Here is a 57,342-nt window from a genome sequence, read left to right as displayed (position 1 = left end):
GATTGGCCAATTCAATCAAAATCATGTCCCCACAACTGTGGCCGAGGCTGTCGTTAATGACCTTAAAGCGATCAATATCAATAAACAAAATTGCAAATTTATAGTCGGGACGACGACGACCATGACGAGCCGCCTGTTCAATGCGATCAAAGAGGAGCGTGCGATTGGCTAGCCCCGTCAGCGAGTCATGGAGGGCATCATGGAGCAACTGCGCCTCGGCAAGGCGATGTTCTGTCAAATCGGTCAGGGAACCCGCAACCCGCGTAGCATTCCCATAGGCATCCCGCAGCACCAGCCCCCGTGCCAACGCCCAACGATAGGAACCATTGCGATGTTGAATGCGAAATTCCTGATGGAAATGAGGGGTTTGGCCACGCACATGGAGCATTAAATTCAATTTGACCCGCTCGACATCTTGGGGGTGTATCCGCTTGAGCCAATCGTCAATGTGGTTGCCAACTTCGTGATCCTGATAGCCAAGAATCGTTTTCCAGCGGGAGGAATAAAACGTCTCATTGGTCGTCAGGTTCCAGTCCCAGATGCCATCATTGATGCCACGGGTGAGCAGCGCATAGCGATCGCTGGTTTCCAGCAACGCTGCTTGGGTCAACTTCATATCGGTAATGTTGTAGCCGCAGATCAGACCCGCCCCATTGGGAAAGCGCACAAATGCCCAGATCATCTCTAGGACTTGACCATCAGCGCCATGAACCGGTATTTCCTGCCAACCATTGGGGGGATGAATCATCCAATAGCGAATCTGCCGCTGGGTCTCGGGATCGGGAAAACACTGGCTCAAAAAATCCCGCGAGAGCAAGTCCCCCGTATCCCAGCCCAACTGGGTCGTCACCTCTTGGTTAATGGAATGAATTTGCCCCTCATTGTCATAGAAAATAATCAACAGGGGTAAACGGGCACAAACACTCCGCAGCAGCTCATAGGGATCCGCGCTTGCTGGAAAATCAAAACCATAGCCCGCTTGACCACCCATGATTGGCCGACCGAATTGAGGAAACAAAAACGAGGCATCGTGCTCCATGATGCTATCCTAGCTTGAGTGTTCAGCAAATAACAGAGTGATTTGACCTAGACCAATAAAAGTGCTAGACACATTGGTGCCTCTCCTCAAATTCCTATTATGAAGCGACAAAGATATTGAGATCTCTTCAAATTCTTGTGCCTAGGCAGTTACCGATTCTTTGCCCACGCCTGATGAGGCATATTTTAATCCCAAAATCCAGAAAATCTGCTGGGTAATGGCCTCATATTGCTCAATAGAGAGTAGGTCTTTTTTTTGGTGCAAAAGAATAAGTCTGCCCAACTGTTCGGTGACTGTAGCCAATTCCTCTACGTCTGGATAAAGACTCTCTAATACAGCCCCCAGATCTGCTTCTGCATTGGCCACCAGTCCTGCCCCCTCATAGATGACAGGCTTAAGAAATGGCTCATACTGCCGCAACAACCGCCGCAAGTAATAAATCATTGAAATCGACAACGAGGGAACCATAAGCGACTTCCTTACATCCAAATAGAGGAGGACAAAATCGAGTATTACTCATTGGGCAATTAGGCATTAAATCCTGAAAACTGGGTCACAGTTGTTATCCAGATTACAATCCGACCAAGTCATTGCAACTTTTTTTACGTCCTAAGATTGCGCTTAGGAGAGTGATTTTCTGGATTAACCTTGATAGCATACCAATGCTCATAGTCTAGGCAACCTCACTAATTTCTGTCAATTGAGTCTTGGTATTCGTGAATACTGATTTGCCGTGTTTTTACAAGATTTAAGTTTTAATTAATTCTTGTTTAGATAGTTTGATTGATATTCATTAATTATTTTTTTGATCCCAAAGTTATTCACTAAATGATCAATTTTGAGATATTGAGTCTCATATTGAAATTGATGATGATTCATTAGTTTTCCCCCAAACAAAGATTGATTTTCAACAATCTATCCGTAGAGTAATGTCCCACTGCTAGAGCGTTTTCGCTTTAGAGATTGTCTATAAATCATCCTAAAACTTGGATCACTACTTCTTCAAAGGTTCGTAATCCTTTTTTGCTTTTTAATAACTGAAGGGTTGAATAGTTAAGACTTATTTAAGCTTCTTAGGATTTCTTGATACTTCTCGTCCTGACAAAATCACTCCGCTACAGGGAGACTTTCAGGCAGCAAATCCTCGCCAGCAAAGGGTACTGAGCCATTTATCTGATTTTGATTTACAATTTATAGCGAAAAGCAAAAATTTATTTTTAGCTATTTATGCTGTATCTACGGCAATTGATGTTGATTTTTTAGGGAGTCCTAGTGTACAAAAAAGCCCACAATCACTAGCGGAATAAAGAGACTCAGGGCAACAATGAGCAGTAAATTTTCTGGCTCAACGTTAATGATCGTGGGTTGATTGCGTTTCTTTTGGGGATTTGGATCGGTCATGGCAGGATACCCGATGGATACCCCTAGCCTAACAAACGCTGTCGCAGCCCTTGCGAATGTTAATAGCTCGAAAGAATCGGCTATGATACTCTCAGGTGCCTAAATCAGCGGGGATCCCTATGCAGTGTCCCTATTGCCACCATACGGATAGTCGGGTTCTAGAGTCTCGATCGGCAGAGGGGGGGCAAAGTATTCGGCGGCGTCGGGAGTGCCTTGAGTGTAGCCGTCGCTTCACCACCTATGAGCGGATTGAGTACGTTCCGATTACAGTGATCAAGCGCAATGGCGATCGCGAGTCCTTTGATCGCTCCAAATTGCTGCGGGGGATCATGACTGCCTGTGGCAAAACCAACATTCCCCAACAAAAGATTGAAGCCCTCGTAGATGATATTGAGGCGGATTTGCAGTTGCGATCGCGCCGCGAAGTCACCAGCGCTGAATTGGGGGAAGCGGCACTCCAACGACTGCGCCATCTTAGCGAAGTGGCCTATGTCCGTTTTGCCTCGGTCTATCGTCAGTTCCAAGGGATTAGTGACTTTGTTGCGGAATTAGCTCATCTTCAAGAGACCCCTGCCTCGCCAGAGTTGGTGACGATCTCCCAGTCCTAGAGGGATTTCATCGGTAGATCGGCATTCATCGTGTCAATGAGCCGTTGCTCCTCGTCATTGATCTGGTCAATGTAGTGGTCAAAAATTTGCGCTAAACGCGGTTCATAGAAGCGGTGCAGGCTGTAGTTGGGAGTGGCTGGAAAGCCCCGTCGTTTTTTATGGCGTCCGCCGGCGCCGGGATCAAAGCGCTGAATCCCGTGGGCGATCGCCCACTCAATGGGTTCGTAGTAGCAGGCACTAAAGTGCAGGCAGTCAATTTCGCGGGCACTGCCCCAATAGCGACCGTAGAGATGTGATCCCTTGGTAATGCAAAAGGACATGGCAATGGGACGCTGCGCGCCACTACTGGGGTAGGCGGCAAAGAGCACCACTCGATGGCGATAGCGATCGCTCAGGGCTTCAAAAAACTGCCGTGTCAGATACTTGCTGCCCCACCAACCAAATTTGTCGCAGGTATCGGCATAGAAATCGTACATCTGTCGCAACAGGCTGCGGCTGACCTCATCCCCCTGATGAACCCGAAAGGTGAGATCCGCTTGAGCCACGGCCTTGCGTTCCCGCTTGATATTGCGGCGTTGATTGGCATTGAAGTCGGCGAGATAGTCATCGAAGGTCTGATAGTTGCGATTTTGCCAGATGTAACTGTGGTGGAGCCACGCCCGATAACCATAGGCTTCGGCAGCGGGTTGCCATTGGGGATCAACGTAGAGAAAGTGGCAACTGGAAAAACGGTGACGTTGACAGAGGCGATCAATTTCGTGGAGCATCACCTTGGTCATCAGGGCCACATCCACCCCCTCGGCCATGAGAAAGCGATAGCCCACCGCCGGCGTAAAGGGCGCCATCCCCAGCAGCTTCGGATAATAGCGAATACCTAACCGCGCGGCCAAATCTGCCCATTGGTGATCAAAGACAAATTCCCCTTGACTATGGCCTTTGACATAGAGGGGAGCGGCAGCGACCAGTTCCCGCTGACCTTGGCGATCGCGCCAAACCAGCAAATGATGGGGCAGCCAACCGGTTTGCGGTGTTGCACTGCCAGAGGCTTCAATTTGGTGCAGCCATTCCCATTCAAAAAAAGGCGTCTCTAGGGGCAGAGCAAGGGCATCCCACTGATCTTGGGGAACGCTGGCGATCGCATTCACCCACTGAATCGTTAGCTCTGGTGCCAGTGCCGCTGCAAACTCTGCCATGCTCTTCAGGGAAACTGCGTCTCTGTTGTACTATAGCAAGTGCTTTAGATAAAGACACTGCCATCGGGCATCAATGCCTGCTCCAAGCAAGCCTCCAGCAACAGAGCACTACTAAGATCAGCACGCATTAGGTTGGCTTGACGTAAATTGGCGCCCTTGAGATTTGTGCGGGCGAGGTAGGCATCAATCAGGCGAGCCTCCTGCAAATCAGCCCCCGTTAAATCTGTACGCCGCAGATCCGCTTTATTCAAAACTGCTTCCCGCAAGTTCACCCCTTGAGCTTGGGCATCATCGAGCCGCGCCTCGGAGAGAATCGCCTGACTTAAATCCGCTTGGTTGAGAATTGCTCCCCGTAGATCCGCTTGAGCCAGCCGCGACTGCCGCAAATTGCTCCCCACCAGATTTGCCTCGTAGAGAATGGCACGGGTGAGAATCGCCCCCTGAAGATTGGTATTTTCTAAATTCGCTTGGGCAAGGTTGGCGGCATTGAAGTTGGCTTCCTTGAGATTGGCGCCCTTGAGGTTCACCCGCGATAGATCTGCCCCTGCCAAATTCGTTCCTTGGAGATCCACTTGGCGCAGATCTGCACCCACCAGACTTGCCCCCTCTTGATAGTTCTCTTTGCGAAAGTTGGCACTGCGCAGACAGGAACCAGCCAAAACCGTATGACTTAAATTCACCTGCCGCAAGTCACTACTGAGGAAGTTACAGTCGCGAAAAACGGCCAATGTGAGATCTGCTCCCTGTAAATTGGCGCGATCGAACACGCAACCATGACATTGGGCATCGCGAAAATGACTGTCATTAAAAATCGCTTGGGTAAAGTTGCATCCCTCCAAGCGCGCGCCCGTCAAGAGGGCATAGCTAAAGTCCGCACGGCCAAAGTGACAAAACTGGAAATTCACCCCCTGTAAACTGGCACCGCGCAAATCAATGCCAATCAAATCGGCTCCCACGAGACTCACGCCCGCCAAATTCACACTTTGAAAATTGGTTTCGCCCTTGGCATAGCGAGCGAGCAACTCTTCAGCGTCCATGTCTATCTAAAGTAGGGAGCAACGCGCTAGGAATGCCTATCTTTAACATTGCCAGCCACCGTGCTGCAGGCCGTAGTGTTGCAGAATCTCCTCACATCGTGCTTGGGCATCTCGGTCAAGCGTCGGGGGCACAGCCACAGCAATGCCTTCAATTTGACTCAATTCATAGTCAAAGTGGGAACAGGTTTGGGGCAACAGCCGCACAGAAACCCCATCGAGTAACTGCAAGTGGGCAGCCAGCTCCCGATAGACGGCCAGTGGCATCCGAGGGTTGTAGTACACACGTTCACTCATGGGGCTGGGTCGGCGGGGTGGGCAGTGCACAACAATTGACATCATTCAAGCAAACTTTACCCCACGCTAAAGCCCAGCGCACCAGTGCCACCCGATTTTCTGATTTTGTTTTCATCAGAATATTACTGATGTGGTTATCTACCGTGCGTTTGCTGATGTCTAGTTTGGCGGCAATGTCTTGGTTGGTTAGCCCCGCCGCCACAAGCTCCAACACCTGTAGCTCACGCTCCGACAGCAGTGAATACTCCAACCGATCGTCTTGCGGTATAGACATCCCTAAATCCGTATAATTACTTAGACCCTTATATTAATTGTAGTTGACGATTTCTCTCCTTGCTGCTCTTTTAGCCCAAAACCACACGATTCCCTTACACACGCCCGGCCATCAACGGGGTCGAGGCATGGAGCCGCTGTTGCGTGCCCTTTGGGGAACGGCCTTAGCCCAAGATTTGAGTGAGTTGCCCGGCCTTGATAATTTGGCGCAGCCGACAGGGGTACTGGCAGAGGCACAGGCAGCGGTAGCGGCGACGGCGGGGAGCGATCGCGCTTGGTTTCTGGTGAATGGTGCCACCAGTGGTCTTTTAGCGGCACTTCTCGCCACCGCAGGTCCGGGCGATCGCGTTCTCGTGGGGCGCAATGTCCACCGCTCAGTGATTGCGGGACTGGTGTTAACGGGGGCGAAGCCTGTCTATTTGGGAGTGGCGGTTGATCCCCAGTGGGGGCTGCCGTTGCCCGTTACCCGTGATGTGGTTGCCGCCGGCTTAGCCACCTATCCCGATGCCAAGGCAGTGGTGCTTGTCAGTCCCACCTATGAAGGCCTCTGCTCACCCTTGGTTGAGATTGGCCAATGCGTCCATGACCACGGTTTGCCCCTCATTGTCGATGAAGCCCACGGCAGTCATTTTGCCTATCATCCCGCTTTTCCCGTTACTGCTTTGGCCGCAGGTGCGGATGTGGTGGTGCAGTCGTGGCACAAAACCCTTGGAACGTTAACCCAAACGGCCGTGCTGCATCTGAAGGGGGAGCGGGTGTCCCCTGAGCGTTTGAGTCAAGCCCTGAACCTCGTGCAAACCACCAGTCCCAGCTATTGGTTTCTGGCCGCCCTTGAGCGAGCGGGGGTGCAAATGGCTGAGCAGGGAGAGCAAATCTACGCCCGACTTCTCCACTGGATCAACACTTCTGAATGGCCTTTACCGCGCTGGCAGCCCACAGGTATCCCTCAGGATCCACTGCGATTGACCCTAGGGACTTGGCCGATCGGTCTGACGGGGTTTGCCCTAGATGAGTTGTTGCAACCGCAGATCATGGCTGAATTTCCCAGCGGGCGATCGCTCACCTTTTGCCTTGGCCTTGGTACCAGCCAAACAATGCTCGAACGCTTGGCCGATCGCCTAAAAACTGTTTACGCCGAATACTGCCACCATGCCCCTCTGCCACCACTGACTATGCCACCAATTCCTAACCTCCAAGAACCCACCCTCTCACCACGGGACGCCTACTTTTGCCCACAGGCATCAGTTCCCCTCAAGGCGGCCTTAAATGAGATTAGCGCTGAAACTATCTCCCCCTACCCACCGGGGATTCCCACGGTCATTGCTGGCGAACGGATCACTGCATCAGTGATTGAAACCTTGCAAACCCTCCAAGAACTGGGAGCAGAGATCGTGGGGGCTGCCGATCCTACGCTACAAACCCTAAGAATCTGCAAGATTTAATCTTCCCAGTCCTCCTCTTCAATGAGATGGCTCACCAAATGCTGTTCCAAGAGGGGTTGCAGGTGTTGAAAGTCTTGGGGAGAGAGGAGTTCAGGTTCTTGACCGGGGACAAGGCGAGCCACATAAAGCGTGGGACTCAGGGGCGTATAAACGCTGTATTCCCGTGTACCGCAAAAGAAGCTACTGCCAAGGGGTTGATACTCCTCAATGTCATCATCGGCTTCCACCTCAACCGAGAGAATCTCATCTTCATCCAGATCTGGCAGTTCACCCGCTACGGTGAGGGTGAGTGCAGTGCGCTTGAGAGTGAGGTTTTGTTCTTCAAGGATGGCACGGGCTGTATCAAAGACCGCATCAATTTCCTGCTCCTCTAGGGGCACTAAGGTTTCTTCCTCGTCGTTTTCGGCCACGACCGCAAAAATTTCGACAGGATAGTCCACTGGCCGCAGCAGTGCATAGGTTTCCCCTTGCACATTCAGACGAAACTCGATGTAGCAGTCGAGGAAGCGACCGTCATCATCGTAAAGGCGGAGCTGCTCCATCTCCTCCTCGAAGTCTTCCTCCTCCCAAGGCTGCTCATTACTGTTTTGCTGGTTTTGATAGTTTGAACCCATGCTGCTTCGGTAAAAAGATTCCCTATGGCATTGGAGCATACCATGCAGCGGGTCGCCGTGGGGCATTCCCTGTGGCAGCCTTGGCTAATTTTTCTCCAAAAACTTAAAATTAAGGGGAATCTAAGCCGGCAAATAGGGCGGCAACCACCTGGGCTGCCTTCTGATCGAGCTTGTGCCAGTCCACCTCCCCAGCCGAATCAAAGAGGCTGAGGTCAGCTTGCACCTCCCCCACCTGAAAGTCATGGATGCCACTGTAGTCGAGTTCTGGGGTGTACTGCTGAAAACAAATTTGGTAGCACAGCTCCCACAGGTTCACCCGCTCTTGGCGATCGCCCTGACGTAAATGCAGCCAGTAGAGAATTTGGGGTTCGGCGTCACCGCAGGGAATCTCAACGGTTTCATAGCTGCCCTGCCAAGGGGACGTTTCTAGCGATCGCCGCAGATGATCAAGCAGGCGAATCAGTGCCGGTTGAATCAGTTGTGCCGCTGCATACCAAGGGTGTTCAGTGTTGGCGGTCATGGCATTAGGCGAGTGGTTTCTTGACATTGTAGGCTTCGTGGGAGAGCACACTGCGGGGTTCAATGCGATCGCCAGTGTCATAGCACACAAGACGATAGTCATAACTCAGGGGAATACTAATCACTCGGCGATCGTGATTCAGGCGCTTGCCCTTGAACTGGCGATAGTCGGCTCCTGCAAGGAGTTCTGCAATCACTTGGCGGGCTTTGAGGACAATCCACTTCGGCAATCCCTGTAGATCCACCACATCGCTGGCAAAGGTGGCCTCCCATTCCTGCCGTGCCAAGCGTGCTTGTTCCTGTGCCAGTCGTGCCTGTTCCCGTTCTGCTGCCTCTAAAACTTTTGCTTGAGCCAACTGAGCGCAGTAGTGGCAAACCTGACCATAGCCTTGATGGCCGCAGGGAAATTGTTTCCGACGACGTGGCATAGGGCGTTCTCAAAAAAAGCAAAACAGGGCAGAGAGTTATACCCCCCACCCTGAGCATCTATTGATATTTTCCGTCTAAAGGCGTACCACCGGCAACTTAGCCGAGCAGGGCATTGGCCTTGGCCACCACATTGTCCACCGTGAAGCCAAATTTCTCCATGAGGACGTTCCCCGGAGCCGACGCGCCAAAGCGCTCGATCGACACCGTTGCATCGGCATAGCGACACCAACCAAAACTAGAAGCCGCCTCCACCGCAAGCCGTTTTACCCCCGCCGGCAGCACACTGGCTTTGTACTCAGGGGACTGCTCCTCAAAGAGTTCCCAAGAGGGCATGGACACGACCCGCACCTTCTTGCCATTGGCGCTGAGAGCTTCGGCAGCCTTGACACAGAGGGAAACTTCTGAACCGGTTCCAATCAAAATTAAGTCGGGGGTACCTTCGCAATCCACCAGGGTATAGGCACCTTTGGCGACATTGGCCGCAGAGCTACCGGCCAAGTTGGGCACATTTTGCCGCGTCAGAGCCAGTAGGGTGGGCTGTTTGCGCCGTTGGACGGCCACTTGGTAGGCACCCGAGGTTTCATTGCCATCGGCAGGACGGATCACCAGTAGGTTGGGAATGGCACGCAATGAGGCCAAGGTTTCCACGGGTTGGTGAGTGGGGCCATCTTCGCCAAGGGCAATGGAGTCGTGGGTCATCACATAGATCACCCCCGCTTGGGAGAGTGCTGAGAGGCGCAGGGCAGGCCGCAGGTAATCGGCAAAGACCAAGAAGGTGGCACAGTAGGGAATTAAGCCGGAATTGTGGAGCGCAATACCGTTGCAGATGGCAGCCATGCCGTGTTCGCGCACGCCAAAACGAATGTTGCGATTTTGGTACTGGCCTTTTTGGAAGTCACCGGAGCACTTGAGTTCGGTGAGGTTGGAGTGGGTCAAGTCCGCAGAACCGCCAATGAGTTCCGGCAGATTGGGGGCGATCGCGTTCAGGCAAATTTCTGAGTGTTTGCGGGTGGCCACAGCCTTATCTTCAGGAGTGTAGCTCGGCAGATTGGCATCCCAGTTGGCGGGCAACTCACCCCGCAGCAGCCGTTCAAATTCAGCAGCCTCCTCAGGATATTTCTGGCGATAGGTGGCGAGGGTTTGGTTCCACTCCGCTTCATAGCTCGCACCGCGCTCCACGGCTTTGCGGAAGTGGTTGAGAACATCCTCGGGGACAACAAAAGGCTCATAGTTCCAGCCAAGGTTTTCGCGGGTGAGCTTGACTTCCTCAGGCCCCAGAGCAGCACCGTGCACCCCAGCGGTGTTGGCTTTGTTGGGGGAACCGTAGCCAATCGTGGTGGTGACTTTAATCAGTGAAGGTTTATCGGTTACAGCTTTGGCGGCTTCAATGGCTTTGGCAATGCCCGCAAGATCCGTATTGCCATCGGCAACGTGCTGCACGTGCCAACCGTAGGCCTCAAAACGCTTGCAGACATCCTCTGTAAAGGCAATGTCGGTGGAGCCGTCAATGGAGATGTGGTTATCGTCGTAGAGGGCAATGAGTTTACCCAAGCCCCAGTGACCCGCAAGGGAGCAGGCTTCGCCGGAGATGCCCTCCATGTTGCAGCCATCACCAAGGATAACGTAGGTGTAGTGATCCACCAGTTTGACATCGGGCTTGTTGAAGCGAGCCGCTAAATGGGCTTCTGCCACTGCTAAGCCAACGGCGTTACAAATCCCTTGACCAAGAGGGCCTGTGGTCACCTCCACACCGGGGGTTTCAAAGTTTTCTGGGTGACCGGGTGTGCGCGATCCCCATTGGCGAAACTGTTTAATGTCCTCGATGGTGACGCTGTCGTAGCCCGTGAGGTAGAGCAGGGCATACTGCAACATACAGCCATGACCCGCCGAGAGGACAAAGCGATCGCGATTGAACCACTGCGGATTTTTGGGGTTAAACCGCATGAACTGGTTCCACAGCACATAGGCCATGGGTGCTGCCCCCATTGGCAGACCGGGGTGCCCGGAGTTGGCCTTTTGCACCGCATCGATCGCTAGGAAACGAATCGCATTAATACAGAGTTCATCAAGGGACTGAGTAACCGCAGGCATTGCTTTCTCTCTCTAATTGGGTTTGCAGCAGACAGTTAACGATCGGGAGTAAATTTGCGGAAGGCCAACGTCACGTTGTGCCCACCAAAGCCAAAGGAGTTCGACAGAGCCACCGTCACCGGACAAGCCCGGCTCTGATGGGGAACATAGTCCAGATCGCAGGCAGGATCCGGTTGCTCCAAGTTAATTGTAGGGGGGATGCGATCGTGGGCAACCGCCATCACCGTCGCGATCGCCTCAATACCCCCTGACCCCCCCAGCAGGTGCCCCGTCATAGATTTTGTCGAACTCACAGGAACGCGACGGGCATTTTCCTCGCCAAGGGCACGTTTAATGGCAGCGGTTTCCGTACTGTCGTTGGCGGGGGTACTTGTACCGTGGGCATTGATATAGCTCACCTGATCCGGGGCAATCTCCCCATCCTTGAGGCAGGCTTCAATGGCACGGGCAGCCCCTTCTCCCCCCGGTGAGGGAGCGGTCATGTGGTAGGCATCACAGGTCAAGCCGTAGCCCACCATTTCTGCATAGATACGTGCCCCCCGAGCAAGGGCAAATTCCAATTCTTCAAGGATCAAGATGCCGGCCCCTTCCCCAAGGACAAAGCCATCGCGGTTGAGGTCAAAGGGACGGCTGGCATGGTGGGGGTCATCATTGCGGGTGGACAGGGCGCGGGCTGCCGCAAAACCCGCCACCGATAGGGGGGTAATCGCCGCTTCAGTGCCGCCACAGATCATCGCCTTGGCATAACCGTGCTGCACCATGCGGAAGGCATCGCCAATGGCATTGGAACCCGCTGCACAGGCGGTCACAGAACAGGAATTGGGGCCTTTGGCACCGGTGTGAATGGCGGTGAGTCCGGCGGCCATATTGGCAATCATCATCGGGATCATAAAGGGACTACAGCGATCGGGCCCCTTGGTGAGATAGACCTCCTGCTGATCCTCCATCACCTTTAGGCCGCCCACACCCGTACCAATAATGATGCCGATGTCAGTGGCATTGCCCTCGTCAATCGTCAATTGGGCATCCGCAAGGGCTTGCTTGCTGGCAGCCACGGCAAATTGAGCAAAGCGATCCATGCGTTTGGCATCTTTGCGATCCATGTAGAGGGTGGGATCAAAGCCACGCACCTCACCCGCAATGCGGCAGTCATGACGACTGGCATCAAAAGCCGTGATGTAATCAATGCCGTTGCGACCGGCCATTAACCCTTCCCAATACTCCGCAAGGGTGTTGCCGAGGGGGGTAATTGCGCCCATCCCCGTGACAACGACCCGTTTTTGGTGCGCCTTTGCCATGGATCTATGCAGCTACCTTATTGTTGATAAAGTCAAGGACATCTTGGACGGTTTTCAGTTTTTCTGCCTCTTCATCGGGAATATCCACACCAAACGCTTCCTCAAGGGCCATGATCAACTCCACGGAGTCAAGGGAGTCAGCATTGAGATCCTCGGCAAAACTTGCTTCGGGCACAACTTTTTCTGCATCAACACTGAGTTGATCGGCAACAATGGCTTTTACTTTTTCGAGAATTTCAGATTGATTCATAGATGCCTTAACTGGATGGACAACGATTGAGAACAGTAATTGATGCGGGCGATCGCCATTCCTCAAATCTAGGATGTTTCGTGCCCAGAATCAACGCGCCATAATTATAGGACAGATTGGGGATCCCCTAAGATACTCCTGCAACTGTGATAAGCTACAGTTTGGATACTTGACACCAACAACGCTACATCCACTGTTGCCCTCCCTTCACCGAGTTGCCGATGCATTTTACGATTGCCAGTCTGCTTGCCAACTTTAGCGAAGATAAATTTGTTGCCCCCAAAGTTCTCGAAAAAAAACTCGGCTGTGACGATCCTGAGAGCCAGCGAGAACTGGAAATTGCCCTTGATGCCCTAGAACGCATTGGCCTGCTCATCAAAGAACGGGGCAAGTATCGCCGCGCCAGTGATGATGGGTTGATTGAAGGGCGGCTGCGCTGCTCCAGCAAGGGCTTTTGCTTTGCCATTCAAGATACCGAGGGTGCTGAAGATATTTTTGTGCGCGAGCATCAACTCAGTACCGCTTGGAATGGCGATCGCGTGCTGGTGCGGGTCACCCGTGAAGGCCGCCGCAAGAAATCTCCAGAGGGGGAAGTGAAACTGATCCTGGAGCGGGGAAATCCCTCGGTGATTGCCCGCGTGAAACAGACCGAAGATGGGTTTCGCGCCACGCCCCTCGACGATCGCCTGCTCTTTGAAATTGCCCTTGAACCCAATGACCTCGTGCCCGATCTATCCACGGTGGTGGATCAACTGGTGCATGTGAACATTCGCCGCTATCCCTTGGGGGGGTACCTGCCGACGGGGGAAATTGGCCAGATCCTAGGGAGTGATGCCCAATCGGCGCCTGCTTTGGACTTGATTTGCTGCAAACACAACCTTGTCCGCCAATTTAGCCCAGCCCTGCGGACAGCAGCCGCCACCTTGAATGCCCAGTTGGAAACCTTGGACTTGAGCGATCGCCAAGACCTGCGGGAATTGGTCACCATTACCTTAGTGGCTCCCGGCCAAGAACCCCAAGTGGCCTTTTCTCTCGATGCCCTTGAGCAAAATCTCTGGCAGTTGGGGATTCACATTAGCGATGTGGGGGGATTGCTCCCCCGCGATGAACTGCTGGATCGCACTGCTCGCCGTCAGGGCATGACCCTCGCCACCCCTGAATTGAGTTTGCCCCTATTGCCGCAGGAACTGGAGAGGCTGCGCTTGCTACCGGGGGGTGATCGCGCTGCCATTTCGCTGCTGATGGTGATCAACAATGCCGGTGAAGTTCAGGCCTACAGGATTTACCGCAGTTGTATCCGTGTGGATGCCTGTGTCACTAGCGAGCAGGTGGCGGCCACCCTTGCCCTCGGGGATAGTTCCGGTGATTGGTTGCGTGCCCTAATTCACCTTGCCAATGCCGTCAGTCAGCAGCGACAGGCACGGGGGAGCATTGAAGTCACCCCAGCGGATGCCCTCAGCCTTGCCTATGCCGATGAGGGTCTCGCCCCCGCCATTCCCCTACCGAGGGTCACCCCTTGGACAAGCTTAGTGATCCTTGCTAATGAACTCCTTGCCCGTCATTTGGCGAAGTTGGGGGTACCGGCCCTCTACCGCACGCAGCCTGTGCCCGAACTCTATGCGGTGCAGGATTTTCTCAAGCTCTGCCAAAATCTCAACTTGCCCTTGAGCCTAGACAATCCCGCCCAGGTCACACCCCGCGACTGTCAGCGCTTTATGGCGCAATTGGCCACCTCGGATCTGGCAGCCGTGTTGCAGGAACTGTTGCTCGATAAACTCAAACCCGCCAGCGATGCCGCCGTGGCGCTGCCCCACTTTAGTTTGGCCACTGGCGGGGGCTATGGCCATTTCTGCTCACCCCTGCAACGCTACACTGACATTGTCAATCAGCGCATTTTGCACATTCTTCTGACGGAAGGGCGCGATCGCCGAGGGCCACGGGCAAAAGAGCGCGTCAATCTTGGCGAGTCCAGTTGCTTGGAGCAGGTGAATTGGACCGTCTTCACCACTGATACCCAGCGGGAAGTGGAGACCCTCGTTAATGAATTAGCCCCCCACCTCCAAGAACGGGAGCGGCAAACCTACACGGCTTGGAAGGATTTGGTGGGGTTGCAACGGGTGCGCCAAGTCCAAGCCTGCATCGGCGAAGTGCGTCCCGGTATCATTACCGGCGTGCAGTCCTATGGCTTCTTTGTGGAACTGATTGACTTTAATGTTGAGGGCTTAGTCCACGTCAGCTCCCTTAAGGATGACTGGTATGAATACCGTGCCCATGCCCAAACCTTGACGGGTCGGCGTAACCGCTTGCGCTACCGCTTGGGCGATCGCGTTGAAGTCCTGATTAAAAATGTCGATTCCTACCGCCAGCAGGTGGATTTGGCCGTCATTAGTGGTGGCTCCCAAGCGACGGAAGAAGATCTCAACGGCAGCAGTGACGGCGGCGAAGCCCTCACCCCTTCTGAGGATGACGCCCCTGAAGATCTCTAAACCAGCAGTTGACGTTTTGCAGGGAGTGGGCAGCGGTTGAAAGTCGTTTATTTTGGCACACCGGAGTTTGCCCTTGCGCCGCTACAACGGCTGCTGGAAACAGAGACCTATCAAGTGTTGGGGGTGGTCACCCAGCCCGATCGCCGACGGGGACGGGGCAACCAATTATCGCCTTCGCCGGTCAAGGCCTTAGCGCTTCGCCACGGGTTACCGGTTTGGCAGCCGGAACGTCTGCGTCGGGATCCAGAACTGCCTGAGGTCTTGCGATCGCTAGGCGCCGATGTCTTTGTGGTGGTGGCCTACGGTCAAATCCTGCCCCAGTCGATTCTTGAGATTCCCCGTTACGGCTGCATCAATATCCACGGCTCGCTGCTGCCCAAGTATCGCGGTGCCGCTCCGATTCAGTGGGCCCTCTACCACGACGAAGGGGAAACCGGCGTGACGACGATGCTGATGGATGCGGGTATGGACACAGGTCCAATGCTCCTGAAGCGAAAAGTAACGATTCATTTAGGGGATAACGCTGCTACCCTCAGTGCCAAGCTCAGTGACATGGGTGCTGACCTTCTACTAGAAACCTTGCAGCAACTGCCACAGCTTCAACCCCAACCCCAAAACGACGCTGAGGCTACCTATGCACCGCTGATTCAAAAAAGTGACTATGCCATTGATTGGGGGCGATCGGCCCTAGCCCTTCACAATCAAGTGCGCGCCTTTTACCCCTATGCCTCTACCCAGTGGCAAGACACCCCCTTGAAACTGCTGCAAACTTGGCCATTGGTGCCCGAAGTGGCCGCCGAATTACCGGAACCCTTACACTCTTTTGCCTGCGAGGAGCCTGAGGCATCTCCCGCGCCGGGTACAGTGGTGGAGCTAATTAAGGGGTGGGGCCCTGTGGTACAGACGGGCAAGGGTCGCCTGCTGCTGAGTCAAGTGCACTTGAGTGGTCGCAAAGCCCAATCGGGATGGGATTTTGTCAATGGGGTACGGCTGGCGATCGCCACTCAATTCGGGATTGTGCCCTCAGCTCTGTAACTGAGTTTTAAGCACGCGAGGCTTAATGTAACTAAATGTTACGATTTTGCTGTTTTGACAGCATTTCACCTTGACACCCCTCGGATCGGCTCACTACACTGGCACACATACCTAGGTACGTCTCTAACCCCTATGGAAGATAAGCAAAAGGTTACGTTGTATCTGTCCCCCGATGTGCACCGCCAGCTCAAGATTGCCGCTGTGGTCGAGCAGGAAACGATGTCCACCCTTGCTGAACGTGCCATTGAGTTTCTACTGGCTCACCCGGAAGTACTGGCGGAATATGCCGAACAAAAACATGGCAATGTGCATCGGGTTTACCACTGCCCAGAGTGTGCTAGTGCCCTTGTCCTGCGGGGGGATGAGCTAACGGCCTTGGTCAATCAGCCCACGGTGATTGATGACGACAGCCTCAGTGTTCCTTCGCTCTCCGTCGAGTTGGTGTCTGCCCGCTAGGCCAGTGGCGGGGGTGTTGGGTCAGCCTTGAAAGAAGGAGGTGATTGCTGTGCAAGAAGAATTGAGTATCCTAATCCAAGCGCAATATCCCTTGATCTACCTCCTGACCTCTGAAGAAGAGCGGGCTGAGCAGGCGATCGCCACCATTGCCCAAAGTCAAGTCGGGCCTCAAGGGCGGTCTCCCCGCAAGCTCTACATCTGGACAGTGACCCACGGCATGGTCGAGTATGGCCATCCCCGCAACAATAGTCACCACAACACTGTCTCACCGGAAGCCGCCATTCAATGGGTTGTTCACCAACGGGAACCGGGCATCTACGTCTTCAAGGATTTGCACCCCTTCATTGATTCGCCCCCTGTGACTCGTTCTTTACGGGACGCGATCGCCAGCTTCAAGAGCAGCCACAAAACCATTATTCTCATGTCCCCGGAAGCGGCGCAGCGGATTCCCGTCGAACTGGAAAAGGAAATCGTTGTTGTTGACTACCCCCTACCTAGTATCAACGAACTAGATGAGGTGCTCGGGGAGCAACTGGATCCCCGCAATCGCCGCCTCACCCCCGAAGCACGGGAAAAACTCGTCAAAGCCACCCTTGGCCTGACGCGGGATGAAGCCGAAAAAGTCTTTCGCAAAGCCAAAGTGACCGCTGGGCGCCTTACGGAAGCCGAGGTGGACATCATCCTCTCTGAGAAAAAGCAACTCATCCGCCGCAATGGCATCCTCGAGTATATGGAAGTGGATGAAACCATTGATTCGGTCGGCGGTTTAGAGGAGCTGAAAGTCTGGTTACGCCAACGCGCCAACGCCTTCAGTGAAAAAGCGCGGGAATACGGCTTACCGCAACCGAAGGGGATGTTAATTTTGGGTGTGCCCGGCTGTGGGAAGTCCCTGATTGCCAAAACCACCTCTCGCCTTTGGGGCTTGCCGTTGCTGCGCCTTGATATGGGTCGGGTCTATGACGGTTCAATGGTGGGGCGATCGGAAGCCAATTTGCGCAATGCCCTGAAAACCGCTGAATCCATTTCCCCTGCCATTCTCTTTATTGATGAAATGGACAAGGCCTTTGCTGGTGGGGCAGGCTCCTCGGACTCCGATGGCGGCACCTCGAGTCGGATTTTTGGCTCCTTCCTGACTTGGATGCAGGAGAAAAAGTCTCCCGTCTTTGTCTTGGCGACGGCCAACCGCGTCGAACGGCTTCCCGGTGAATTTTTGCGCAAAGGTCGCTTTGATGAGATTTTCTTTGTGGATCTGCCCAATGCCGAGGAGCGCAAGGAAATCTTTCGCATTCACCTCACCAAGCGCCGTCGCGAGATTGATCGCTTTGACCTAGAGCAACTGGCCAATATCTGTGATGGCTTTTCAGGTGCCGAGATTGAGCAGGCCATCATTGCTGCCATGTACGAAGCCTTTGCTCAAGGGCGCGAGTTTACCCAGTTAGACATTATTGCCGCTAGCCGTGCCACTCAACCCCTTTCCAAGACGATGCAAGAGCAGGTCACGGCACTGCGTGATTGGGCACGCCAACGGGCGCGTCCGGCGGCTGCTTCAGTGGCTGAATACCAGCGACTGGAGTTCTGACAAGCTTCCTTCTGTCTGCCCTGCGCAGATGGGAGAAAGACCCGACCACAGGGGTTTGGTTCGCCATAAATTGTGGTTCATTCAGTCCAATGTTTCTGTCTCAATCTGGAGGAAATCCACATGTCTCACTTCAGCACCCTGCGTACGAAAATTACCGATGCTGAAATCTTGAAAGCGTCCCTGCGGGATCTGGGCATTACGGTGAAAACCAATGCCGATGTGCGTGGCTACAATGGCCAACGTGTTCGCTCTGACATCGTCGCTGTCCTCGATGGCGAGTATGATCTGGGCTGGTCTCGCAATGCTGATGGCACCTTTGATCTGATTGCTGACCTCTGGGGTGTGGCCAAAAAACACAACCAAACCGAGCTGATCAACTCGATCAACCAAAAATATGCCATCAACAAAACCTTGGCTGAGGTGAAGCGTCCTGGCCTTCAGAACGCCAACGTCAAGCTTGTGGTGCATAGCTAATCCTGTTGCCAATTGCTTTGTACTGTCTAGCGCGCGTTCCCAAGTAATCCGCTGGCTGACTCCCTAGGGGTCGGCCTCTTTTTTTATCTCAGGATTATGAATATGGTATTTTGGCGGTACAGGGAAGGATGGCTTGTAGTTATTGAGTTCTGGCCAGCACATTCAAGAGCGCTTTTCTCCAGAGGCTCAGCTAGTCATTGCCAGTGGAGATGTCTGTGAGGTGATTCGTCAGGTGCCGGATGAGGCTATGACGCTCATCTTCACGTCGCCGCCCTACAACCTCGGCAAGGCCTATGAAACGCCGGTGGCGATCGAGGACTATCTCCAAAGCCAAAGCCAAGTAATTGCCGAGCTATATCGAGTGCTGCGGCCAGAGGGAAGTTTGTGCTGGCAAGTGGGGAATTTTGTTCAAGGGGGAGAGGTTTATCCCTTAGATATTTTGTTTTATCCCCTGTTCAAGCGGTTGGGTTTGAAGCTGCGCAATCGGATCATCTGGAAATTTGGCCACGGTCTCCATGCCACAAAGCGTTTTTCTGGCCGCTATGAAACGATTCTCTGGTTTACAAAGTCCGATCACTACATCTTTAATTTGGATGCCGTGCGTATTCCGGCTAAGTATCCGGGGAAACGCCACTTCAAAGGCCCCAATAAGGGCAAACCCTCGGGCAATCCCTTGGGCAAAAATCCATCCGATGTCTGGGAAATCGTTGTTCAGGATTGGCAAGAACTGGTGTGGGATATTCCCAATGTCAAGTCTAATCATCCTGAAAAAACACTGCATCCCTGCCAGTTTCCCATTGAGCTGGTGGAGCGGTGTGTCCTTGCCCTCAGCCATGCAGGGGATTGGGTCTTTGACCCCTATATGGGGGTAGGATCATCCCTCTTGGCTGCCCTAATGCACGATCGGCGGGCGATGGGCTGTGAAAAGGAACCCGCTTATGTCAACATTGCTCGCCAACGGATTCAGGCCTATGAAAATGGCACCCTGCCCTACCGCCCCCTCGGCAGACCGGTGTACACCCCCACAGGACATGAGAAAATAGCGCAAATTCCTGAAGAGTGGCAACAGTGAATTGGCGATCGCTCGCTGAACTAGTACGCATTCAATCCAAGTGGGTGACCTTGATTGCCGAGACGTGGCTGACGGACACGGGTGAAACCCATTGGCGACCACTATAGCTTTAGAACATGGATTGAATATGGCCTCAAGCAAGCCAAAGATACTTTGAGATGGGCGGACTTTCGCATGACCCGTTATGAGCAAATCGAGAGATGGTGGGAGTTAGTCAACTGCCTAAACCGACTAAAGAAGGATATAGTGATTCCGTATTGCCTTGTTTCAAGGCCTTCTGTTCCACTCTAGCCAATCGATCCCAAGGGCAGTGCCCTACTGTTACCCTCTGTGATGTTTCGACACAATGGGATGTAAATGTTCATACTGCGATGTCTGTTTTGAGGAGTTTCCATCCCTGTGAAAAGCGCTGTAGCATAAATAGGAACGCAATGAGGGGAGGTTTGGGTGACCAAAAAACGGGTCCTTTCGGGAGTGCAGCCTACGGGCAGCCTGCATTTGGGGAATTATCTCGGAGCAATTCGCAACTGGGTGGCGGGTCAAGCAGCCTATGAAAATTATTTTTGCGTTGTAGATTTACACGCTATTACCGTCCCCCACGATCCAGCAGAACTCGCAGCCAATACCTATACGGTGGCTGCTTTGTATTTGGCCTGTGGCATTGACCCTGCCCACGCCACCATTTTTGTGCAATCCCACGTCAGCGCCCACGCCGAACTCACTTGGTTACTCAACTGCATTACCCCCCTCAACTGGCTGGAGGACATGATCCAGTTCAAGGAAAAGGCGGTCAAACAGGGGGAAAATGTCGCGGCGGGACTCTTGGACTATCCTGTGCTGATGGCAGCAGATATTTTGCTCTACGATGCCGATCTGGTTCCTGTGGGGGAAGATCAAAAGCAACACTTGGAACTGACCCGCGATATTGCCGCTCGTGTGAACTACCTCTTTGCCCGCAATCAGCCGCCCATTCTCAAGCTGCCGGAACCCTTGATTGCCAAGGCGGGGGCACGGGTGATGAGTCTCACCGATGGCACCAAGAAAATGTCGAAGTCGGATCCCTCGGAACTCAGTCGCATTAACCTTTTGGACCCGCCGGATGAGATTCGCAAGAAGATCAAGCGCTGCAAAACTGACCCGATTCGTGGCTTGACCTTTGACGATCCCGATCGCCCCGAAGCGAATAACCTGCTGAGCCTCTATCAAGTGCTCACGGGAAAAACCAAAGAGGCAGTGGCGGCAGAATGTGCCGATATGGGCTGGGGACAGTTTAAGCCCCTACTCACGGATGCGGTAATTGCCACCCTAGAGCCGATTCAGCAACGCTACAACGAGATCATGGCGGATCCCAGCTACCTCAAGGATTTGCTGAAAAAAGGGCAAGAGCAGGCCGCGAGTGTGGCCAATGCCACCTTAGAGCGGGTGAAACTCGCCTTTGGGTTTACCCTGCCGTGACAGTGATGCGACGGCTCGGGCAAGGCTGGCGGGCATTTTGGCGGCGATCGCGCCTTGTCAATGACGAACCCCTGAATCGGGTGAGTCTGATTGTCATTATCTTGGTGGATATTTTTATCCTCATTAATGTCTTTAGTGGCCTCAGCGAAATTAGCAATTGGCCCTTGAGTCCCAGTCAAGCCCAGCCCTGTTATGCCCCTTGGCAAGCCTATCGCCAAGACACCGCCGGCAATCGCGACATTCGTTTTCTAGAGCAGCAGATTAGCCTTGACCCCCCGCCCCAGACCGCTGTGGAGCGGCTACAGGAAAGCAGCAAGGGCAAGCTGGGAACCATCTCCGCCATTTGCTTTACCTATGCAGAGTATCAAGATGCCGTCAACCGCCCCACCTATCGGCAGCGACTCCAGCAACGACAGCAAAAACAGGCGCAAATTCAAACCCTCGAGGCCACCAATGCCCGCATTCGTGAAGAGTATGACTCGACGCTATTAGAGCAGCTTGCGGGGCAACCCCCGGATCAATCGATCAACCTAGTAGAAGCCGCCAAGGCCAAAGCCACCCTTGAGGCCAACAACCGCCAGATTGCCGCTCTCAAAAATGAGATTGCCGCCCTTGAACAGGCGATTCTGCAAGAAGCCGATAGCCAAGCCTTCTTGAAATTTTTAGCCGAGGACGCCACCTTTGCCCAGCTCGAGAGCCAATATCAGCGCTCTCAGTTTTGGTACCCCAGTCTCCAATTTGTTCTCCAAGCCCTCTTTCTCTTACCGCTGATTGCGATCGCGCTGCTGGTGCATCGTTTTGCCGATCGCCGCCGTTATGGCCTGCTTGCCCTCATGAGTTGGCACCTGCTGGTGATCTTCTTGATCCCCTTGGTGCTGAAGATTTTTGAACTGTTGCAGGTGGGGGCACTCTTTGAATGGCTGTCTCATGTCATTCTGGCCCTCTTTGGCGGCCTGCTCTTTTTGGTCAGCTACCTCTATATCCTGCTCATTCCAGCGGTGGGGTTTGGCATTATCAAGGTGGCACAAGCTCTTTTTCTCAATCCACAGCGACAGGCGGCAGGGCGCATTCAAAAACAACGCTGTGTCCGTTGTGGCAAACGGTTGCGGGATCTTGATCAACACTGTCCCCACTGTGGCTATTTGCAGTGGATGCCCTGTCCCAATTGTCAGCAGCCCACCTATCGCCACTTACCCTATTGTCGTCACTGCGGTGAAGCGACCCGTTCTTCTGGCTAGTCCTTGCTGGGGCGGTTGAGCCAGTCGGCACACTCGCGCTGTAACCCCTGCAATGTCATATTGGGTACGCGCTCAGCGGCAAAGGCCTCAGCTTCAATCGGAATGTCTTCGGGGGCATAGCCACTCTTCCGGTAGAGATCTGCCACAATACCGGGGCTGACGCGAATGCCCACGGGCACCAAGGAATCCAAATCTCGTTTCGCCGCAAAGCAGGCTTGAACGACATGCCAGCCCTCATGGCGCAGCGTTTCGATAAAAATCGGCCAATGGGCAAGGGCGCGGGGACGCAAGATCAAGCGATCGCGACTAAAACTATAGGAACCGTAATTATCATCTTGGCGTTGACGGATATAGACGGTGGTGCCTGTGCGCAAAATCGTGCGAATCAACTGATAGGCTTCTACCTCAGCACTATTTTGCAGCCGAAAACGGGCAGGATCGCGGCGCGGATAATAGACCAAATCAAAGAGAAGCTGAATATCCTCATCAGAACCGTCAATGGGGATCAAATCCCGCTGGGCTAGACCGGGGGATGGGGAAACGACAAGGGCGATCGCCAACGTCAATGTCGATAAAGAAACCCGCAGCCAGCCTTGAATTTGTTTTTGCAACACAATGATCAACCCCCTGCCTTTGGGGAATGCTGCTTCTAACCTAGCAATTTTGATGGCGGCCTAAACGGGTTCTCTATCACGATCTCACAGCGATCCCCGTGAGCGGTTACAGCCCTTTTCACAATGATGAGATCAGCCTGAAAACTGCTCTTTGCAAGGATGAAGCGACTTTAGTGCCCCAATAGTTTAGAAAAGGGCTGTATGATGGACTTAGAAAGAGGCAACAAATAATATTCCTTGATAAATTTTTGTATAGTTTGTGATTTTAATGTGTTGAATGATGACTTAGCAATGATTGAGAAACTCCTTGTTTTGTCCGCTGTTGATGACTGCCCTTCAGAATCACTTGCGACCGTTGAAGTAGCCGCAGAAGACTCTGTGCAACAATATCCTCAAAAAAAATGCTTATCGCCATCTATCAACTTATTACTGATCGAAAACATCCCCCAATCGGGTGAAATTTTATATCCCCATCTCGCCGAGATTGATTACATTTGCTATCAAGTTCACACCTGTCTCTATTCTCATTTAACCCCCGGTGTGGTTGCTCAGGCCAAACCCAATCTCCTTATCCTCATTGCTCAAGGGGATCACGTTCTTAAATCAGTGCAAACACTCCAACAACGCTATCCACAGTTGCCCCTAGTTGTGATTGATCCCAGCGATCGCCCTGACTTGGCAACTCAGATACTCCACAGCGGTGCTCAGGACTACTTGAGCTTTCAGGAACTCAGCCCCAACTTGCTGGCGCGCAGTATCCGCCATGCCATCGATCGCCATCAGGTGGAACAGCAACTCCTGCGCCAAGCCCAATACGATCGCCTGCTGGTACAAATTACCCAGCACATTCACCAAACCCTTGAACTTTCAACGATTCTCGAAACTGCCGTCAAGGATGTGCGAGAACTCCTCGGGTGCGATCGCGTGCTCATTTATCGTTTCCTCGATGATTGGCGCGGCATTATGGATGTTGAAGCCGTCGTTCCCCCTTGGTTGTCGGCCCTTGGGGATGTGGTCGGGGATTCCTGTTTTACAGAGCGATATATTGAAGCCTACAAGCGCGGTCGCATCCATGTCGTGAATAACTTAGACCTGGCCTCTGTCGCTCCCTGCTATCGGGATTTGCTAGCGCACTATCAGGTCAAGGCCAATCTGGTGGTACCAATCGTCGTGGAAGGGCGGCTCTGGGGGTTGCTCATCTGTCATCAATGCGCCCAGCCCCGCGACTGGCAAGACAGTGAAATTGAACTGATTAAGCAGATTTCAACCCAGTTGGCGATCGCCATCCTGCAAGCGGAACTCTACCAAAAAGCCCAAAGGGAAATTCAAGAGCGCAAAGAAGTCGAAGCCCAACTCCTTTACCAAGCGCGCCATGACCGCCTCACCCATTTACCCAATCGCTGGCTCTTTGAGGAGCAGGTTCGCCTCACCCTCAGCCATGCCGCAGAGCACCCCGACTTCCACTACGCCGTTCTTTGTTTGGATTTAGATCGCTTCAAGACCCTCAACGACAGTCTCGGACATTCCATTGGTGATTTGTTTCTGCAAGCATTTGCCAAGCGGCTCACTCGCTGTGTCAGTCCTCAAGATGTGGTGGCACGTTTAGGTGGTGATGAATTTGCCGTGTTGCTCAACGACATTCAGGGGCTAGAACAGGCTCAAGCCATTGCCCAAAGATTGCGGGAGCGCCTCAGCCAACCCTTTGAAATTGATCACTACACCCTCTATAGCACTGTGAGTATTGGCCTAGTGATGGGGGATGCCCACTACGGGAGTAGTGAAGAACTTTTGCGGGATGCCGATATGGCCATGTACCACGCCAAAACCAAAGGGCACAATCGCATAGATATCTTTGATCCCCTCATGCTGCAACAGGTGCGCGATCGCCTGCATTTAGAAGTGGAACTGCGGCAAGCCATTGAACAGGGTGACTTTGCCTTACACTACCAGCCAATTGTCAATCTCCGTAGCCAATCCCTGAGAGGGTTTGAGGCACTGCTCCGCTGGCAAAAGGGCGACACCCTCATCTCCCCGGAAGTCTTTATTCCCGTTGCTGAAGAAACGGGGCTGATTTTTGAACTCTCCCGCTGGGTCTTGCACAATGCCTGTGAACAGTTGCAGCAGTGGCAACAGCGTTATCCCAAGCTTCAATCCGTGGGCTTTACGATGAGTATCAATCTGTCCGCCAATCAATTTTCGTTGCCTACCCTTGTATCTGAGATTGAGCAAACCCTCGAGCACCACCATTTAGCCGGTCAATTTCTCAAGATTGAAATTACTGAAAGTACATTGATGCAGCATTTGGACTCTGCCCGCGAAATTCTCGCCGAGCTGAAGGCGATGGGGGTGCGCATTAACATTGATGACTTTGGCACCGGGTATTCCTCCCTGAGCTATTTGCGCAATCTGCCTCTCGATGGCATTAAAATTGACCGCTCCTTCATTTCCCAAATGGATCGCAGCCAAGAAGACCTAGAGGTGGTCCACACGATTTTGGTGCTGGCGCGCAACCTCCATCTTGATTGCATTGCCGAGGGCATTGAAAACACAACTCAACTGCAACTGTTGCGATCGCTGCGCTGTCCCTCTGGTCAAGGCTATCTTTTTGCCCCACCGCTGACTACGGACAAGGCTGAGGTGTATCTACAGGAACACATCCTTTAACAACACCAGCACCTTCAAGTCAAGTTCAATCGAAAAATGAATAACAAATTGACTTGCCATCATTCCCTACGCCCTTCAATCAATTGGGCAAATTGTGCTGATAGAGGGGCTTAATTACATTAGCTGAGGTTATAAATTCTATAAAAAAGTTCATCTCAGTTTATAGGATAGGCCTATGTCTTTTTGACAGGTTGGAGTGATAGATTGTTCTCAATCCAAATTTCGGTCTTTCGTCACCGCTAATTGGAAAACCTGTCCCAACCTATTGGTCTGGTAATCAGATTCTTTTGTCAATTATTTATTGTTCTCGATATAGGTCACGCTATGTCTCAATTGTCACGTCGTCGTTTTCTAATGACTGCCACTGCTACCGCCATGGGGGCGATCGCCCTCAAGGGATGTGCGCCCGCAGAAACTCCCCAAGGACAACAGCAGGGAGGAGGAACTACCACTACGGGGGCAGTGGAAACAGACACGATTAAATTAGGTTTTATTCCCATTGTTGAATCAGCCCCTCTGATTATTGCTAAAGAAAAAGGTTTCTTTGCCAAGCATGGTCTCACCAATGCTGAAATCTCCAAGCAAGCCAACTGGGCCAGTGCCCGGGACAATGTGGTGATTGGCTCTGCTGCCGGCGGGATTGATGGTGGTCAATGGCAGATGCCCATGCCCTACCTGATCAGTGAAGGCATTATCACCCTCAACAATCAGAAAGTGCCAATGTACGTTTTGGCACAGTTAAATACCCAAGGCAACGGGATTGCCATTTCCGGCGCCAACAAGGGCAAAGGCTTACACCTCAAAATCGCTGATCCCGACTACATCAAAGGCTTTGCTGCCAACAATGGCCGTAAGTTCAAAGCTGCCTACACCTTTCCCAACGCCAACCAAGACCTGTGGATCCGCTACTGGTTTGCCGCTAATGGCATTGACCCCGATCGCGACATCGAACTCCTAGCCGTTCCTCCCGCTGAAACAGTTGCCGGTATGCGCAATGGTACGATGGACGCTTTCAGTACCGGTGATCCTTGGCCTTTCCGCATTGTTAGCGAAGACATTGGTTTTATGGCTGCTCTGACTGCTCAGATGTGGCCCTACCACCCCGAAGAGTACCTAGCCGTGCGGGCTGACTGGGTCGATAAACACCCCAACGCCACCAAAGCGCTCCTGAAAGCCGTCATGGAAGCTCAGCAGTGGTGTGATGACAAGGCCAACCGTCCTGAGCTGATTCAAATCTGTAGCCGCCGTGAGTACTTTAATGTTCCCGGTAACATCCTCACTCCCCCCTACGAAGGCACTTACACCATGGGAGATGGTCAACCGAATTTCAACGACTTTAACATGGGCCCCCTGTACTGGCGCGATCCCAATGGCAATAGCATCTCCTACCCCTACAAGAGCCACGACCTCTGGTTCTTGACCGAAAACCTGCGCTGGGGCTTCAACGCCGATAAACTCAAGGACTTTGACAACATCAAGCAAATGATTGGGCGTGTCAACCGCAGCGATCTCTGGCAAGAGGCCGCCAAAGAGTTAGGGGTGCCAGCGGCTGAAATTCCCACCACCGACTCGCGGGGCGTTGAGACCTTCTTTGACGGCATCAAGTTTGATCCCGATAACCCCCAAGCCTATCTGGACAGCCTCACAATCAAAGTCAAGTCTTAGTCATTTCGTTGCTACTCAATAGGAGACTTCCATGGCTGTTGCATCTGTGCGCCGTAATGGCAATACCAATCCCCTCATGAAGTTTCTGCGCCAGCAGGGGGCGGATTTTTACCTACCGATTATGGGTGTGATTGGGTTTCTGGTGGTTTGGCAGATTCTCTCTTCAACCAAAATTCTCTCGCTCCCGGGCCCGATTCAAGTGTTTGCCGATGAGCGCAGTCGCTATTTGATCTTTCACCCCTTTTATTACAACAGCCCCCTTGATCAGGGGTTGGCACGCCAGACCCTCATTAGTTTGACCCGTGTTGCTCAAGGCTATGGGTTAGCTGCCATTGTCGGAATTACGCTGGGGATTTTGGTGGGTACTAGTAAAGCGCTGAATAAGTCCCTCGACCCCATCTTTCAATTTCTGCGCATGGTGGCACCCTTGGCGTGGGTACCTATCTCCCTTGCGGCGTTGCGCCAAAATGAACCCGCTGCGATCTTTGTGATCTTCATTACCTCCATCTGGCCGATCCTCATCAATACTGCTGTGGGCGTACGGGAAATTCCCCAAGACTACAAAAATGTGTCGCGGGTACTGCGGCTGTCAAAGAAAACGTTTTTTCTGAAAATTCTCTTGCCCTCGGCATTGCCCTACATTTTCACGGGCTTGCGCATTGCCATTGGCTTGGCATGGCTGGCGATTATTGCCGCTGAAATTGTCATGTCGGGGGTAGCGGGCATTGGCTTCTTTATTTGGGATGCCTACCAGCAAAACTACGTCACGGAAATTATTGTGGCGGTGGTCTATATCGGTGCCATTGGCCTGATTTTGGATCGCTTGGTGGGCTTCCTGCAAAGCAAAATTGCACCGGCAAATCGCTAGGAGGGAATCATGGGTGTTTTTGTGGCTGTGGATCAGGTGGAGAAGGTCTTTGACCTCACGAATGGCGGGCAATATCTCGCCCTCAAAGGGATTGACCTGACGATTCAAAAGGGGGAGTTTATCTCGCTGATTGGTCACTCTGGCTGTGGCAAGTCCACGTTACTGAATATGATTGCCGGTTTAGATCTGCCCACTTCAGGGGTAGTGACGTTGGAGGGACAGCGGGTGCGCCAACCGGGCCCCGATCGCATGGTGGTCTTTCAAAACTACTCACTGCTGCCATGGCTGTCGGTACGCGAGAACATTGCCCTAGCAGTGGATGAAGTGCTCGATCACCTCACTCCGGCTGAACGGCGGCAAATTGTCGAGTCCCATATTGACCTCGTGGGGTTGCGCCCCCATGCCCACAAACCACCCACCATGCTCTCTGGCGGTCAGAAACAACGGGTGGCGATCGCCCGTGCCCTCGCGATTCAGCCGAAGCTGCTGCTGCTGGACGAACCCTTTGGTGCCTTAGATGCTCTGACGCGGGGTAATTTGCAGGAACAATTGATGAAGATCTGCGAAGCCCAGCAGGTGACGGCGGTGATGGTCACCCATGACGTCGATGAGGCAGTGCTGCTCTCGGATCGGATTGTCATGCTCACCAATGGTCCCGGCTCCAAAATTGGCGGCATTCTTGAGGTGGATATTCCCCGTCCTCGGCAGCGGATGGCCGTTGTCGAGCACCCCAGTTACTACAGTCTGCGCAGTGAAATCATCTATTTCCTCAACCAGCAAAAACGGGTGAAACAGTTGCAGGCGCGGCGCAAACCGGCCATTGCCCGCCATGGTCTCGAAAAAACGAATCTGGAAATTGGCTTTGTGCCCTTGACCGCCTGCGCTCCTATTGCCATTGCCTACGAAAAGGGGTTCTTTGCCCACCATGGCCTAGAGGAAGTCTCCCTTGTGCGCGAGAGCAGTTGGCGAGGTATTGTGGATGGGATTGCCGCAGGCTACCTCGATGCCGCTCAAATGCCAGCGGGGATGCCCGTGTGGTTTACCTGTGGCGGTCATGAAGAGCAGCCGCTGCCTGTGGTCAGTGCCCTCACCCTCAGCCGTAATGGTAATGGCATCACGCTGAAAAAGGAATTTGCCGAGCAGGGGATTCGTACCCTGAGTGACTTTCACCGCTACTTGCTGCAAACGCGCGATCGTCCCCACCGTTTGGGGATGGTACATCCCTCCTCCATGCATAATCTCCTATTGCGCTACTGGCTAGCGGCAGGGGGCATTCACCCCGATCGTGATGTTCACCTCCAGACGATTCCGCCGGCACAAATGGTTGCGGATCTGCGCTCTGGCAGTATTGATGGCTATTGCGTCGGTGATCCTTGGAATCTGCGGGCGGCCAAAGAGGGGGTGGGCTTTACCATTGCCAGCGACATTGACATTTGGGCAGGACATCCGGGGAAAGTCCTAGGCGTGCGCGAAGATTGGGCGATGGCCTATCCCAATACCCACATTGCCTTGGTCAAAGCTCTACTAGATGCCTGTCGTTACTGTGCCGACCCTGCCCACAGTGAGGAGATTAAGCAAATCCTCAGCCGCAAGGCCTATGTGGCCACCAACCCTGAGTATTTAGAACTGGGGGTGGATCAAAATGGTGGATCTGTGCATCATCTGTTCTTTGGCGACGGTGTCAATCGTCCTAGCCGCACTGAGCACCTGTGGATGATGACCCAGATTGCCCGTTGGGGCACGATTCCCTTTCCACGCAACTGGGTGGAAATTCTCGAGCGGGTGTGTCGGGTGAGTGTCTTTAGTACAGCGGCGCGGGAGTTGGGACTCTTGGATATTAAGTATCGCACTGGGCCGATCCAACTCTTTGATGGCACCACCTTTAATGCCGATGACCCCATTAGCTATCTCAATAGCCTAGAGATCAAGCACGAGGTCTATATGGCAGAAATTCCCTTGAATTTGCCCGTGCCACGCGCCGCCTAAGCTCAATATGTCAGACGATTGGAGTTGCCCATGATTAGCCAAGGAAATCAAGCCATGACTACCCCCGTTGCCGTAGTCTCCACGGAATCCTTTTTGCGCCTCGAGCAGGTGAGCAAAGTCTATCCCACCCAGAAGGGCCCTTTTACCGTGCTGACGGATATTACCCTCGATATTCAAGCGGGGGAATTTATCTGCGTTATTGGTCACTCTGGCTGTGGCAAAACCACCTTACTCAATATGGTCTCGGGCTTTGTGCGTCCTACCACTGGGGAAGTACGCCTCAAGGGACAACCTATCAAGGAGCCGGGGCCTGATCGCATGGTGGTGTTTCAGAACTATGCCCTCTTGCCGTGGTTAACTGCTGCTGAGAATGTCTATCTGGCAGTGGATGCTGTCTGGCCAGAGAAATCCCGTCCGCAAAAGATGGCGATTGTCCGCGAACACTTGGCAATGGTGGGCTTGGCGGAAGCGGCCAATAAATATCCGGCGCAGTTGTCAGGGGGGATGAAGCAGCGGGTGGCGATCGCTCGTGCTCTTGCGATTCGGCCAGAGATCCTGATTCTCGATGAACCCTTCGGTGCCCTCGATGCCATCACTAAGGAGGAACTGCAAGAGGAGCTGCTCAACATTTGGCAGGAACACCGCTGCACCGTGTTGATGATTACCCACGACATTGACGAGGCGCTGTTTTTGGCCGATCGCCTCGTGATGATGACCAATGGCCCTGCTGCCAAAATTGGTGAAATCATGACAATTCCCTTCCCACGTCCGCGCGATCGCGAGCGCATCCTTGAAGATCCCACCTACTATCAACTGCGCAACGATGCCCTTGACTTTCTCTATCGTCGTTATCATCTCGACGAAGAGGCAGAGTAGCTCTTTTCTACCTACATTGCAGGAGGGAAAGAAAACAAAAGTCTGCGCCACCACTGGCCATGGGTGTGCCCACAGGATTTAGGATAGTGGCAGTGCTCTTGGATGTCTCAGATGGCCAGCTTATTTGACCAAAACTTTCGCTATACCGATCGCGCCCGCGCCATCTTCAAAGAACTGCAACGCAATCTCCATCCTATCTATATGGAGCTACTCGAAGAAGGGTTCTCTCCTCGGGAAATTACTGCCCTCGTCACCAGTGCGGCTGCCCAAACCGAAAATGCCGCCATTGCTGAATGGGAAGAAGCGCGGGGTGGCTCCCCCAACCCGGAGGAATCACAGACCACGGCCTAGGGGATGACTTCTCAAGCGCGCATTTTGGAAATTGAGTCCTTGAGTGTCCACTACGGTGGCATTTGCGCTCTGCGCGAGGTGAGTCTGGCCATTGCAGCCGGGGAGTGCATTACCCTTGTGGGTGCCAATGGTGCTGGTAAAACCACCCTCCTGCGCGCTATCTCTAAACTTGTTCCCAGTGAAGGTACCATTCGCTTTGCCGGTCAATCGATTGCAGGGCGATCGCCCCATGAATTAGTGAGGCTAGGCATTGCCCATTGTCCAGAGGGGCGTCAGGTTCTCGCCCGCCAAACCGTACGCGACAATCTCCTTCTCGGTGCCTACTGTCGTCGAGATGAGGCGCAGATTACCCAAGACCTCGAAGAGCAACTCAAGCGCTTTCCCAGACTACGGGAACGACAACACCAACTGGCGGGGACCCTCAGTGGCGGTGAGCAGCAAATGCTGGCGATCGCCCGTGCCCTGATGAGTCGTCCTCGCTTACTGCTCCTTGATGAACCCAGTTTAGGCTTAGCCCCCAATTTAGTGCGGGAAATTTTTGCCATCTTGGCACAACTGCGGCAACAGGGGATGACAATGCTACTGGTCGAGCAAAATGCTCACCTTGCCCTACAATTGGGCGATCGCGGTTATGTCCTTGAAGCGGGTCAAGTAACCCTCAGTGGTAGTGCAGCAGATCTCCTGAATGATCCACGGGTTCAGCAAGCCTACCTTGGTTAATGCTATGATGAGAAGACTGGACGTGTGGCTCAGTGGATAGAGCATCAGATTCCGGTTCTGAGGGTCGGGGGTTCGAATCCCTCCACGTCCGTTAATGAAGCATCAGCATCATGACTGAACCCGTTACCCGTTCCGAATTAAGCCAAGTCTTGGATGCCATCCAAGGAATGCAGGCCGATATGCGGACAATGCAGGCTGCCATTCAAGCCATAGACAAAAAGCTGGATATTCACATCGCCACGAGTAGCGAGAAATTCCAAAGGCTTGAGGACAAAATTGATGCCGTCGAGGCCAAACTGGAACAACGAATTAATGCTGTGGAGGCCAAGCTTGAGCAGCGTATCAATTCCATAGAGGTACAGTTAGGGCAGCGGATTGATACGGTAGAGTCCACATTGCAGGATATTTCTAAGCGACAAGCGGGCACGGATGCGCGGCTATGGGGATTCTTAGTGGCATTTCTAGTGGCTACCCTTGGCTTACTGACAAAACTGCTCTTTTTTGATTTGCCGCGTCCTTAGTAAGGGAGAATGGCGATGGCTGAGCCTGTCACCCGTTCTGAACTGAGCCAAGTTTTAGATGCTATCCAAGGGATGCAAGGGAATTTGCAGTCAATGCAGGCTGCCATCCAAGCCATGGATAAAAAGCTGGATATTCACATCGCCACGAGTAACGAGAAATTCCAAAGACTTGAGGACAAAATTGATACCGTCGAGGCCAAACTTGAACAGCGTATCAATGCTGTGGAGGCTAAGCTAGAGCAGCGTATCAACGCCGTCGAAGCCAAACTTGAACAGCGTATCAATGCTGTGGAGGCTAAGCTAGAACAGCGTATCAACGCCGTCGAAGCCAAACTTGAGCAGCGTATCAATTCCATAGAGGTACAGTTAGGGCAGCGGATTGATACGGTAGAGTCCACATTGCAGGATATTTCTAAGCGACAAGCGGGCACAGATGCGCGGCTTTGGGGATTCCTAGTGACTTTGTTGGTGGCGACGGTTGGATTACTAACAAAAGTGCTGTTTTTTGATTTGCCCCGCCCCTAGATTCGTTACCTTAAAACTGGCCTTATCATTCTTAGCCAGTATGTTTCTCAACCTCAAAGACATCATTTTGCTGTTGCATCCCATCTTGGCCTGCACATTTGTCTTTCCCGTAATTGGTATCACGACCTTCTTTGCCCTGCAAACGCGGCAGCGTCGCCTCAAAGACACCACCTCAATTCCTGCCACAGTCGGTAGTTTGCATGTGAAGTTGGGCAATCTCTTGGCCGCTGGCGTGATTGGTATCACATTGGTTGCCTTGGCCTATTCAGTCGTGTTTGGATTTCAGGGCTTCTTGATGCAGGCGGAGAATCAGACGCTGCAACCGCTCTCTGTTGTCCTCGTGGCGCTGATGTTTATTGTCACCATTGCAGCAACGGTGCTTCTGTATCGCGCTCAATCAAAGCGATGGCGTGCTGTTTTTGCCACGCTCTCAGGGATGGGGGTGATCATTCTGGCCTTTCAACCGGGGGTCTTTCGCCGCGATGACGAGTGGTGGGTTTCCCACTTTTACTTTGGCTTGGCGGCTGTGATGCTGATGATTTTTTCTGTGGCCATTGTGCGCGAGATTTACCAAGATCGATCGCTCACGTGGCGGCGGATTCACATTGGCTTGAATTCCCTTGCTTTGGTTCTCTTTTTATTGCAGGGGATTACGGGTACCCGTGACCTCTTGGAAATTCCCTTGAGTTGGCAAGCACCCGTCGTCTATCAGTGCAACTTTGATCCGCGATCGCCCCAATTTAAGACCTGTCCCTAAAAGCGAGTCAGGATATACAGCAGGGTGAAGAGGATAATCCAAATCACATCGACAAAGTGCCAGTAGATCTCTGCCATCGCCACCCCCGTATGCTTGTGGGCATTGTAATGTCCGGGGCGGCGCGATCGCCAGATCACCCCCAAAATCAACAAAATCCCCACAAAGACATGGAGGCCGTGGAAACCCGTCATCACATAAAAGCAGTTGGCAAAGACATTTGTGCGCAGGCCGTAGCCGAGGGTAAGGTACTCATAAACTTGACCACCCAAGAACACCGCCCCCATGGCCGCCGTGATCCAGTACCATTTGCGCATGGCGCGGACATCATCCTTTTTGATGGCAACATCGCCGTAGTGGATGACAAAGCTACTGGAGATGAGGATGATGGTGTTGATGGTGGGCACAAGAAGTTCCACCTCAGTGCCTTCGGGCGGCCATTGCTCATTCATACCCCGCAGCAGTAAATAGGCCGCAAAGAGGCCACCAAACATCAGGGATTCAGAAATCAGAAAAACCAGCAACCCCAAAACCCGAAAATCAGGGTGCTCATGGGCATGATCAACCGCTATGGCCGTCGCTTGAGAGTCAATAGTACCTTGCATGGCTTGCTCCTAAAGTATCCTACTCTTCCTCGTCCTCATCCTCATCGCTGCTTCCCTTGCGCTGCTCAATGCCGTAGTCGTAGGGACCTTTGGTGACCACAGGCAGAACTTCCCAGTTTTCAATCAGCGGCGGTGAACTGGTCGTCCACTCTAAGCTGAGACCGCCCCAAGGGTTATCACCAGCAATTTTGCCCTTATTCCAGCTCCAAATGATGTTAATCAGGAAGGGAATAATTGAGAAGGCCAAGACAAAGGCACCAATCGTACAAATGAGATTAATTGACTCAAACTGGGGATCGTACATGGCCACTCGCCGTGGCATTCCTTTGAGTCCCAACTCGTGCATCGGCAAAAAGGTGAGGTTGGTGCCAATGAGGGTGAGGACAAAGTGCACAATCCCTAGTCGCTCATCGAGGAGCCGTCCCGTCATTTTGGGGAACCAGTGGTAAATGCCCGCATAGAGACCAAAGACGGAACCGCCAAAAAGCACATAGTGAAAGTGTGCCACCACATAGTAGGTGTCGTGGACGTGAATATCCACGGGGGCAGTCCCCAAGGTTACGCCACTGAGGCCACCAAGGACAAACATTGACAGTAGGCCAATGGCAAAAAGCATGGCACTGTTGAGGCGAATTTTACCGCCCCAGAGGGTGGCGACCCAACTAAAGATTTTCACTCCCGTCGGCACGGCCACAATCAGCGTCGAAATCGTAAAGAACATCCGCATCCAAGGGGGCGTACCGCTGGTGAACATGTGGTGTACCCAGACAAAAAGACCCACGCAGCAGATGGCCAAACTGGAGTAGGCGATCGCCTGATAGCCAAAGATGGGCTTACGGGCATGAACGGGAATCACCTCAGACATAATGCCAAAGATCGGCAAAATCATCAGGTACACCGCCGGGTGAGAGTAAAACCAGAACAGGTGCTGGTAAATGACAACGTTCCCACCGGCATCCGGTTTGTAAAACGAGGTGCCAAAGTTAATATCAAACAGCAGCAAAATCAGCCCTGCCGCCAGCACAGGAGTTGATACCAGAGCCAGCAGAGAGGTTGCTAACATGGCCCAGCAAAAGAGGGGCAATTGATCCCAGCGCATACTGGGCACCTTCATCTTCCAGATGGTGACGATGAAATTTACCGAGCCCATAATCGAGGAGGTGCCCACCAAGACGATCGCCAGAATCCACATACTCTGAGCAGTGGTGGCCGTGATTGTACTCAAGGGCGGATAGGAGGTCCAACCCGCTTGGGCACCGCCAAACAGGAAACTGGCCAAGAGTAAGGCTCCCGCCGGCGGGTTCAGCCAAAAAGCGAGGGCATTCAAGCGGGGAAAGGCCATGTCCCGTGCCCCCACCATCAAGGGCACCAAGTAGTTGCCAAAGCCCCCGATCGCTGCCGGCACAATCCACAGGAAAATCATGATCGTGCCGTGGTTGGTGAGGAAGGCGTTGTAAAGATTCGGGTCAAGAAAATCGGAATTTGCCGTGGCTAGCTCCGTGCGCATGGCCACCGCCATCAGACCGCCAATCAAGTAAAAGATAAAGGCGGTGACCAAGTATTGAATGCCAATCACCTTGTGATCAACATTGAAGGTGAAATAGTCGTACCACTTCCACGCCTTGGGATGCTCAGGGAGCGACAAGGGGGTATCTAGCGGCAGTTGTGCTTGCGCCATAACTCTCTCAAGAATGCAACAGTAGGAAGAAAACTAAAGCTTGGCCGGAGAATGGTGGTGGGTCAGTGCTTCTACCTGCGCCAGCAATTGGGGGGTGACGCCCATCTCCTCGACATGGCGATCGCTCAGGGAAGGGATTACGGGCGCCGTGGCGATCGCTTGGTTTTGACTGCGCCACGTTTCAAAATCCTCTGGGGTATGCACGATTACCTGCGTGCGCATGGCACCGTGGTAGCCACCACAGAGTTCAGCACAGACGACGGGGTATGTCCCAACTTTAGTGGCCTTAAAGCGCAGTTCAGTGGGCACACCCGGAATCGCATCCTGCTTCAAGCGAAACTGGGGCACCCAAAAGGAATGGATCACATCCCGCGCCGAGATATTTAATTGGACATCCTTGCCCACTGGGATATGCAATTCGCCAGAAACGATACCACTGTCGGGGTAGGTGAAAATCCACGCATACTGCATACCCGCCACATCCACCACGACATCTGGGGCTTTGCCTTGAACATCGGGGCTGGCACCAATGCCAATTTCAGGGGTTTGCACTGCTGCTAAAAGGGCAGTTGCATCACTCGTGGTTTTTGAAGGGGCTTCGGCAACAACCGCCACCGCTGGCTTGGGTGTATGCATTGAGTGCATGGCATGATCCCCCGGGTTCAGTCCCCCCATGCGCTGGAAAATATCCACGCTGTAGATACCAAGGAAAATCACAATCAGGGCAGGAATCGCAGTCCAGAAGGCCTCTAGGGGTAAGTTGCCCTCAACGGGTAGGCCATCCCCTTCCTCACCGGCACGGCGGCGATAGCGAATCACAAAGAGGATGATCGCACCCTGTACCACCAGAAAGAGAGCGGTACCAATTGTGAGCATAATGTCAAAGAAGTTATCCACCAAGGGAGCCTGCTCAGAGGCCTGTTCCGGCAGAAGGCCATGGTGATGTCCAACCCAAAAGCTAATCAGGGTGACAACAACGCCAGCGGTGAGTGTCCAAATTGAAGCGGGTATTTGTTCCATGGTGCCAAAGCGTCCAGAAAATCCCACCCTGATCCTAGGCAGATTCCCCAAGGATGTGGGTTAAAAGAACCTAAAGATTTATGTTGATTTATTCACTATCCTTAAAGCAGCTTGGGGACAGAATCATCGGTTTTTGCGTCCTAAGTTAGAGATAGCCCACCGAAACTGCAGGCTGTGCCGGAGGAAAATCGATGCTGAGTGTGCTGCCTGGGGTTGGCGTCTCATTAGCCACTCTCCAGTACTCGACCCATACAGTGGATCAAACGCAGGTATATATGGTGGCTGCGCCGATGGCGGACTATCGGGTCGTGATGACAGAACCTGCCCCCAATGGCCAAGATACCTATTTAGAAACGACGGCGGCTTTTGCGCGGCGGACAGGAGCAGTAGTGGCGATGAATACCAATTTTTTCCGCTGGTTGCATGCTCAATCTCTGCCCTCTTTTCAGGATTATCAAAAATGGATCATGGGCGAGTCGCATCCTGAGGGCATTAGTTACCGAGCACTGCGGCAAACCTGCTTGAGCGGTCGAGGCACGATTCCAGCGGGGGTTCTCGGAGTCTACATCGTGAATGGTCAGGTGGTGCGTCCCTATGAGGGGGGCTATTCAGGAGTGGTGAATTTTCCTGCCCAAGGAGGGATTGAGTTTTATCGCGGTAGGTTGCCAGAGCAGCCCTTTAATGTGGTCAGTGGCTCACAGCAAATTTTAGAAGGCGGCAGGAAGCTACCCGTTGATGGGAGCGATCGCACGTCCCCCAAGGCGATTCTCGGCAGACGGGGCAATGAATATATTTTCGTCGTCAGTGATGGGCGGGGCAATGGCGGTTCGCCGGGGGTCTCCTTTCCCCAGCTTCAGGCGTTTTTGCTGGAACAGGGCGTAACGGATGCAACGGCGGTGGATGGTGGCGAATCGGCGACATTGGTGGTGCAGGGACAAGTAAAAAATCATCCCCGCGATCGCTATTGTGAACTAGCGCGTTGGTTACCCGCTCCCACCCTCACGTTTGTTAATCCTGAAGAGGAGGCTCGCGAAGCGGCGATGGCCATGGGGCGATCGCTCAGACCTGTCGGGGCAAATATCGGCTTAGTCCCACGAGAGCAACCCCGAGGCGCCCTTTCCTTTGCGTTTTGGGAACGCCTTCAGCAGCGGCTACTGACGCGACTCCGAGCTTGGCGGCACTGGGTCTAATGAGCAGGGAAGCCAGATTTTGTTAAAATCCTAGTGTTCACTTTGACCTGCAAGCAACAGCCATGATCCACTCTGCGTACCCTCTACTGTTGACGATTACTCCTTCCCTCAAAGGTTTCTTTATTGGTTTGGTGTCGGGAGCCGTGGTTTTGGGTCTCACCTTTATTGCCCTGATCACTATCAGCCAAATTGACAAAGTGCAGCGTTCTTCCTAGGCATTAGACCAACGGGTGCAGTTGCGCATTGTCGCTAGAATAGAGTCATGGCTATAGAGCTGTGACTCTGACTTTTATTTTGCCCCTTTAGTCAATGGGTTAAATGACTTATTTTTCCTTCTCCCCTCTCCTTGGTCAAATTGTTAATGTCGGGCTTGGGCCTGCGGGCATTTTGGGAATTGGCCTCGCGGTTGCTGGGGCGCTCCTCTATTTTCTGCGCTCGATTCAGCCAGAGTTAGCGCGAGATCATGATATTTTCTTTGCCGCAGTGGCTCTTCTGTGCGGTGGGATTCTCTTTTTCCAAGGATGGCGCCTCGATCCAATTCTGCTCTTTGGCCAGTTTCTCCTGACAGGTACTGCTGCCTTTTTTGCCTACGAAAGTATTCGTTTGCGGCGGGTAGCCACAGAGCAGGCGCGGCGAAATACCCCGATTGTGGATGAAGAGCGACCCGTGAGCCGCAGCTACACCTACCGTGCAGAAATAGAGGAACTCGAACCCTACGAGGACGAGGAAGAAGAGGACGAAGAGTACCCACCCCTGCGGCGAATTCGCGGTAGCCGTGATGTGTCGCGATCGCGCTATGAAGACGAGGATGTGGAGGACACCCCCCCGGTAGGACGTTTACCCTCGCGGCGCAGTAGCCCGCCCCGTCCTGAGCCCCCCAGCCGTCCCAGTGTACGCCGTCCCCCGTCAAGGCGGCCGCGACCAACCCCACCACTGACCGATGAGATTGTGGATGAACCCTATCGTCCACCAACGCCCACGCGCCGTCCCACCCGCCGTCCCCCACCACCCACCACGGAAACCGCCACAGTGAGCGATCGCCCCACTCGTCGCCGTCCCCCCCGTCCCCGTCCCGAAGCCACCCCCGATGGCAGTGAGTATGTGCCCTATCAACCCTTGGATCGTCCCCCCACTGACGAACAAGATAACTCCGCCAATTTTGATGATGAATAGACCCTAGGAGCAAAGGCGGTTCACAATGCGTCGCTACTTTCTGGTTTCAGCCCTTGGCTTGGCAGCAATTTGTGGAGGTGTGCCGGGACGAACTTGGGCGGCTCCCCTAGCGCAAGCTACGCCGGCTGCCTTGCCACAATCGGTGCAAGCGGTGGTCAATGGCTTGGATACAGCCGCTAGTCAAAAGAATTTAGACGCCGTCTTGGCCTTCTATGACCCTGAGTTCAAAACTGGGGATGGCCTCACCCTTGAGATATTGCGCAAACAACTGCCAACATTTTGGCAACCCTATCGCGATATCCGCTACCGTACAACCGTCAACCATTGGCAACAGCAGGGCGATGATTGGATTTTAGACATTAGCACCACCATTGAAGGCACGGGCGGCACCAGCGATCGCCCGCAAAACATTCGTGGTAACTTGCAAGCCACCCAAGTCATCCGCAACGGCAAAATCATCCGCCAAGACATTACCAACGAGAAAACCACGATTACCATTGGTGCAACACCACCCACAGTTCAATTTTCGCTCCCCCAAACGGTACGTACGGGTGAAGAGTTTAGCCTTGATGCCATTGTCCAAGAACCCATTGGCAATGCGATTCTCCTCGGTGCTGCCAGCGACCAGCCCATCAATGCCCAAACCTACGCCAATCCCAGCCCTGTGAAATTGGAACTTCTCTCTGCGGGTGGCATTTTTAAGGTGGGACGGGCTCCCCAAGAACCCGGTAACCGTTGGGTCTCTGTGGCCTTAATTCGGGATACGGGCATGGTCTTAATTACACAGCGACTGCGGGTGGAAAAACCATGAATGAGGCGGAGTCAACCCCTGTCGAGGAACCTACTGAAAGCCCTGAGGTAACTCTTGAGGTTGCGCAAAGCACCCCCATTGTCAGCGGCCTTGCTTTAGAACACTGCGAAGGGCGTTACCGACTCACGTTGCCCCCTGATTTAGACTGGATTGATCTGTGGCCGCAGTTGCAACTCTACCTTGTCGGTCAAGAACACCTCTGGTCAGAGACCTTACCCGTAGATTGTGCCTGTGGACAGCGGCTTTTAGATCAGTCACAGCTTCAGCAGTTGGCCGAGGCCCTCAGCGAGCATCAGTTGCGACTGGACAAAATTATTACCGAACGACGCCAGACGGCGATCGCTGCCGCTACCCTTGGCTACAGTGTTCAACAGGGGGAACTGCCGCCCCTACTGACCAAAGAGACCGATGCTGACCCAGAAACCACAGCCAACCCCCTCTACTTGAAAACAACCCTGCGATCGGGGATGGAAATTCACCATGAGGCCAGTGTGGTCATTGTTGGTGATGTCAATGCCGGTGCCAGCATTATTGCCGCCGGGGATATTATCGTTTGGGGACGCTTACGCGGGATTGCTCATGCTGGTGCCAAGGGGAATCTAGGGGCACGGATTATGACTCTCGAAATGGCGGCGACACAGTTGCGGATTGCTGATCTCTTGGCGCGGACACCGGATCCACCAAACCCGCCTTACCCAGAGGTGGCCTACGCCACAGAGCAAGGGATTCAGATTGCCCCCGCCTATACTTGGGGACGCGCCTTCGCCGTATCCGAGACACCTTGAGATAATCTATTCTAGTAAGCCAATTCCTAGGGAGTTCAATGGGGCGCACGATTGTCATTACCTCGGGTAAAGGGGGCGTGGGGAAAACAACCACCAGTGCCAATATTGGTGTTGCTTTGGCCAAACTCGGGCGATCGGTGGTGCTCATTGATGCAGACTTCGGCTTGCGCAACCTCGACCTACTACTCGGCTTGGAAAATCGGGTCGTTTATACCGCCATTGATGTACTGACGGGGCAATGTCGCTTGGATCAAGCCCTTGTGCGCGATAAGCGCCTCAATAAATTGGTGTTGCTGCCCGCCGCCCAAAGCCGCAATAAGGATGCCATTACCCCAGAGCAAATGCGACAGTTGGCCTCAGCTCTGAGCAAGCACTATGACTACGTGCTCATTGATTGTCCAGCGGGGATCGAGGCGGGATTTCGCAATGCCATTGCCCCCGCTCAGGAGGCCTTGGTGGTGACCACCCCAGAAATTGCCGCAGTGCGTGATGCCGATCGCGTGATTGGCCTGCTGGAGGCCTACCGCATTCGCAATAGCCATCTCATTTTGAATCGCTTACGCCCAGCAATGGTGGCTGCCAACGATATGATGTCCGTCGAAGATGTCCAAGAAATTCTTTCCATTCCCCTGATTGGCATTGTCCCTGAGGATGAGAAGGTGATTGTTTCCACCAATAAGGGGGAACCCTTGGTCCTGGCAGAATCACCGTCACTGGCTGGGCAGGCCTTTATGAATATTGCCCGTCGCTTGGAGGGGGAAAAGGTTGAGTTTCTGGATTTAGAGGCGGCAAGCGGGGGATTATTTGGTCGGATTCGACGCTTGTTTGGGGCAAAGGGATGATCAGTGAACTGCTAGAGCGGTTGTTTACGCGCACTCCCCCCAGTCGCACCACCGCTAAAGAACGCCTGAAGTTGGTGTTGGCCCACGATCGCACGGCGCTAACGCCAGAAATTTTGGACAATCTGCGGCGAGATATTTTAGAGGTGGTCTCCCGCTATGTGGAGCTAGAAACCGAGGGGCTAGCGGTTTCCCTAGAGTCGGATCAGCGGACAACGGCCTTGATTGCCAATTTACCGATTAAACGGCTGAAGTTGTCCCCAGAGGATACGCCGCCGCCAGAGAATTCTCCATCCGAAAACGAGGCAGAAAAACGTTGAGTACCGTTGCAGTTGAGCTAGCAGCGATCGCCAGCGGCGCGATCGTGGCACAGGCACCTTGGGCGGCTGTTTTAATCGCCCGTTTAGGGTCAGGTTGGCGACGCCCTTCCCCCTTGACCCCTCAGCCCTCACGCCCAGAAAACTTAGCCAAAGTCTCAATTGTTGTCCCCACCCTCAATGAGGCACAGCGGTTGCAACCCTGTTTAGAGGGCTTAATGCGTCAAGGCTATGAGGTGCGGGAAATTCTTATTGTCGATAGTCATTCCCAAGATGGCACGGCTGAGATTGTGCGGGCAGCGCAACACCGCGATCCGCGTCTGCGACTGGAGTTTGATCCCCCCTTACCGCCGGGGTGGGTGGGGCGGCCTTGGGCCTTACATGCCGGCTTTTGTCGTGCCCATCGCGATAGTGAATGGATTTTAGGGATTGATGCCGATACGCAACCGCAGCCGGGTCTTGTGGCCAGCCTCTTGGAAACAGCACAGCGGGAGCAATTGGATCTCATTTCCCTCTCACCCCGCTTTATCCTCAAGACGGGGGGCGAATGGTGGCTACAACCAGCCTTGCTCTTAACCTTGATCTATCGCTTTGGTGCAGCGCGTGCAGTGGAAACTCAGCCCGCACGGATTCTCGCCAATGGTCAGTGCCTGCTGATTCGGCGATCGCGACTCGAGGCAATGGGCGGCTACCAAGTTGCCGCTTCTTCCTTTTGTGATGATGTGACATTAGTGCGAGCCATAGCGGCTGCGGGGGCACGGGTGGCCTTTCGCGATGGCTCAAAGGTGCTGAAGGTACGGATGTATGAGGGCATGGCAGAAACATGGCGAGAATGGGGGCGATCGCTCGACCTCAAGGACGCCACCCCAGCAGCCCAAGTCTGGGGCGATGCCTATTTCCTCTGGGCAGTACAGGGATTACCCTTGCCCCTATTGGTTTTGGGCTTGATGGCACTGGCAGTGACTACGCCCACCCTGCCCCTAGAGATGGCGACACTGCTCAATGGTGTGCTGGTGCTGATCCGCTGGGGTATGACCCTAGCGATCGCCCCTGTCTATGATTGGCAGACGGGTCAAGGGCGCTGGCTCTTTTGGCTGTCTCCCCTTGCGGATCCCCTAGCCGCCCTGCGGATTACCCTCTCCTCTTGGCAACGCCCCAAGCAGTGGCGAGGACGGACTTATCCTGCCAAAATTCAAAATTTTGGAAGTGATAGCGAGGGAAACAATCAGTAATATTTATTCAAAAATCTTTATAAAGAAGACCATATTAAAGTTGATTAAGTACAAGATTTTTGTGCTATATAGCTATTTCGAAAGGGAGTGAGATATTTTCAAGAGGGATAGGCTATACTCAAGGAGTCATGAATGTTACTCAAGAATATGAGCTATAGCTTGGACTTACGAGAGCGGGTTGTCTCCTATATCAAGCAAGGCGGCAAAATCAGTGAAGCGACTCAAATCTTTCAGGTGAGCCGCGCTACTATCCATCGCTGGCTGAAGCGAGACGACTTAGCCCCCACGGTTGTGCCTCGTCGTCCTTGGAAACTGGATTGGGCGGCCTTAGCAGCCGATGTTGCTGCCCATCCCGATGACCGTTTAATTGACCGCGCCCAGCGATTTGGCGTCCAAGTTTCCACCATTAGTTACGCCCTCCACCAGATGGGCATCACCCGAAAAAAAACAGATGCGTTACCAAGAACGGTGTGAAGAAGAGCGACAAGCGTATCAACAGCAGCTCGACACATGGGTAGAGAGCCATGGGGAGGAAGCGGTGGTGTACATCGATGAGACGGGGTTTGACTCTCGAGTGGAGTGTGAGTATGGGTGGTCAGCGCGAGGCCAACGAATTGATGGAGAGCGAGCGGGGAAACGCAAGAAAAGAGAAAGTTTAGTCGCAGGACGGTACAGACACCAGAAAGACTTCATAGCCCCAATGCTGTTTTCAGGATATTTGAATGGGTTAGGGTTTGTGAGCTGGCTGAGTCAATACTGTTTGCCGGCGTTAGAGAAACGTTCGTTGTTGATGATGGATAATGCACCAATTCATCCGAAAGGGGCGATTCAGGAAGCGGTCAAAGCGGCGGGTCACGAGGTGTTATTTTTACCGAAATACTCTCCTGACTTGAACGTGATTGAGCACGACTTGAGTGCGTTGAAGCGAGCGCGGATGTATGCAGGGTCAAACAGTTCTATTGATGAGGTGATTCGCAGTTATTGTGCTGGATAATGTCTCATTCTTGATTGGAATAGCTATGACTGCGAGAAGGAGCAGTCATTGCCATCGCTGGGTGCTTGGATGTGGCTTTTAGAGAGGATACCTCCTCGCTCGCCTCCTTGCCAGTGCCTGAGTATGCGTTGACCCTACAAAAATCTTCTCTGGTGTTACTCCAATAACAAAGGATATGCTACCATCTGAGAGAATGCCGCGTGTCAACGGATATGGCGAAGGTTCTGGTACTCAATGCCTCCTATGAACCACTCAATATTACGAGTTGGCAACGGGCAGTTGTCCTTTTAATCAAGGGCAAGGCGGAGCAAGTTGAGCACAACGGCAAGATGGTTTACAACAATTTTCCCTTGCCGACCGTCATTCGTCTGCGGCACTATGTCGTCACTCCCTACAAAGAAATTCCCCTGACCCGCCGCAATATCCTGCATCGAGATGGCCACTCCTGCCAGTACTGTGGCTATACAGGCGATGAACTGACTCTTGATCACGTTATTCCCAAATCGCGCGGTGGCGGTGAAACTTGGGAAAATATTGTGACCGCCTGTGTTCGCTGTAACGTCAAAAAAGGGAATCGTACCCCCAAGGAAGCGAATATGCCCCTACGGCAAACACCGCGTCGTCCCATTAGTAGTTTGTACTTTGAAGTCACGAAGCACGTGCGCACCGGCACTCATCAAGAGTGGCGGAAATATGTCATCGGTGTCTAAAGGTTGTTATGTCAAGTATTGAGACCGAAAACTTTAGTCAACTCTTTCCGCTTTTTGGTGCCAGTTCCCAAGAGGCGCTTTCCTCGATGCTCTCAGTGGCTTGGCATAACACCTACCCAGCGGGGCGTGCCATTCTAATTGAAGATGCGTGGGGCAATGCGGTTTACTTTATCCTCTCAGGCTGGGTGAAGGTGCGGCGACTGCTCGCCAATGGGGACTTCATGACCCTAGCGATCCTTGGGCCGGGGGATTTTTTTGGTGAAATGGCCATTCTTGACCAATCACCCCGCTCAACGGATGTGGTGGCGCTGTGTCCAGCGGAAGTTTTGTCGGTGCCGGCGCAAAAATTTGTCCATGTCCTGCGCCATGAGCCGGATTTGCACTATCGGATGCTGCAATTGATGGCACAACGGCTACGCCTGACCAATACGCGCATTGAACTGTTGCACAAACCTCCTGCCGTCAAACTAGCCCATGTCTTGGTGAATTTGGCACGGCGCTATGGGCAGCATCCGGGGGGCAATGCCAACACAGCCGTGATTTTCAATGTGCCCATCAAGGATTTAGCGGATGTGGCCAACATTAGCCCTGATGAAGCACATCAACTGCTGGATAAACTAGTGGCGAAAAACTGGATCAAAATTGATGCGGCCAAGCAACAACTCCAAATTCTCAATTTGCCGCAACTAGAGCAATTAGCACAGCAAGCGGTGAATTAAAGTTCTGTTGGCTTGTTGAGGAGCAGTGACCTCGCCTAGGATAGCAATAGTTGCAAGCTCTTTCTGCTATGGCGATCGCCCCCAACCTCTACGAACACACCTTGGTTCGCTACACGGATCCGCTGCATGCGACAGAACTCCTGCGGCAATATCGCCCGTACCTAGAAATGATTCCCAGTATGCGGCGACCTCAAGAGAGTTTAATTCCAATTCCGCTGCCGATCGCCCATATTCAGGTTCCTGCCGCCACAACCTCGAACCAACGTCCCCAAGTGAAGTCGGTGATGGTGCCCTGTGATCTGGTCTTTGTCATGTGCGATCCCGAGTGGAAAGTGAAAACCGACATTGAACTGCTGGTCTTTATTCATCGGCCGGGGGAAAGTTTTACGGAACTGCTGACCCGCTGGCGCCAATCCCAAGTGCTCCTCAGTCGCAGTTATAGCTGGGATATGCCCTTGCAGCATCGGGATGTCTTTAGTGAGGGCGCCAATCGTCAATTTCCCCTCTTTGTCCTCTTTCAAGAAACCCTTGCCGTGATCAAGCGCGGTCTCAAGGCTGCCCGATTGCCCTGCGTGATTGATACCACGATTCTCAAGGAACAGCCGTCTTCAGCCACAAAACTCATGACGGGTTCCTCAGAAAGCACAGAATAGGTTGATCCATATCACAACCTGAGCACCGGCTCCATCACTGCCGCCCCCCTCGCCAAGGGCAGAGAATACCACTATCGAGCTGAATTCTCGATGTTGTGAGTTGAGTTGTCCTATGGTGGCTACCCCCATTCAACCCGTGTCCGACCGTCCATTGACAACGGATTTGGTGCGGCAGTATTTGCAGGAAATTGGCCGTGTGCCCTTGCTCACCCCCAGCCAAGAACTGCGCCTTGCCCAACAGGTTCAGCAGTACCAAGCCCTGCTCGCAGTGCGAGATCAGTCCGATGATCCCCAGATCAAGCGCTATGTGGCGGCTGTTACGGAGCGCGATCGCCAGCAGCGACAGTTGGGGCGTCCCCTGACCCGTGCTCAATGGGCTGCGCGACTCAAGATGAGTGTGGCTGAATTGCAAACCTGTGTGCAGGCGGGTCGTCAAGCTTGGGCAAAGGCAGCGAATATCACCCTAAGTGAACTTCAGCACATTGAGCGGCAAGGACAGCGGGCAAAAACCCAATTGCTGCAAGCCAACCTGCGCTTGGTGGTGAATATTGCCAAAAAGTATCAACATCGCGGCGTGGAATTTTTAGATCTGATCCAAGAGGGGAGCTTAGGCCTAGAACGTGCCGTTGAAAAATTTGATCCGACCAAGGGATTTCGCTTTAGCACCTATGCCTACTGGTGGATTCGCCAAAGTGTCACCCGTGCCGTTGCTAGCCAAAGCCGTACAATCCGCTTACCCATTCACATGGTGGAAAAGCTCAATAAAATTAAGCGTGCCCAACGGCGTCTTGCGGCTCAACAGGGGGCGATGCCCAGTCTGGCGGACATTGCCCAAGAACTCAATCTTGAGGTGTCACAGGTGCGGGAAGTGCTGATGGCCGTTCCCAAATCCGTGGCCTTGGAACAGCGGGTTGGCTCCGACCAAGAAACGGAATTGCAGGAGCTGATTGAATCCACTGCCCCCACCCCCAATGAGGTGATCATGCGCGAGTCCCTACGTACGACTTTGAAGCAACTCCTCAGTGATCTATCACCCCGTGAACGCCAAGTGATGGAACTGCGCTATGGCCTAGGGGAGCAGCCTGCCCTTGAGATGGCCGAAATTGCCGCACTGCTGGGACTGAGTCGGGAGCGGATTCGCCAAATTGAGCACCGTGCCCTGCAAAAGTTGCGGCAGCCCCAACGGCGGCGGGAAATTCAAGATTATCTCGAGGAGTTTGCCTAGGGCGTCTCTAACTGAATGCCGTGGGGACAGCACTCACAGATCCATAGGTCAAGGTCGGGGTCTGGTAGGGCGCGCCGTACCCGTTGCATAATGCGGTAACCTTCATCGGCAGAGGGGGCTAGGGCAAAAACTGTTGGTCCGGATCCCGACATCATGCTGGCGATCGCCCCAGCGGCGAGGAATTGCTCCTTCAACTGCGCCACCAAGGGATAGCGGGGCAACACCACCTTCTCTAAATCATTACGGAGATTGGCGGTCAATTTGGCAATGTCACGCTGCTGAATGGCCTGTAACAGGGTTGCGGATCCCCCCTCTTGGCGGGCTTTTTCCTGCTCGTTGGCGGTTTGGGCATAGGTAGCGGCGAATTCGTGCCGATAGGTTTGATAGGCCCAAGGGGTGGCCACACTGAGGGAGCGATACTTCCCTAGGATCACAGTTAATCCCTGCAAATCCGCTAGGGGCGTCAACTGTTCACCGCGCCCTAGGGCTAAGGCGGTCCCCCCTTGCAGACAGAAGGGCACATCGGCTCCCAATTGCGCTGCAAAGGTTTGCAATTCCGCTTGCGTGAGACCCAACTGCCACAGGAGATCTAATCCCACGAGTACCGCTGCCCCATTAGTGGATCCCCCGGCCAAGCCCGCCCCCATAGGAATCCGTTTTTCGATGAAAATTTCAACGCCATCGCGATCGGGAAACTGCTGCTGGAGCAATGCCGCTGCTTTGTAGGCGAGATTTCGTTGATCGCAGGGGACAGCAGGGTTGGTGCAATGGACTTTAATCTGGCGATCGCGCCGCGGGATGAGTTCAATGCGATCCATGAGGGAAACCGCCTGCATGACCATTACCAGCTCGTGGTAGCCACTGCCATCCAAACAATTGCCAATAATTTGTAGAAAGAGATTAATTTTGGCAGGTGCCAGCAGACGATACACGCAGCCCCATCCTCACAACCACCTCGTTCAATAGCATATTATTCTTCTATTGCTCTTTGGCAGGCGCTAACCAGAAGTCCCCATGATTTTGGAACGAATGATTGAACTGTTGCAGTTGCCCTTTATGCAGCGGGCACTCTGGGCAGGGATCTTTACAGGGGGGATGGCGGGTGCCCTCGGTAGCTTTACCATCTTGCGGCAACTTTCTTTTTTTAGTGATGCTTTGGGGCACTCAGCTCTACTGGGAATTAGCTTAGGAATTATTCTAGGGCTGAATCCCTCCGTGATGTTGTTGCCCTTTGCCGTCGTGTTTGCCCTCGGGGTGACGTATCTGCTCGAGCATACGCGGCTGTGGACGGATGCCCTCTTGAATATCATCTATTCGGCCTCGTTGGCGGTGGCGGTGATTTTGCTGAGTATGAGCGATCGCTATCAAGGGGGGCTGAATAATTTACTGTTTGGCGATATTTTGGCGGTGCGCCCAGCCGATCTCGTCATGAGTGGCACGCTCTGCGCCCTTGTAGGCATTTTCATCCTGCTCACGTTACGGGTGCAATTGTTAATGACGGTGAATGAGGCCTTGGCGGTGGCGCGGGGGGCGGCGGTGGGGATTCAGCGGCTGTTGTTTATCACCCTATTGGCCTTGGTGGTTGCCGTCTCGATTAAGACAGTGGGGGTATTGCTCATTAGTGCCTTTGTGGTGATTCCCGCCTGTGGCGCCCGCCTGTGGAGTCGGCAATTTTCGCAGTACGTGGTTTTGGCAGCCCTAGTGGGGGTGGGCAGTGCCATTGTTGGTATGCTCTTGTCAGCAGGGATGAATTGGCCGTCGGGTCCGAGTATTGTAGTCTGTCAACTGGCGTTCTTTTTAGGATCGATCGCCATTAACTCACTGCGAGGGGCGTGGCTGCATAGAGGGCAGAAATCTCCAGCAAGCTGAGGCGTGAACGGGCTGTCAAATCCAAGGGGGAGCGATCGCCCCGCTGGAAATGATCCACTGCCGCACAGCCAATCATCGCCGCATTATCGGTACACAGCCGCAGGGGCGGAAAAATCAACTGTAGCCCCAAGGGTTCAGCAGCCGCAGTTAGGTGTTGTCGCAGTCCAGAATTTGCCGCTACGCCTCCCCCAATGGCAAGGGTTTTGAATCCATGATCCACCGCTGCCGCGATCGCCCGCTTGGTCAAGGCCTGTGCCACCGCCTGCTGAAAACTGGCCGCAAGATCAGCCACCGGCAATTCATCATGGGTTTGACGCAACTCCTCCACGAGTCGTGCCACTGCGGTTTTCAGGCCACTAAAACTGGAATCGTAGGGATGCACCTTGCCATCGGGAAGGCGGATATTTCCCTCCGGTAGCTCAAAAGCCGCTGGATTGCCCTGCTGCGCCAAGCGATCGAGCACTGGCCCCCCTGGATACCCCAAGCCCAGTAGGCGTGCTACCTTATCGTAGGCTTCTCCCGCCGCATCATCCCGCGTTTGGCCAAAGAGTTCATACTCGCCACAGCCATAAACACCAATCAGACTCGTGTGACCGCCAGACACCAAGAGGCAGAGAAATGGTGGTGCAAGGGTCGGCTCCGCTAAGTAGGAGGCATAGAGGTGGCCTTCAAGGTGGTGAATTCCCAAGAGGGGTTTTTGCTGCACAAGGGCAAGGGTTTTTGCCGCGGTGACCCCAATGAGCAGCGACCCCACCAATCCGGGAGCACAGGTGACGGCAATGGCATCAATGGCAGACCAATCGCAACCGGCCTCACTCATGGCTGCTGTGATCACGCTGTTAATGTTTTCCAAGTGGGCACGGGAGGCAACTTCCGGCACCACCCCACCAAAGGGTTGATGGGCACGCACTTGGGAGGCAATCACATTACTTTCAATGGCGCGATCGCGCACTACGGCAGCCGCCGTCTCATCACAACTGGTTTCAATGGCCAGAATTCTTACCATCGGGCAGACGTGGGCATGAAGCTAGAGCCTCTTTATCAGTCTAGCCTGTTTGTGGAGTGAAGTTGTTGAAGGGCGTTGCCGCAATGCCGTGAATGCTCGAGGTTGCAACCTGCGCCACGGTGAAGATTCTTAAGAATCTCCTAAATCCCGATCAAGAAGTAGGATATACTATGGGTTGGGCAATCTGCTCAATGTCGTGCCTGTGCCAAACGTCTTGTGGAACTGTCTGCCAAAAGTGAGTACGCCCTCTTGGCGCTCTTGGAAATGTCAGCGGCCTATGAACAGGCGGAGCCGCTACAAATTCGCCAAATTGCTGCCATGCACAACATTCCCGATCGCTACCTAGAGCAACTGATGGCGACCCTACGCCGCAAGGGTCTCATTCGCAGTCAGCGGGGCGCCCGGGGGGGCTACTTGCTGGCCAAAGCCCCTTGGCAAATCTCAATTTTAGACGTTCTCAACTGCATTGAGGGGATTGAGTCCAAACTTGCCCAAAAACCCCCTGACAAGGGCGATCTGGAGCGTAGCCTGATCCGTTCAGTATGGCTAGAAGCCTGCGCAGCGGCCAATGATGTCTTGAAAAAGCATACGCTTCAAGATTTGTGCGATCGGCGGCAGGCTTACCAGCAAGTGGATGTCATGTACTACATCTAGGCTGGGGCTGATATTCATCTAATTTTTCTAAGGTTTTTGTCTTGAATTGGAGATTGATATCCCATGAACATTGCCCCCGATATTACTGCCCTTATTGGTCGGACACCCCTCGTACGCCTGAACCGCATTCCCCAAGCGGAAGGGTGCGTTGCACAAATTGTGGTCAAGCTAGAGAGCATGAATCCTGCGGCCTCGGTTAAGGATCGCATTGGCCTGAGTATGATTCAGGAGGCAGAAGCAGCGGGTCTCATTACCCCCGGTAAGACGGTTTTGGTGGAACCCACATCGGGCAATACCGGGATTGCCTTAGCCATGGTGGCGGCGGCAAAGGGCTATCGCCTGATTCTCACCATGCCAGAAACGATGAGTGCAGAGCGGCGAGCCATGCTGCGTGCCTATGGAGCAGAGCTGGATTTGACACCCGGCACAGAGGGGATGAGTGGTGCCATTCGTCGTGCTGAAGAGATTGCTGCCTCCCTTGAAGATGCTTTCATGCTGCAACAGTTCAAAAATCCCGCCAATCCCAAGATTCATCGTGAAACCACTGCCCTCGAAATTTGGCAAGATACGGACGGTCAAGTGGATATTTTGGTGGCTGGCGTGGGTACTGGAGGTACGATTACGGGGGTGGCAGAAGTGATCAAAGCCAAGAAGCCCAGCTTTCAGGCGATCGCCGTCGAACCTAGCAATAGTCCTGTCCTTTCAGGAGGCAAACCGGGACCCCACAAAATTCAAGGCATTGGCGCCGGCTTTGTGCCCCCTGTTCTGAAACGAGAACTCATTGATGAAGTGATCCCTGTCTCCGACGATCAAGCCATTCATTTTGGTCGTCGCCTAGCCCGTGAAGAAGGCCTCCTCTCAGGCATTTCCAGTGGGGCTGCCCTTTGTGCTGCCATTCAGGTGGCTCAACGACCCGAAAATGCCGGCAAGTTAATTGTCATGGTGCAGCCGAGCTTTGGTGAACGCTACTTGACCACACCCCTGTTTCAGGATGCCCTGCCCTTGGTACCCAGTTACCTGCAACATTAGGCCTGCTTTGAGTTCAGCGTCAGGGGGTGTTTTGTGCCAACTAAAACTTGGTTTGTGGGCTGGGGCGATCGCCTAGGCTAGATTGATAGCAAGACCTTGCGCTCCAGTCCTCCTGACTTTGAGAGGCGAATGATGACCGAACCCGCTACCCGCTCTGAACTCAGTCAAGTCTTGGATGCCATCCAAGGGATGCAAGCCGATATGAGGGCGATGCAGGCCACCATTCAGGCGATCGACAAAAAGTTAGACATCCACATTGCCACCACAACAGAGCGCTTCAACCTCATGGATGAAAAGCTGAAGCGGCTGGAGGACAAAATTGATGCCGTAGAAGCCAAATTAGAGCAGCGGATCAATGCTGTCGAGGCTAAGCTAGAGCAGCGCATTGATACAGTAGAGTCCACTTTGCAGGACATTGCTAAGCGACAGGCCGGCACGGATGCGCGGTTGTGGGGCTTTTTGGTAACGCTATTGGTGGCAACGCTAGGACTGCTGGCAAAATTATTACTCTTTGATTTACCCCAGTCTTAATCGGTCTAACCTTTTTCCAAAATACGGGATTGCAAACAGGTACTTAGTAGAGAGAACAATCACTGAGAGTCATGCAACGCTTAACAAAACCCAGTTTTTTAGTGAAGCTACGAGCAGGAACATTGTCTCTAGTCCTCCTACCATTAGTTGTACCAGCAGTTGCTAAGGCTGAAAATCCTGCCCATGTACGACAACTCTTGGAAACGCGCCAATGTCCCAACTGTGATCTGCGGGGCGCGAACCTAATGGATGCCAATTTGTTTAAGGCGAATTTGGCGGGTGCCAATTTGGAGGGCGCCTATCTGGCGGGTGCGAATCTCTTTGGCGCCAATTTGGAAAGGGCAAACTTGAACCGTGCCAGTCTCTATCTAGCGATTTTGGTCAATGCCAATTTGGCAGGAGCACAACTGGTGGGAACCCGCCTCACCCTCAGCAACCTTGTCAATGCCAACCTTAGCGGTGCCAATCTGGAGAATGCGGTCATGAAGGGGGCAAATATGATTGATGTGAATTTGACGGCTGCAAACCTGAAGGGGGCAGATCTTGATCGCGCAAATTTGAGTGGGGCTAACTTAAGCCAAACGATTTTCGATCGCCCCCCCAGCCCCTAGGAAGTAACCTGTGCCTGTTTCAATGCTGCCGCAAGTCGCGGTTGATCCCAGCCCCGTTGGTGGAGAATTTGCCATGTAGCCATTAAATCGGGACCATGGACAGCACCCGTGAGGGCAGCGCGCAGCGATCGCATCGTTGCCCCCTTTTTCACACCGGCGGCTTTGGTCGCCTGTTGAATCAAGTGTTGCCCCATCTCCACCGTGAGCGTCGGTTCTGAGGGGAGATGCTCTAGTAGGTAGGTCAAAATAGTTGCACTCTGGGGCTGGCTCAATTGAGCCATTGCTTCAGCATCAAAAGTGACGGTGGGTACAAAGAAAACCGCCCCTTGATCAATGGCCTCCTTGAGGGTGTTGAGACCGGGTTGAAGAAGTTGGGCAAGGTCAAGCAACCAAGGGCGATCGCCCCCCTCATCAAAGGCATAGCCTGCCCCCTGCCACAAGGGAATCAGTTCCGCCAAAAGTTCTTCTGGCTCTAGTTGCTGAATGTACTGGCGATTGAGCCAATTGAGCTTATCCCAATCAAAGCGGGCACCTGCCTTGTTAATTCGTTCAAAACTAAAGTGCTTCGCCGCCAGATCAAGGGTAAAGAGTTCCCCGATCCCTTCAGGGGGCGACCAACCCAAGAGTGTCATGTAGTTGGCCAAGGCGGGGGCTAAATACCCCATGGCTCGGAAGTCAGAAATGGAGGTCACCCCATCTCGTTTCGAGAGTTTTTGTCCCGCTGAGTTGAGAATCAAGGGAGTATGGGCAAAGTTGGGGGGAGTGGCGCCAAGGGCTTCGTAGAGCAAAATTTGTTTGGGTGTGTTGCCAATGTGGTCTTCACCGCGAATGACATCGGTAATGCCCATGGCAATGTCATCGACGACCACCACCAAGTTGTAGAGGGGATAGCCAATTTCGCCGCGGGGGGCAGCTCGCGCAATCACCATATCACCCCCCAGATCAGCCCCCTGCCAACTCACTCGACCGCGCACCAGATCCTGCCACTCAATCTGGCGATCGTCCTCAATTTTGAAGCGAATGACGGGGGTGCGTCCTGCGGCATCAAAGGCTGCTTGCTCCTCTGGGGTCAAATGGCGGTGACGGTTGTCGTAGCGGGGGGCTAGGCCCTTGGCTTTTTGTTCTGAGCGTAGGGCATCAAGTTCTTCGGGGGTGCAGTAGCAGTAGTAGGCTAGTCCCTTGTCCAAGAGGGTTTGAATCGCTTGGCGGTACAGATCAAGGCGATCGCTCTGGAAATAGGGGCCTTCATCCCACGTCAGCCCCAGCCATTGCAAGCCCTCAAGGATATTCTCGGTATATTCGGGTCGAGACCGCTCGCGATCGGTGTCCTCAATGCGCAGAATAAATTTCCCTCCTCGGTGGCGGGCGTAAAGCCAGTTGAACACAGCGGTACGGGCAGTCCCAATGTGCAGATTTCCTGTCGGACTCGGCGCTAAACGAACACGAACTGTCACTGCTGACCTCGAATACAAAAATTGCCCTTTCGATCCTACCCCATTGCTTACAAAGCTTCTAGGCAAGGCTGTAGGGACGATTCAGCCGCTCCAACTGCTGCACCATTAGGCTGAGGAACAGTCCCACATCGGTGACCACACCCACGGATTCCACAGAACCCCGATCCGCTAGTTTGGTGACGACCGCTGGGTTAATATCCACACAGACGAGCTTCACCCCGGCGGGGGTCATATTGCCGACGCCAATGGAGTGCAGCATCGATGAGAGCATCAAAATCATGTTTGCGCCCTGAATCAGGCGGGCATACTCCCGCTGCGCCTCAACTAAATCCATAAGGGTATCGGGCAGTGGGCCATCATCACGGATTGACCCCGCTAGGACAAAAGGCACATTATTCTTGACACACTCATACATCACGCCACTGGTGAGGATGCCCTGAGCCACCGCGTTGGCAATGCTGCCACAGCGACGAATGGTATTGATCACTTTTAGGTGGTGACGGTGACCGCCCCGCACAGGGACACCCCGCTGCATATCTACCCCCAAGGAAGTGCCCATGATCGCTTGCTCCATATCGTGCACAGCGATCGCGTTGCCGCCGAGGAGTCCTTGGACATAGCCTTCACGGATCAGCTTCGCTAAATGCTCACCACCGCCTGTGTGGATAACTACTGGTCCGGCCACCACAATCACTTTGCCCCCCTGATCGCGAATACGCCGTAGTTCCCAAGCAATTTGTTCCACCACCAGCTCGACGCGGCGTTCACTGGAGACCCCTGACCCCATGAAGGTGAACTCTTGGTTGCTGCGCTGGCTTTCCGTTTTCCGAATTGTGCGGATGCCTTCAACACCCACGACCACGCGATCGCCCACCTGTAAATCCCGCAGAATGCGACACTCCGCCACCGTGCCTTCTGGAGTTGAGCGCACCACAATCGCCCCATCCATGCGTTGGTTTTGCACCCGAACCCACTCGCCGGCAACTCGCACCTCTGTGGGGTAAATCGTGGTCACATAGAAGTCATCTGGGGCAACCCCTGCTTGGGTGACGGTTTCAAGGGTCGCATCACAGACCTCTGAGGGCGGCAAAATCGCACCAAGGGTGATCAACTGCGCCATGATCTCGTCCATCACCTCAGCATCGGGCGCCATGACCCGAATATCCGCTTGGGAGGGACTTTGCCGTTGTTCGCCAAGATTAAATTGCAGGACTTGGAAACTGCCGCCACTTTCCACAATCGTGTCTAGGACACGGTTCACAAGGCCAGAGTCGAGGAGGTGTCCTTCCAGATGAATGACCCGACTGGGAATTGTCGCCGTGGCATGGAGTTCTTCGCGCACGGGTTCGGTCACCCGCAAGGTCAAGCATTTAGCCGCACCCCCCGCCTTGAGAAATTCTGTCAGGGGTGTCTCCACCACCTCAAAGCCCACTTGGGTAAGGGCGGACTTCAATTCTTGGCTAGCACAGTTGAGAATCACGGTGCGATCGATATTGACGGCATTGCAGGCAAAGTTAACCGCATCAGCCTCTTTAACGGCAATTCGTTTATCCGCTGGTACTCGCAGTTCAATCAAGCGGTTGGAATAGGCATCAAAGGCGGGAGGATAGTAAAGCAAGTAGCCATCCGTCAGCGGACAAAAACACGTGTCAAGGTGGTAGAAGCGCTCATCCATGAGCCGCAGGGAGAGGACTTCAATATCCAGCCACTTCGCCAAATAGGCATGGGAATCCAATTCTGAACGGAAGCCATACCCCGCCCACAGCCAGCGACCCTCGCGATCCAGGAGGGCATCCCCTGCTCCTTCAAAGGGCAGTTGCTTTGGTAGCTCAAAAACTTGATACCCCTGAGATTCAAACCACGCTTTGAAATAGGGTTCTTCCCCTTGGCGTTCTGGGTGATAAAAGCGACTCAGCACCACGCGATCGCCGAGCACCAAGCCTGCATTCGCCGTAAACACCATATCGGGCCAGCCCGGCTGTGGCTCAATCAAGTCAACCGTCGCGCGAGCATGGATAATTTCGTAGAGTTTTTGCCACTGCTCCTGTGCCCGATCGCGGGAGGACTTGTGGATATTTCCCTCCATCCAAGGATTGATCACATAGTCCACCTCATAATGGGTGGGAGGGCACATGAGGAATCGCAGGGTTGAACTCATAGGGGTTGTTTAGAAATCGTTGCAAGTTGTAAAAACAGTCTAAGTGTGGGCTACACGGCACCCATCACAAACTTTTATTCTATAGGCAGTGGGCATCCTGACGATTGGTTTTGTCATCAAACCTTGACATTACACCCACTGCCCTGTGTCTTTAACGGCAACTCCATTTGCAAAGAGCAGGGGAAATCTGCGCTAAAATTATAATTTGTGCGATCGCGCACAGCCAACTGACACACCATCTGCGAAGGGGAA

Annotated in this window: 58 protein-coding genes, 1 tRNA gene and 2 pseudogenes (1 of these 61 running past the window's edge); 40 read left to right on the top strand and 21 right to left on the bottom strand. The window is 53.4% G+C overall.

From position 1 onward, the window contains the following. The 3 genes from KV190_RS10335 to KV190_RS10325 all read right to left on the bottom strand — a co-directional run. Positions 1-1,039, bottom strand: the beginning of a protein-coding gene (locus tag KV190_RS10335) for a putative bifunctional diguanylate cyclase/phosphodiesterase (RefSeq protein WP_460193240.1). 1,100 nt of this gene lie to the left of the window's left edge; only the first 1,039 of its 2,139 coding nucleotides appear in the window; its start codon is at positions 1,037-1,039; its stop codon lies off the left edge, out of view. Between the two features lie 141 nt (positions 1,040-1,180). Further along, on the bottom strand, positions 1,181-1,483 hold the full coding sequence (locus KV190_RS10330; protein WP_460193239.1) for a hypothetical protein: 303 nt from the start codon (positions 1,481-1,483) through the stop codon (positions 1,181-1,183). A gap of 825 nt (positions 1,484-2,308) precedes the next feature. Next, positions 2,309-2,440, bottom strand: coding sequence for a hypothetical protein (locus tag KV190_RS10325; RefSeq protein ID WP_460193237.1), 132 nt, complete (start codon positions 2,438-2,440; stop codon positions 2,309-2,311). 119 nt (positions 2,441-2,559) lie between these two features. Here KV190_RS10325 and nrdR point away from each other — a divergent pair, with 119 nt between their 5' ends. Further along, positions 2,560-3,048 (top strand): transcriptional regulator NrdR, encoded by a 489-nt coding sequence (gene nrdR, locus KV190_RS10320; protein ID WP_460193235.1) that lies wholly within the window; start codon positions 2,560-2,562, stop codon positions 3,046-3,048. Here the strand turns inward: nrdR and KV190_RS10315 are convergent. The 4 genes from KV190_RS10315 to pedR are packed head-to-tail and all read right to left on the bottom strand — an operon-like array spanning position 3,045 to position 5,846. Further along, the gene (locus KV190_RS10315; protein ID WP_460193234.1) at positions 3,045-4,241 is read right to left on the bottom strand and encodes a GNAT family N-acetyltransferase; all 1,197 of its coding nucleotides are present in this window, start codon (positions 4,239-4,241) and stop codon (positions 3,045-3,047) included. The two genes, nrdR and KV190_RS10315, sit on opposite strands and share 4 nt — an antisense overlap. A 44-nt stretch (positions 4,242-4,285) precedes the next feature. Continuing rightward, the gene (locus KV190_RS10310) at positions 4,286-5,278 is read right to left on the bottom strand and encodes a pentapeptide repeat-containing protein (protein ID WP_460193233.1); all 993 of its coding nucleotides are present in this window, start codon (positions 5,276-5,278) and stop codon (positions 4,286-4,288) included. 42 nt (positions 5,279-5,320) lie between these two features. Then, positions 5,321-5,572: a hypothetical protein gene (locus KV190_RS10305; protein WP_460193231.1), complete on the bottom strand. Its 252-nt coding sequence runs from the start codon at positions 5,570-5,572 to the stop codon at positions 5,321-5,323. Continuing rightward, on the bottom strand, positions 5,565-5,846 hold the full coding sequence (gene pedR / locus KV190_RS10300; RefSeq protein ID WP_011057702.1) for a photosynthetic electron transport-dependent transcriptional regulator PedR: 282 nt from the start codon (positions 5,844-5,846) through the stop codon (positions 5,565-5,567). Before pedR ends, KV190_RS10305 begins: the two co-directional genes overlap by 8 nt. Before the next feature lie 43 nt (positions 5,847-5,889). Between pedR and KV190_RS10295 the strand changes: the two genes are divergently transcribed. After that, positions 5,890-7,287 (top strand): aminotransferase class I/II-fold pyridoxal phosphate-dependent enzyme, encoded by a 1,398-nt coding sequence (locus KV190_RS10295; RefSeq protein ID WP_460193229.1) that lies wholly within the window; start codon positions 5,890-5,892, stop codon positions 7,285-7,287. On the opposite strand, the gene KV190_RS10290 is transcribed toward KV190_RS10295, so the two are convergent. The 6 genes from KV190_RS10290 to acpP all read right to left on the bottom strand — a co-directional run bounded on the left by KV190_RS10290 (position 7,284) and on the right by acpP (position 12,488). Further along, positions 7,284-7,901: a DUF3727 domain-containing protein gene (locus KV190_RS10290; RefSeq protein WP_460193228.1), complete on the bottom strand. Its 618-nt coding sequence runs from the start codon at positions 7,899-7,901 to the stop codon at positions 7,284-7,286. The two genes, KV190_RS10295 and KV190_RS10290, sit on opposite strands and share 4 nt — an antisense overlap. 109 nt (positions 7,902-8,010) lie before the next feature. Beyond that, positions 8,011-8,421, bottom strand: a complete 411-nt coding sequence (locus KV190_RS10285; protein ID WP_460193227.1) for a hypothetical protein — start codon at positions 8,419-8,421, stop codon at positions 8,011-8,013. 4 nt (positions 8,422-8,425) lie between these two features. After that, positions 8,426-8,848, bottom strand: a complete 423-nt coding sequence (locus KV190_RS10280; protein ID WP_460193226.1) for a DUF7682 family zinc-binding protein — start codon at positions 8,846-8,848, stop codon at positions 8,426-8,428. Between the two features lie 97 nt (positions 8,849-8,945). After that, positions 8,946-10,940, bottom strand: coding sequence for a transketolase (tkt, locus tag KV190_RS10275; protein WP_460193225.1), 1,995 nt, complete (start codon positions 10,938-10,940; stop codon positions 8,946-8,948). A 35-nt stretch (positions 10,941-10,975) separates the two neighbouring features. Next, the gene (gene fabF / locus KV190_RS10270) at positions 10,976-12,238 is read right to left on the bottom strand and encodes a beta-ketoacyl-ACP synthase II (protein WP_206200057.1); all 1,263 of its coding nucleotides are present in this window, start codon (positions 12,236-12,238) and stop codon (positions 10,976-10,978) included. 4 nt (positions 12,239-12,242) lie between these two features. Further along, positions 12,243-12,488, bottom strand: a complete 246-nt coding sequence (acpP, locus tag KV190_RS10265) for an acyl carrier protein (RefSeq protein WP_297048191.1) — start codon at positions 12,486-12,488, stop codon at positions 12,243-12,245. A gap of 221 nt (positions 12,489-12,709) precedes the next feature. On the opposite strand from acpP, the gene KV190_RS10260 reads away from it, so the two are divergent. The 9 genes and pseudogenes from KV190_RS10260 to KV190_RS10220 all read left to right on the top strand — a co-directional run bounded on the left by KV190_RS10260 (position 12,710) and on the right by KV190_RS10220 (position 22,283). Beyond that, on the top strand, positions 12,710-14,974 hold the full coding sequence (locus tag KV190_RS10260) for a ribonuclease R family protein (protein ID WP_460193222.1): 2,265 nt from the start codon (positions 12,710-12,712) through the stop codon (positions 14,972-14,974). Positions 14,975-15,010: 36 nt separating this feature from the next. Then, positions 15,011-16,009, top strand: a complete 999-nt coding sequence (gene fmt / locus KV190_RS10255) for a methionyl-tRNA formyltransferase (RefSeq protein WP_460193221.1) — start codon at positions 15,011-15,013, stop codon at positions 16,007-16,009. A 132-nt stretch (positions 16,010-16,141) separates the two neighbouring features. Further along, entirely contained in the window at positions 16,142-16,465 is a 324-nt protein-coding gene (locus tag KV190_RS10250; protein ID WP_149819114.1) for a slr0373 family blue light stress response protein, read from the top strand. Between the two features lie 49 nt (positions 16,466-16,514). After that, complete coding sequence (ycf46, locus tag KV190_RS10245) at positions 16,515-18,044, top strand: stress-responsive protein Ycf46 (RefSeq protein WP_460195271.1); 1,530 nt, start codon at positions 16,515-16,517, stop codon at positions 18,042-18,044. 120 nt (positions 18,045-18,164) lie between these two features. After that, entirely contained in the window at positions 18,165-18,518 is a 354-nt protein-coding gene (locus tag KV190_RS10240; RefSeq protein ID WP_149819118.1) for a DUF1257 domain-containing protein, read from the top strand. 247 nt (positions 18,519-18,765) lie between these two features. After that, entirely contained in the window at positions 18,766-19,590 is an 825-nt protein-coding gene (locus KV190_RS10235) for a DNA-methyltransferase (RefSeq protein ID WP_460195270.1), read from the top strand. Positions 19,591-19,668: 78 nt separating this feature from the next. Further along, a pseudogene (locus KV190_RS10230) lies at positions 19,669-19,806 on the top strand (IS701 family transposase); the annotation flags it as partial. Between the two features lie 231 nt (positions 19,807-20,037). Beyond that, positions 20,038-21,045: a tryptophan--tRNA ligase gene (trpS, locus tag KV190_RS10225; protein ID WP_460193219.1), complete on the top strand. Its 1,008-nt coding sequence runs from the start codon at positions 20,038-20,040 to the stop codon at positions 21,043-21,045. Between the two features lie 5 nt (positions 21,046-21,050). Then, positions 21,051-22,283, top strand: coding sequence for a zinc ribbon domain-containing protein (locus KV190_RS10220; RefSeq protein WP_460193218.1), 1,233 nt, complete (start codon positions 21,051-21,053; stop codon positions 22,281-22,283). Here the strand turns inward: KV190_RS10220 and KV190_RS10215 are convergent. Continuing rightward, positions 22,280-22,897 (bottom strand): hypothetical protein, encoded by a 618-nt coding sequence (locus KV190_RS10215; protein ID WP_460193216.1) that lies wholly within the window; start codon positions 22,895-22,897, stop codon positions 22,280-22,282. The genes KV190_RS10220 and KV190_RS10215 overlap by 4 nt on opposite strands. A gap of 273 nt (positions 22,898-23,170) precedes the next feature. On the opposite strand from KV190_RS10215, the gene KV190_RS10210 reads away from it, so the two are divergent. The 11 genes from KV190_RS10210 (at position 23,171) to KV190_RS10160 (ending at position 33,830) form a co-directional block, all read left to right on the top strand. Further along, positions 23,171-25,561, top strand: a complete 2,391-nt coding sequence (locus KV190_RS10210) for a putative bifunctional diguanylate cyclase/phosphodiesterase (RefSeq protein ID WP_460193215.1) — start codon at positions 23,171-23,173, stop codon at positions 25,559-25,561. A 324-nt stretch (positions 25,562-25,885) separates the two neighbouring features. Beyond that, positions 25,886-27,226 carry a CmpA/NrtA family ABC transporter substrate-binding protein gene (locus KV190_RS10205; RefSeq protein WP_460193214.1) on the top strand — a complete coding sequence of 447 codons (1,341 nt, stop codon included), beginning with the start codon at positions 25,886-25,888 and terminating at the stop codon, positions 27,224-27,226. A gap of 31 nt (positions 27,227-27,257) precedes the next feature. Beyond that, entirely contained in the window at positions 27,258-28,094 is an 837-nt protein-coding gene (gene ntrB / locus KV190_RS10200) for a nitrate ABC transporter permease (RefSeq protein WP_190278189.1), read from the top strand. 9 nt (positions 28,095-28,103) lie between these two features. After that, complete coding sequence (locus KV190_RS10195) at positions 28,104-30,080, top strand: ABC transporter ATP-binding/substrate-binding protein (RefSeq protein ID WP_460193212.1); 1,977 nt, start codon at positions 28,104-28,106, stop codon at positions 30,078-30,080. A gap of 54 nt (positions 30,081-30,134) precedes the next feature. Next, the gene (locus KV190_RS10190; protein WP_460195269.1) at positions 30,135-30,956 is read left to right on the top strand and encodes a nitrate ABC transporter ATP-binding protein; all 822 of its coding nucleotides are present in this window, start codon (positions 30,135-30,137) and stop codon (positions 30,954-30,956) included. Positions 30,957-31,067: 111 nt separating this feature from the next. Further along, positions 31,068-31,307, top strand: a complete 240-nt coding sequence (locus tag KV190_RS10185) for a hypothetical protein (protein WP_460193211.1) — start codon at positions 31,068-31,070, stop codon at positions 31,305-31,307. Between the two features lie 3 nt (positions 31,308-31,310). After that, positions 31,311-32,027 carry an ABC transporter ATP-binding protein gene (locus KV190_RS10180; RefSeq protein ID WP_460193209.1) on the top strand — a complete coding sequence of 239 codons (717 nt, stop codon included), beginning with the start codon at positions 31,311-31,313 and terminating at the stop codon, positions 32,025-32,027. An 18-nt stretch (positions 32,028-32,045) separates the two neighbouring features. Continuing rightward, a tRNA-Arg gene (locus KV190_RS10175) sits at positions 32,046-32,118 on the top strand. A gap of 19 nt (positions 32,119-32,137) precedes the next feature. Beyond that, the gene (locus KV190_RS10170) at positions 32,138-32,548 is read left to right on the top strand and encodes a hypothetical protein (protein WP_460193207.1); all 411 of its coding nucleotides are present in this window, start codon (positions 32,138-32,140) and stop codon (positions 32,546-32,548) included. 15 nt (positions 32,549-32,563) lie between these two features. Next, positions 32,564-33,073, top strand: coding sequence for a hypothetical protein (locus tag KV190_RS10165; RefSeq protein ID WP_460193206.1), 510 nt, complete (start codon positions 32,564-32,566; stop codon positions 33,071-33,073). A 40-nt stretch (positions 33,074-33,113) separates the two neighbouring features. Further along, a complete protein-coding gene (locus KV190_RS10160; RefSeq protein WP_460193205.1) occupies positions 33,114-33,830 on the top strand; it encodes a DUF4079 domain-containing protein in 717 nt (238 codons plus the stop codon). On the opposite strand, the gene KV190_RS10155 is transcribed toward KV190_RS10160, so the two are convergent. From KV190_RS10155 to KV190_RS10145, 3 genes are read right to left on the bottom strand one after another with little or no spacing between them, the layout of a single operon-like run. Next, complete coding sequence (locus tag KV190_RS10155) at positions 33,827-34,432, bottom strand: cytochrome c oxidase subunit 3 (protein ID WP_460193204.1); 606 nt, start codon at positions 34,430-34,432, stop codon at positions 33,827-33,829. The two genes, KV190_RS10160 and KV190_RS10155, sit on opposite strands and share 4 nt — an antisense overlap. A gap of 19 nt (positions 34,433-34,451) precedes the next feature. Continuing rightward, entirely contained in the window at positions 34,452-36,110 is a 1,659-nt protein-coding gene (ctaD, locus tag KV190_RS10150; RefSeq protein WP_460193203.1) for a cytochrome c oxidase subunit I, read from the bottom strand. A 33-nt stretch (positions 36,111-36,143) separates the two neighbouring features. Next, positions 36,144-37,130 carry a cytochrome c oxidase subunit II gene (locus KV190_RS10145; protein WP_460193202.1) on the bottom strand — a complete coding sequence of 329 codons (987 nt, stop codon included), beginning with the start codon at positions 37,128-37,130 and terminating at the stop codon, positions 36,144-36,146. 191 nt (positions 37,131-37,321) lie between these two features. Between KV190_RS10145 and KV190_RS10140 the strand changes: the two genes are divergently transcribed. From KV190_RS10140 to KV190_RS10080, 13 genes and pseudogenes are all read left to right on the top strand, one after another. After that, positions 37,322-38,320: a phosphodiester glycosidase family protein gene (locus KV190_RS10140; RefSeq protein ID WP_460193200.1), complete on the top strand. Its 999-nt coding sequence runs from the start codon at positions 37,322-37,324 to the stop codon at positions 38,318-38,320. Positions 38,321-38,382: 62 nt separating this feature from the next. Further along, positions 38,383-38,535 (top strand): photosystem II reaction center X protein, encoded by a 153-nt coding sequence (locus tag KV190_RS10135; RefSeq protein ID WP_297051565.1) that lies wholly within the window; start codon positions 38,383-38,385, stop codon positions 38,533-38,535. A gap of 103 nt (positions 38,536-38,638) precedes the next feature. Next, entirely contained in the window at positions 38,639-39,493 is an 855-nt protein-coding gene (locus KV190_RS10130) for a Ycf66 family protein (RefSeq protein ID WP_460193198.1), read from the top strand. Positions 39,494-39,518: 25 nt separating this feature from the next. Beyond that, positions 39,519-40,304 (top strand): nuclear transport factor 2 family protein, encoded by a 786-nt coding sequence (locus tag KV190_RS10125; protein WP_460193196.1) that lies wholly within the window; start codon positions 39,519-39,521, stop codon positions 40,302-40,304. Beyond that, positions 40,301-41,089, top strand: coding sequence for a septum site-determining protein MinC (minC, locus tag KV190_RS10120; protein ID WP_460193195.1), 789 nt, complete (start codon positions 40,301-40,303; stop codon positions 41,087-41,089). Before KV190_RS10125 ends, minC begins: the two co-directional genes overlap by 4 nt. A 38-nt stretch (positions 41,090-41,127) precedes the next feature. Further along, entirely contained in the window at positions 41,128-41,931 is an 804-nt protein-coding gene (minD, locus tag KV190_RS10115; protein ID WP_460193194.1) for a septum site-determining protein MinD, read from the top strand. Beyond that, positions 41,928-42,248, top strand: a complete 321-nt coding sequence (minE, locus tag KV190_RS10110) for a cell division topological specificity factor MinE (RefSeq protein WP_460193193.1) — start codon at positions 41,928-41,930, stop codon at positions 42,246-42,248. Before minD ends, minE begins: the two co-directional genes overlap by 4 nt. Then, positions 42,245-43,477, top strand: coding sequence for a 2'-O-glycosyltransferase CruG (gene cruG / locus KV190_RS10105; protein ID WP_460193192.1), 1,233 nt, complete (start codon positions 42,245-42,247; stop codon positions 43,475-43,477). Before minE ends, cruG begins: the two co-directional genes overlap by 4 nt. A gap of 147 nt (positions 43,478-43,624) precedes the next feature. Further along, positions 43,625-44,471 (top strand): annotated as a pseudogene (locus KV190_RS10100) (IS630 family transposase). Between the two features lie 212 nt (positions 44,472-44,683). Then, entirely contained in the window at positions 44,684-45,181 is a 498-nt protein-coding gene (locus KV190_RS10095) for an HNH endonuclease (RefSeq protein ID WP_149818924.1), read from the top strand. Positions 45,182-45,189: 8 nt separating this feature from the next. After that, positions 45,190-45,900 (top strand): Crp/Fnr family transcriptional regulator, encoded by a 711-nt coding sequence (locus KV190_RS10090; RefSeq protein ID WP_460193190.1) that lies wholly within the window; start codon positions 45,190-45,192, stop codon positions 45,898-45,900. Positions 45,901-45,968: 68 nt separating this feature from the next. Further along, entirely contained in the window at positions 45,969-46,553 is a 585-nt protein-coding gene (locus KV190_RS10085; RefSeq protein WP_460195268.1) for a hypothetical protein, read from the top strand. A gap of 112 nt (positions 46,554-46,665) precedes the next feature. Further along, positions 46,666-47,778: an RNA polymerase sigma factor, RpoD/SigA family gene (locus tag KV190_RS10080; RefSeq protein ID WP_460193188.1), complete on the top strand. Its 1,113-nt coding sequence runs from the start codon at positions 46,666-46,668 to the stop codon at positions 47,776-47,778. On the opposite strand, the gene ispE is transcribed toward KV190_RS10080, so the two are convergent. Further along, positions 47,775-48,710 (bottom strand): 4-(cytidine 5'-diphospho)-2-C-methyl-D-erythritol kinase, encoded by a 936-nt coding sequence (gene ispE, locus KV190_RS10075; protein ID WP_460193187.1) that lies wholly within the window; start codon positions 48,708-48,710, stop codon positions 47,775-47,777. The genes KV190_RS10080 and ispE overlap by 4 nt on opposite strands. Before the next feature lie 82 nt (positions 48,711-48,792). On the opposite strand from ispE, the gene KV190_RS10070 reads away from it, so the two are divergent. Next, positions 48,793-49,647: a metal ABC transporter permease gene (locus KV190_RS10070; protein ID WP_460193185.1), complete on the top strand. Its 855-nt coding sequence runs from the start codon at positions 48,793-48,795 to the stop codon at positions 49,645-49,647. On the opposite strand, the gene tsaD is transcribed toward KV190_RS10070, so the two are convergent. After that, positions 49,592-50,653, bottom strand: a complete 1,062-nt coding sequence (tsaD, locus tag KV190_RS10065) for a tRNA (adenosine(37)-N6)-threonylcarbamoyltransferase complex transferase subunit TsaD (protein ID WP_460193184.1) — start codon at positions 50,651-50,653, stop codon at positions 49,592-49,594. The two genes, KV190_RS10070 and tsaD, sit on opposite strands and share 56 nt — an antisense overlap. Before the next feature lie 216 nt (positions 50,654-50,869). Between tsaD and KV190_RS10060 the strand changes: the two genes are divergently transcribed. From KV190_RS10060 to KV190_RS10045, 4 genes are all read left to right on the top strand, one after another. Then, a complete protein-coding gene (locus KV190_RS10060) occupies positions 50,870-51,307 on the top strand; it encodes an Rrf2 family transcriptional regulator (RefSeq protein ID WP_460193183.1) in 438 nt (145 codons plus the stop codon). Positions 51,308-51,370: 63 nt separating this feature from the next. After that, positions 51,371-52,336: a cysteine synthase A gene (gene cysK / locus KV190_RS10055; RefSeq protein ID WP_460193181.1), complete on the top strand. Its 966-nt coding sequence runs from the start codon at positions 51,371-51,373 to the stop codon at positions 52,334-52,336. A gap of 129 nt (positions 52,337-52,465) precedes the next feature. Continuing rightward, entirely contained in the window at positions 52,466-52,867 is a 402-nt protein-coding gene (locus tag KV190_RS10050; protein WP_460193179.1) for a hypothetical protein, read from the top strand. A 122-nt stretch (positions 52,868-52,989) separates the two neighbouring features. Continuing rightward, positions 52,990-53,478 carry a pentapeptide repeat-containing protein gene (locus tag KV190_RS10045; protein WP_460193178.1) on the top strand — a complete coding sequence of 163 codons (489 nt, stop codon included), beginning with the start codon at positions 52,990-52,992 and terminating at the stop codon, positions 53,476-53,478. Here KV190_RS10045 and gltX read toward each other — a convergent pair. Both gltX and argZ read right to left on the bottom strand, forming a co-directional pair. Continuing rightward, positions 53,475-54,932, bottom strand: coding sequence for a glutamate--tRNA ligase (gene gltX / locus KV190_RS10040; RefSeq protein WP_460193177.1), 1,458 nt, complete (start codon positions 54,930-54,932; stop codon positions 53,475-53,477). The two genes, KV190_RS10045 and gltX, sit on opposite strands and share 4 nt — an antisense overlap. 58 nt (positions 54,933-54,990) lie before the next feature. Continuing rightward, on the bottom strand, positions 54,991-57,090 hold the full coding sequence (gene argZ / locus KV190_RS10035) for a bifunctional arginine dihydrolase/ornithine cyclodeaminase (protein ID WP_460193176.1): 2,100 nt from the start codon (positions 57,088-57,090) through the stop codon (positions 54,991-54,993). Between the last annotated feature and the right edge of the window lie 252 nt (positions 57,091-57,342).

This window comes from Thermosynechococcus sp. FA-CM-4201 (assembly GCF_054689355.1).
The sequence above is the reverse complement of the archived record's forward strand: the minus strand, read 5'-3'. Positions and strand labels throughout refer to the sequence as shown.

Coding starts and splice junctions, on each gene's coding strand:
- KV190_RS10330 (WP_460193239.1), bottom strand. CDS start 1,483: ATGATTTATTACTTGCGGCGGTTGTTGCGGCAGTATGAGCCATTTCTT.
- KV190_RS10325 (WP_460193237.1), bottom strand. CDS start 2,440: ATGACCGATCCAAATCCCCAAAAGAAACGCAATCAACCCACGATCATT.
- nrdR (WP_460193235.1), top strand. CDS start 2,560: ATGCAGTGTCCCTATTGCCACCATACGGATAGTCGGGTTCTAGAGTCT.
- KV190_RS10315 (WP_460193234.1), bottom strand. CDS start 4,241: ATGGCAGAGTTTGCAGCGGCACTGGCACCAGAGCTAACGATTCAGTGG.
- KV190_RS10310 (WP_460193233.1), bottom strand. CDS start 5,278: ATGGACGCTGAAGAGTTGCTCGCTCGCTATGCCAAGGGCGAAACCAAT.
- KV190_RS10305 (WP_460193231.1), bottom strand. CDS start 5,572: ATGAGTGAACGTGTGTACTACAACCCTCGGATGCCACTGGCCGTCTAT.
- pedR (WP_011057702.1), bottom strand. CDS start 5,846: ATGTCTATACCGCAAGACGATCGGTTGGAGTATTCACTGCTGTCGGAG.
- KV190_RS10290 (WP_460193228.1), bottom strand. CDS start 7,901: ATGGGTTCAAACTATCAAAACCAGCAAAACAGTAATGAGCAGCCTTGG.
- KV190_RS10285 (WP_460193227.1), bottom strand. CDS start 8,421: ATGACCGCCAACACTGAACACCCTTGGTATGCAGCGGCACAACTGATT.
- KV190_RS10280 (WP_460193226.1), bottom strand. CDS start 8,848: ATGCCACGTCGTCGGAAACAATTTCCCTGCGGCCATCAAGGCTATGGT.
- tkt (WP_460193225.1), bottom strand. CDS start 10,940: ATGCCTGCGGTTACTCAGTCCCTTGATGAACTCTGTATTAATGCGATT.
- fabF (WP_206200057.1), bottom strand. CDS start 12,238: ATGGCAAAGGCGCACCAAAAACGGGTCGTTGTCACGGGGATGGGCGCA.
- acpP (WP_297048191.1), bottom strand. CDS start 12,488: ATGAATCAATCTGAAATTCTCGAAAAAGTAAAAGCCATTGTTGCCGAT.
- KV190_RS10260 (WP_460193222.1), top strand. CDS start 12,710: ATGCATTTTACGATTGCCAGTCTGCTTGCCAACTTTAGCGAAGATAAA.
- KV190_RS10250 (WP_149819114.1), top strand. CDS start 16,142: ATGGAAGATAAGCAAAAGGTTACGTTGTATCTGTCCCCCGATGTGCAC.
- KV190_RS10240 (WP_149819118.1), top strand. CDS start 18,165: ATGTCTCACTTCAGCACCCTGCGTACGAAAATTACCGATGCTGAAATC.
- KV190_RS10235 (WP_460195270.1), top strand. CDS start 18,766: ATGACGCTCATCTTCACGTCGCCGCCCTACAACCTCGGCAAGGCCTAT.
- KV190_RS10220 (WP_460193218.1), top strand. CDS start 21,051: ATGCGACGGCTCGGGCAAGGCTGGCGGGCATTTTGGCGGCGATCGCGC.
- KV190_RS10205 (WP_460193214.1), top strand. CDS start 25,886: ATGTCTCAATTGTCACGTCGTCGTTTTCTAATGACTGCCACTGCTACC.
- ntrB (WP_190278189.1), top strand. CDS start 27,258: ATGGCTGTTGCATCTGTGCGCCGTAATGGCAATACCAATCCCCTCATG.
- KV190_RS10195 (WP_460193212.1), top strand. CDS start 28,104: ATGGGTGTTTTTGTGGCTGTGGATCAGGTGGAGAAGGTCTTTGACCTC.
- KV190_RS10190 (WP_460195269.1), top strand. CDS start 30,135: ATGACTACCCCCGTTGCCGTAGTCTCCACGGAATCCTTTTTGCGCCTC.
- KV190_RS10185 (WP_460193211.1), top strand. CDS start 31,068: ATGGCCAGCTTATTTGACCAAAACTTTCGCTATACCGATCGCGCCCGC.
- KV190_RS10180 (WP_460193209.1), top strand. CDS start 31,311: ATGACTTCTCAAGCGCGCATTTTGGAAATTGAGTCCTTGAGTGTCCAC.
- KV190_RS10170 (WP_460193207.1), top strand. CDS start 32,138: ATGACTGAACCCGTTACCCGTTCCGAATTAAGCCAAGTCTTGGATGCC.
- KV190_RS10165 (WP_460193206.1), top strand. CDS start 32,564: ATGGCTGAGCCTGTCACCCGTTCTGAACTGAGCCAAGTTTTAGATGCT.
- KV190_RS10160 (WP_460193205.1), top strand. CDS start 33,114: ATGTTTCTCAACCTCAAAGACATCATTTTGCTGTTGCATCCCATCTTG.
- KV190_RS10155 (WP_460193204.1), bottom strand. CDS start 34,432: ATGCAAGGTACTATTGACTCTCAAGCGACGGCCATAGCGGTTGATCAT.
- ctaD (WP_460193203.1), bottom strand. CDS start 36,110: ATGGCGCAAGCACAACTGCCGCTAGATACCCCCTTGTCGCTCCCTGAG.
- KV190_RS10145 (WP_460193202.1), bottom strand. CDS start 37,130: ATGGAACAAATACCCGCTTCAATTTGGACACTCACCGCTGGCGTTGTT.
- KV190_RS10140 (WP_460193200.1), top strand. CDS start 37,322: ATGCTGAGTGTGCTGCCTGGGGTTGGCGTCTCATTAGCCACTCTCCAG.
- KV190_RS10135 (WP_297051565.1), top strand. CDS start 38,383: ATGATCCACTCTGCGTACCCTCTACTGTTGACGATTACTCCTTCCCTC.
- KV190_RS10130 (WP_460193198.1), top strand. CDS start 38,639: ATGACTTATTTTTCCTTCTCCCCTCTCCTTGGTCAAATTGTTAATGTC.
- KV190_RS10125 (WP_460193196.1), top strand. CDS start 39,519: ATGCGTCGCTACTTTCTGGTTTCAGCCCTTGGCTTGGCAGCAATTTGT.
- minC (WP_460193195.1), top strand. CDS start 40,301: ATGAATGAGGCGGAGTCAACCCCTGTCGAGGAACCTACTGAAAGCCCT.
- minD (WP_460193194.1), top strand. CDS start 41,128: ATGGGGCGCACGATTGTCATTACCTCGGGTAAAGGGGGCGTGGGGAAA.
- minE (WP_460193193.1), top strand. CDS start 41,928: ATGATCAGTGAACTGCTAGAGCGGTTGTTTACGCGCACTCCCCCCAGT.
- KV190_RS10095 (WP_149818924.1), top strand. CDS start 44,684: ATGGCGAAGGTTCTGGTACTCAATGCCTCCTATGAACCACTCAATATT.
- KV190_RS10090 (WP_460193190.1), top strand. CDS start 45,190: ATGTCAAGTATTGAGACCGAAAACTTTAGTCAACTCTTTCCGCTTTTT.
- KV190_RS10085 (WP_460195268.1), top strand. CDS start 45,969: ATGGCGATCGCCCCCAACCTCTACGAACACACCTTGGTTCGCTACACG.
- KV190_RS10080 (WP_460193188.1), top strand. CDS start 46,666: ATGGTGGCTACCCCCATTCAACCCGTGTCCGACCGTCCATTGACAACG.
- KV190_RS10070 (WP_460193185.1), top strand. CDS start 48,793: ATGATTTTGGAACGAATGATTGAACTGTTGCAGTTGCCCTTTATGCAG.
- tsaD (WP_460193184.1), bottom strand. CDS start 50,653: ATGGTAAGAATTCTGGCCATTGAAACCAGTTGTGATGAGACGGCGGCT.
- cysK (WP_460193181.1), top strand. CDS start 51,371: ATGAACATTGCCCCCGATATTACTGCCCTTATTGGTCGGACACCCCTC.
- KV190_RS10050 (WP_460193179.1), top strand. CDS start 52,466: ATGATGACCGAACCCGCTACCCGCTCTGAACTCAGTCAAGTCTTGGAT.
- argZ (WP_460193176.1), bottom strand. CDS start 57,090: ATGAGTTCAACCCTGCGATTCCTCATGTGCCCTCCCACCCATTATGAG.